Raw genomic sequence first — 56,900 nt, 5'->3', positions numbered from 1 at the left:
CCGGTGTGCTCGACAACCCGCCTAGCTCGAGCTTCGAGATCATGCACCCGGATAAATATCTGGCACACGCGCCGGTGCCGGTGATGCGGTTGCCGGACATTCATCCATTGCTAGAACAGGCGGGATATGCGCCGTATGACGTGGGTGTGATGGGCGAACTCGATGTGCGGATTACAGCGGAGCTGTTTGGCGGCAGGCCGCTGGCAGTGGCGCTGGCTCCGAACTGGAATGGCGGCGTCTATTACGCGGCGCAGCGCAAGAACGCTACCGAGGCGGAGAAGCAGACGACGGCATCGCTGGCGCTGCTGTACAGTTCTCGATGGAAAAATTCAGACTCGGCACGCAGTTTCTTTACGGTGTTTGAGGAGGAGCTTCCGCGGCAGTATGACGGGTTGAAACGCCGCAAGGAAGACGAGAAGGATGAGACCGAGAGGGTCTACTCGACGCACGAAGGCGATGTATTTCTGTCGGTCGTGGACGATCGCGTGTGGGTTAGCGAGGGCTTCGATCTAGCCCTAGCACGCAAGCTGCGCGAGGCGGTGGACGGAGCGCAGGGCGTTGGGCCGATCCGGATGGCTTCGGTGGTGAAAGGCAATGAGCTGGCAGGTGGTTTATCGCACTGGATGGGGTCGTTTGGGATGGTGCTGCCGCCCCGAATCAACACTGTGTTGCGGTAGTGCACGCTGTTGGACTTTGCAGTAAACGCTGCTTTTTGCACTGACGATGCCCCTGATTTCATGAATTCAGGGGCATCGTTTTTCTTTGTAAGAGTATTTGAATCAGTGGTTTGAGGGTTAGAGTGGGTCGCGGTAGCGGCGCAGGCGTATGGCGGCAGCGAAGAATACTGCGGCTACTGCCAGGCCGATCCAGAGGTCCGGCGTGCTCAGAAACTTCCACGGAGCGATAGGTATCAGGGAACTGCCTAGAGGGCTACCGGGATGCTGCTGGGCGAAAAAAGCCCGCGTTAACACGCCGGTCACGCGGTATTGCAGGAGGTAAGCGAAATACCCCGTGTGAAACGCAATCTTCTCAAAGATGCTGATGGCCAGCAGCGGCAATACAGCCCATAGAAGAGGGGTGCGCCGCGCCCAGCTGGAGACCAGCAGCAGCCATCCATAGATGGGTGCATGCCAGAGCGCAATCGCGGCCAGAGCGTACAGCAGTTCCAGAGGCATCCCCAAAAGGGGGAATCCTGCCCATAGTCCCGCCACACTATCACCTTTCATTAGCAGGCCGATGGTGCCGATCAGCAGGATGAGCAGCTGGGTGACAAGGATGATCGCAAAGGTAAGCAGCGGCAGAACGATCAGAGGAATGCTGGCTTTCGAGAGTACGGTCGTGAGATCGGAGACCGGCAGAGATTTCCAAAACAGGATGCTGCGATCGCGGCGTTCCCCGTGCAACGCGTCAAGACAGTAGAAGGCCCCAATGATGAGTGCAGTAAGGAGCAGAAGAAACGCAGCGATGAAGCACGCCACCTCGATGGCTATGTACTCCTGGACCGGGGTTACCCCCATCGCGGCATGCTTATGAGCATTGATGATAGCGACCAGGAAGCTGAACAGAATGACGCCAGCGACGGCCAAGGGTGCGACATAGATCGATTGGTTTTCCCAGATTTCACGGCGCACGGACCAATACATGGGCCGGGTGGCCAACATAGCCACGGGGGCGATTTCCCGCGGTTCGAAGTGAGACTCGGGGACTACATTCTCTTGAGGATTCATCTGCCCGCTCCTGGTGTTGCGACGAAAGGTTCTGTCATGACGGCAACGAATAAATCAGCGATGCTGGGTGTGTGCACGTCGCCCAGCGCGGCGAGTTGGGCTCGGTCCACACGATCGAACAACAGAACGCTGCGTCCGAAGACCTGTCGTTCGTAGAGTGGCTGGAGCGACCGCGCTGCGGCTACGTGCTCGGGAAGGACTGCCACTTCGAAGTAGCGCGACTCAAACTCTTCCATGCTGCAGTTGAGAACGATCCGGCCGTGGTTGATGAACATAAGATCCGTGAGCACATGCTGGATCTCTTCCACCTGATGGGTGGTCACGACGATGGTGCGGCTGCGGTCGAAGTAGTCGTTCAGCAGGGAATCGTAGAACTGTTTGCGATAGAGGATGTCGAGGCCGAGCGTCGGCTCGTCGAGCACAAGCAGCTTTGCATCGATGGCCATGACCAGAGCGAGGTGCAGTTGCGCGACCATACCCTTCGACAGTTTTCTGACCTTGCTGGTGCGGCCGATGTTGGTCCTGGCAAGAAAGGCCTCTGCTTTGGCGCGGTCGAATCGAGGATGCACGCCGGCGACGTAGTCGAGTGCCTGCGATACCTTTATCCAGCGCGGCAGGACGGCGACGTCGGCGATGAAGCAGACATCGCGCATGAGCAGGTCGCGCTCCTTCCAGGGATCGCGGCCAAGCACCTTCAGCGATCCCTCGTAGGGCGTGAGGCCGAGAATCGCATTGAGCGCTGTGGTTTTGCCGGCGCCGTTGGGGCCGATGAGCCCGAGAATACGGCCCTCTTCCACACTCAAGTCGACGCTGTCCAGGGCGACGGTTTTTCCGAAGACCTTGCGCAGGCCGCGAGCTTCTATGCATGCCATGATCGTTACTCCTCCTGTCCTGCGGTTTTGGTCTTCGACCGGTGGTTTGCGGCAGAATCGAGCAGCTCTTTCGGGGTCAGGCCGAGCCGCTGAATGGTGGCGTGGATGCCGGGCCACTGTTCGTCGAGAAACTTCCGCCGCTCGGCTGTGAGCAGCAGATTATGCGCGCCGGTTCGAACGAACATACCCAGACCTCGCTTCTTCTCGACCAGTTGTTCGTCGGAGAGCTGTTGATAGCTCTTCATAACCGTCAGCGGATTGACGCGATGTTCTGCCGCGACATTTCGCACTGAGGGTAACGGATCGCCTTCTCCGAGTACGCCGTCGAGGATCATAGCGACGACGCGATCGCGAAGCTGGCGGTAGATCGGCTGACTGTCATTCCACTCAAGGTCCATCTTGGGTTTCCGATATTCCTTTCGAGCGAGTTGCGCGGCAACTCTCCGGATTTCTCAATGCTTACGCTGCGGAAGTAACCAGCTAGAGCTCAGGTGTCATTCATAGTGTTGTACTACACTACACCACCATAGCGGGTGTCAAGCTCTAAATTTCTGTGACGGGAGATGGCGTGCGTATTGTGTTGAGGGTGAAGCCCTGGAGTAGGGCAGAAGCATTGAAGGAGCGATCTATCAGCGGCAGTAGTAGAACGATATGTCGCCCCTCTCGGGAGTTGGATTGGTGTCTGTTCCTAATGCGCATGCTCTATTTCACATTGATAGGCACGCACCATTTATCGGTGGGAGTAGCAGCACGATAGATCGCTCTTTCAGCGCTCGGCAGCCTGCCAGCCCGTAGCTTCGGAAGGGCGTGGGTGCTGTGTAGCGATCAGGCAGAGAATCCCCCACTCTCCGCCAGTTCCGTTCTAAACCCCACTAAAACGCAGAAAATTCACTAAAACCCCGCTAAACACGCGGTTTTGGTGGCATGCGTTCGTTACCGAACGTATATCGCCGTTACCCGCCGGTATACGTCATTTTGGCGATTTCGGGTAGCCCGAGCGGGTAGGCAGTATGGGGTAGCCGCCGCTAGGCCGATACGATGGGGCCGCAGCGCGAAAGGACTGTCAGGGGTTTGCATCACGGAAGCTGCTGCGTCGTTACAATTGCGGAACTATGCTGAAAATATTGGTGATGCTCGCAGTCTTGCTTACAGGACCAGAGATCAAGGCGTATTTGAAGGCTGCTTTCGCCCCGGCAAACGCCTCGAATTGGGTTCTCGCGGGGTTGGGTGTTATAGGGGGATTCGTTGGCTTGTTTACCCTTCGCACTATCAAGAAACAAATCAAGGCGCAGATGAATGCTGACCGGGCTTGGGTTTTGATTCACAAGGTTATAAATCCCCCACCGCTCCAAGAGTGCATTGAGAAACTGATTTCTCCGGCCGTGGGCTTTCGCATGAAGGTTTGCGGAACCACGCCCGCACGAATCGTTCGGGAACGCTACAGGTGTCACATTGTCCCAGCGGTGCCCAAAACTTATCCTTCCATTCCACAACTGGATAAATCGCCTGTCTATACGAATGAGGGGTATGCCCGAAAGGAGATGATGGCTCCCGGCATCCTGCCCGAAGTCGTCATGGTCGGGATCGAATCTACCAGCTTGAAAAACAACGACATCACCGATTTGATGATGGGGAAATCTGCCCTCTGCGCCTACGGCTGCATTGAATACCATGACGCCTTTGGGAGGGATGGTATTACCAAGTTCCTCTATGTCTATAGATTCGGGAACGGTATTCAGACACCAGATGGAACTGACGTCGCCCCTTCCGGCTTCACAGCCATATACCTTGAGGGGTATAGCGAGACAACCTAGCGATCCTAGTTGTACTCCTGCCATGGCTCAAGGGTTTACTGGTGCTGCTCAAGGTGCTGTTCCTCCCGACCAGTTGCAGTCGGCCATAAATGATCTGAAATCGAAATAAGGTTCGATCACACATTAAGGCATTAGTACTATTCTGAGCACAAGAAAAGACCAGTCCATTACGGACTGGCCTTTGATTCATAGCGGTTTGAGTACAATTACGCAATCATGTTGAAGCGATTGGTTCTGGCGGTCGGATCTTGATTGGGAACGTGCTGGATAAGGATGAAAGAGTTCACCGCTTGAGCTTCTTGTATTGCGCCTCTGTCACTTGCAGGTAAACAGGCCCGCCCGTAACCAGCAGCGAATGCAAGTCTCTAATTCCAGGGGCTTCCGGGGGGAGGACGATCAACGTTTTTTGTACATTGTGATAGTATTCGCTGAAATATTAACCTAGTTGTCTGAGGTGTTTTTTGAAGAGCACTGCACTGCTTGCCGTTGCCCTTAGTCTCTCCGGTGTATCCCTCTTTGCGCAGACAAGCGCTTTAACTCAGGCACATCGTCTTCGTGACAGCCGTATCGCCGCACCTGTGAATTGGTCCAGGCTGAAGGCGCAGGGAGCGGCGAGACGATATGCCACCACTTCGGCTGCATCAGTCATTACTCGCGACACCGTCGGTCGCGTTACGCAGGTTCTTGAACCCGACGCACAAGGCAAGCCCACCCTACCAACCGACATCACCTACGACGCGCAGGGCAAAGTCGTCAAAATCGTTCAACACGGCGCGCACAACGACACACCTCGCATCCGCACCTTTACGTACGATGCCCAGTCGCGCATCATCTCTGCAACCAGTCCTGAAGCAGGAACGATCACCTATACCTATGACGCAAACGGCAACATTGCGACCAAGACGGACGCTCGCAATCTGACGATCACCTATACGTGGGACGCAAAACGGCGTCTTGTCAGCAAGACGTATTCCGACGGCTCCCCGGCTGCACACATTGTCTACGACGACACCACCGTCACCGCCTATCGCGGCACTCTGGATGCTCCCTTGGACAGACGCGTCTACCATTACGATGGCCATGGTCATCTCATCGGCCTTACCGTAGACGCTCCTGCCAATCAGGACACGCCGACTGCTGCAATCAGCCTGCAGTATGATGCCAGTGACCGGCTCACAGGAATTACCTACCCCGACGGAACCATTCTTACCCAAGCCTGGGGCACAAACGGCCAACTCGACTCCATCTCCAGTTCCACAACACGGTACATCTCGACCCCTGCATACTCGGCAGCGGGCTACCTCACTGGCTACACCCTCGGTGATGCCATCGCGGTGCAGCGTAGCTTCGATACAGCTCAGCATCTGGTAGAACTATCCGCTTCCAGCCACGGCAAGCAGCAACTCGCTAAGGTCTATGCCTATACTCCCTCCGGTGATATCTCTTCCTTCTCGGACGATCTTGACCCCACCTCCAGCTTCCGCTACACCTACGACGCTTTGGACCGCGTCACGAAAGCCGAGCAGGCCGAAGGCAATATTCAGAACTCCTTTGACTATGATCCCTTCGGGAATCGCGCCTCCTCTGCTCTTCCGGAGGATAAGCGGCACTTCGACGCGGAGAACCGCTTCACACCGTCCAGCGGTCTCACTTACAACACCGTCGGCGAGATGACCTTCGACGGTCGCCACAGCTACACCTACAACGCGGACGGCTACATCGCGAGCGTAGATGACGGCGCCATAACCTACCGCTACGACGCCGAAGGCAACCGCATCCTAAAAAGGATAAAGACGGGCAGCGGCACCGCCGACACCCGTTATATCTGGTTCGACGGCCAACTCCTCGCCCAGCAACAGCCCGATGGCATATGGATCGACTACGTCTACGCCCAGGGCAACCGTATCGCCAGTACTTCCACCCATTCCGACCCGACCACCGGCAACCCCGTCACTGACGCAACCACCTACTTTTTGACCGACACCGTCGGCCTCACTCGCATGGCCCTCTCAGCCGATGGGACTGTTCTTAGCCAGGGCGATTTTGCCCCCTTCGGCACGCTGTTGCGCGACCGCACCTCTCGCAAAGCTCCAGGCATCGCCTCCGCTGCGGCCATCTCATTCACGGGCGAGGTCCACGACGATGAGACCGGCCTCGATACCTATAAGTACCGCAGCTACAATCCAAGCCTCGGTCGCTGGATGTCGCCCGACCCCTCCGGCGAATACTACGCCAATCTCAGTAGTCCCCAATCCCTCAACCTTTACGCTTATGTCCTCAATGATCCTCTCAAGTATCTCGACGCTCTGGGACTCTATTCTGACCCTAACTGCGGCCCTAACGATGGAAACTGTGTCAATGTTGACGGCGGCGGTGACGATGATGGAGGTGATGGTGGAGCTGGTGGCGTTGGAGGCGGCGGTAGTGGTGTCACCGGAGGAGGTGGTGGCGGAGGAAGCGGTTCTCCCTCGTCACCTGCCCCGAATCCAAACCTTAAACCATGTCCTACAGCTGTAATCCGGCCCGCAAATGTGGCTCCTACACCAACTAGTGCTAGCGAAATCACGGCACCACCGGCAGTTTCTGGAACATTAACGATAAATACCAGTGGGGTTAGCTCATCCAGTGGTAGCACATCGAGTAATGCTGCCGGAGACGGTCATGCTTGGATTACTTTTACAACCGATAGTGGCGTCACATATACCTATGGAACATGGGGAAATACTCATGGTGCGCAAGGAGTGGGGGGAGTAAACGAGAACTCCGAACTAGCATACGTACCTACCGCTAGCGAATCTACACATATTACTGCGGCACAAGCGGGAACTTTGGCGAAATATATTTCAGCCGAGATTGCTCAGGGCGACGCCGCCTGGACATTAACTTTTCCGTGCTCTGGTTTCGCAGCAGCTGCGTGGAGTCAGACGACGGGGCAAAATCTCGATCCTGCTACAGGCGGCACTCTTGACGATCCCACCAACCTTCAGAATGCAATTAATAAAGCCAATGGCGGCACGGGCTGTTCTTAGCGTAAAGAGGTGTAAATGCGAATCCTAAAAGCAGTTTCATATCTGTTACTGGGCGTGGTTTTGCTTGTGGCAGCTTATGCGTATGTCTTATTTGAGTACGGCACTCCTGTGTCGCGCATAGGCGTCAGTGAGATTCATGCGGTGAGTTCCTCTTCCGGCGGGCTTACGAATGTAAAAGTCGATGGATTTATCCTTAGCAGTTCTGCTTTCGTGAGTGGTGTAAACCAGCACCAGGAAGGACACTGCATCGTGGTCACCGTTAGACAGGCACTTGTTCACGGCGACAGGAGAGATGCATCCTTCCACTTGAATATCGTCGTACCCGATGATGTTGACGAGATTGCCTTTGCGACTCCGAGTAATGTCATCTGGCATCGGTAGCTACTTGTAACGGCTATAGAGCATGAGCCACACCCGCCACCTTTTGAGGGAACACCTGAGGCTGTGGATACATACAGCGTGTTGTTTGCGACTTGAGCGTCTGGAACCAGCCACCCTGTAGCCAACACGCCAGAGCCTGCAACAGACGTAATCGCAAAGGAGCCACCAAAGATGCTCGAGTCTTCCGGTCTGTGCCTCAACAAGTTGTTTGTACCGTTTCGATCTGATTCACACAGGAGTTTGACGGTCGAACGTCTGGCGCATCTTGCCGGAGCAGCCGAGATATATCGCGCTTTCAGCGCTTGATCCAAAGTTGGCCTCTTACCTGGGGCTTGCGCCCCAGATTCTCTCTTGAGAAGCAAGTTTTTTGAGAGTAGAGAGAAGAGTTTCTAATCAGTGGGGGTGAGGTTAGGGAAGAGGAGAGCGCCATTGTAGGGAGTTTGGTGCTTGAAGATGCCATAGATGGCATGGAGGATCTTTCGAGCGACGGCGATCAGAGCGTGGAGCTTTGCTTTGTGACGGCTGAGCAGGGCCTGGTAGAAGGCCTTGAGATGCGGATCACGGCGTGAGGCCACCAGCGCGGGCATGTAGAGGGCTCGTCGCAAGTGACGACTTCCAGAGCGGCTGATTCTGGATGGCTTGTGGACCGAAGTGCCAGAGACCTGGTGGGCGGGATCGAGGCCGCTGTAGGCGACCCACTCTCGCACCGACAGGCCGGACGGCAGCGCAGCCAGTTCTCCCAGCAGGTGCACGGCGCTGATGTCGGCGATGCCTGGCATGGCGATCAGCAGTTGGAACTGTTGGCGGAGAACTTCGTGTGTCCGGATCAGCTGGACCGCCGCCGAACGCAGGTCGCGGATACGTTTCTCCATCGCCTTGAGCGACCGGCGCAGATCCTGCAACACGCAACGGGGTGTTGAGGCTGTGGCTTCAGCCGCGTGCAGCCGGTTGCTATCCCGCACCCGCTCGATGGTGAGCGATTCGATATGGCGGCTAAGAGAGCGCAGTTGCAGAGCTTCCACGCTTGGCCGGCGCCAGGCGATGAAGCCCATCCGCCGACTGTACTCGGCCAGGGACTGCGCATCCAACTTATCGGTCTTGGAGCGCCGCCCCAGGGTCTTGGCGAAGTTATGGGCGGACTTGGGGTTGAGCACCGCGCACTCGATCCCGGCAGCCGCGTCCAGAGCCAACCCTAGATCCAGCCAGTAAATCCCGGTGGCTTCCAACGTGACCCGCGTGAACCCGAACTTGCCTAACCAGGCGATCAGCTGTCGATGCCCGCAAGAGCTGTTGGGGAACTCTCGGTGCTGATCCGGTTGAACCGCCACCACCAGGGTCTCAGCTCCCACATCGATACCGCAGAAGATATTCGCTTCGCGGCTGCACGGCTCACGCTCAGGGGTAAAGGACTTGATCATCGACCTTCTCCGTTTGCTAAGATAGGGCTCCGGCTCGTCCGTCCCTACCCGCGCGAACGGGCTAACTCTTCGCACCGACCTTGATCATGCAGGCTCTACGGCCTTCGATTCTCCACGGTGTTAAAAGAGAGGGACGGAGGGCCGATCTGGGGCTCAGGCTCTGCTCCGCAGGCCTCGGCTGGGAACGGCCTCTCCGCCGAAACGCAAACTATCTTTACGCTTCACTTCGAAAGATACAAGGCTGGGATATACCGCCCCTTCAGGGCTGGTGCCATGCCACTCTGCTGATTTTGCTAAATCCTCTTCTTCCCTCGTAACATGCTTCTCTCCCGTATGGGCTAGCACCCTATGCCGCACTGGAGCCGCCTTTGGCACTCGTGACAACCTAAACAGCAGATTCCCTACGGGAATGACAACAAGAAAAGCAAAACAGCTATTGGACAATTTTGAGCGCTCAAACATATACTTCCACTCGGCACACGAACGCCTATTCGTTTGAAACTTGGAGCAGGTATATGCCAGGGCAATTGCAGGGAAAATGCATTCTGATTACGGGCGGCGCTCAAGGAATTGGCTTGGAGTGCGCTCGCGCATACCTACGCGAAGGCGCCCGCGTCGCCATAGCCGATGTCGATCATGAACAAACCGAGAAGGCCGTGCAGGAACTCGGCGCCTTCGGGGTCTCTTGCGACGTTGCAGATGGAGCCTCGGTGACGAAGGCCGTGGCACAGGTCCTTGCAGAGTTCGGGGGCATCGATGCCGTTCATAACAATGCCGGCATCAGCATGCCCTCAAAGCCTCTGCACCTGACAGAAGAAGAGGAGTGGGACCGCCTGCTTTGCGTGAATTTGAAATCGGTCTTCTGGACAGCGAAAGCCTGCTACACCTCGCTGAAAGCCTCGCGTGGATCGATCCTGAACACTGCAAGCATGGTAGGCACTATGGGCCAGACGAACCATGCGGCGTATGTAGCGACGAAGGGCGGAATGATCTCCCTGACCAAGGCCATGGCCCTGGACTACGCCTCTGACGGGATAAGAGTCAACGCCGTATGTCCTGCAGGGGTCTGGACGCCAATGTTGCGTCAGTGGTCTACGGAACAGGAAAATCCCGCCGAGATCGAATCCTACCTGGATCGGATCCACCCGCTTGGGTATTGCCCGGGAGGCGATGTGATCGCGGACGCCTCCGTATTTTTACTATCACCAGCGGCACGCTTCATTACCGGATGTATCTTGCCGGTGAGCGGTGGCGCCGAGCTTGGATACCGACTATGAATGTAACGAAGATTTCAGCGCAGGATCGCCGCTTTAAACTGGAAGCAGGCGCAGGCTCAGACGCAGTGCACTCCGACCCCGTGTACTCGTTCGCGGTGACCCTCATTACGCTCGACTCAGGACTAACCGGAACCGGGCTGGTGTTGACGATGGGCCGAGGCAATGACCTGGTTTGCGGAGCGATCGAGCTACTGGGACAACAACTCAAAGGCCGGGACATCGAAGAGCTGATGGCGAACTTCGGAGCGACCTTTCGCAAGCTTGCGGACGATGTACAGCTTCGCTGGCTGGGGCCGCACAAGGGAGTCGTACACCTCGCGCTGGCCTCCATCACCAACGCCTGCTTCGATCTCTGGGCAAAGTCTCGCGGCGTGCCTCTATGGAAGCTCCTGCTCTCGCTCTCCCCTGCTCAGGTCGTGCAACTTCTCGACCTGAGCTATCTGGAGGACGTGCTCGATGCCGCGGAGGCGCTGCAGCTATTGGAAGCCGAGTTCCCTTCGCGCGCAGGCAGAGAGGGTGTTCTCACCACCGGATATCCGGGCTATGACACCAGCGTCGGCTGGTACCAGTACGATGCGGCGCAGATTGAAGACAAGGTAAAGCGCAGTCTTAATGAGGGCTTCGGAGCCTTCAAGCTAAAGGTGGGCGGTCCGCTCGAACACGATCTATCGCGCGCGCAGGGACTGCGCAAGGTAGCCGGCGAGAAGGTCACAATTATGTTCGACGCCAATCAACAATGGACTCTGCCCCAGGCCCTTATCGCCTGCAAAGAGCTTGGGGCCTTTCGTCCACTGTGGATTGAGGAACCCACTCATCCTGACGATGTATTCGCCCATCAGACACTGGCGAGGGCCATCGCTCCGCTGGCTCTCGCACTGGGAGAACATGTTCCCAACCGGGTGATCTTCAAAAATTATCTGCAGGCCGATTGCGTGCGATTTCTGCAGCCCGACTGCACCCGGCTGGGCGGCATCAGCGAATTCATTACGGTGAGCCTGCTGGCGAAGAAGTTTGGCGTTCCCGTTATTCCGCATGTGGGTGACATGGGACAGATTCATCAACACCTCGTGCTCTTCAACCGCATCGCCATCGGCCATCCAGAAGAGTTTCTGGAGTACATTCCGCATCTGAGCTCCCACTTTGTTCATCCCGTCGACCTACGAGATGGGCGTTACCAGACACCCCAGGAAGCCGGAAGCAGCACGGACCTACTATGAGCTCGAACACCTTAGGTATTGGACTATCGCTGCTGGGTGGTGTGCTGGTTGGCAACTGCATGCTTCCGCTCAGACGTATCCGCACCTGGCCATGGGAGTGTTCCTGGCTTATCTTCAGCATCGTCTCGCTGGTGGTCGTACCTTGTGCTCTGGCGTGGCTGACGCTGCCGCACTGGCCTGCACTCTACCTCTCCGTCAGCGCCTCTGAGATGCTTCCGCCCTTTCTCTTCGGAATAGGTTGGGGCATCGCGCAGGTGCTCTTCGGCCTCGCTGTAGTTCGCCTTGGAATGGCGTTGGGCTTCACACTGGTAGTTGGGCTAGGCACCGTCTTCGGCACGCTGATTCCCTTCTTCGCACGGCACGAAGCCAGCCTGATGAGCCGGGACAGTTTGATGCTTCTGTCGGGCTGCATCCTGATGATCTTTGGGGTCGGGCTGTCGGGATGGGCCGGTAAGTTGCGCGAAGCACCGGGTCAGATGCAGAAAGAGAAAAACTATGGAGGTGGACTGCTGATCGCAGTCATCTCCGGCGTGCTCTCCTCCATGCTCAACCTCTCCTTCTCCTTCGGACAGCCTCTTACACAGGCGGCTCTGCGACACGGAGCGACACCGTCGCTCGCGGTTCTCGCAGTGTGGCCTGTCGCTCTGGCTGGAGGCCTTCTGCCCAATCTTGCCTACACCTTGTATCTCCTCGGACGCAATCGCAGCTGGAACAAATTGCGCTCTGTATATCCCGACTTCTTTCTGAGCCTGCTGATGGGTCTGTTATGGATCTTCGCTGTTGCGATCTATGGGCTGGCAACGTATCAACTGGGCCGTCTTGGGGATTCGGCCGGCTGGGCGATCTATCAGATCACCATGGTGTTGACGGCCTGTGCTGCCGGGGTGCTCTCTGGAGAGTGGAAGAAAGCTTCGAAGCACTCTATCGGGGTCTTCTCGCTGGGCATTCTTACGCTAGCTGTGGCGATTACCATGGCGGCCAGTTCAACGCACTAACAGACAGATGCTACTATCGGGACAATCAGATGGCTGCCTCCAACGATTCGAAACTCAAGCCTTCTCTGCTGATCAAGCAGACGCTGGCTGCCAGGTTGAAAGAAGAGATTATCCGCGGAACTCTTCCTCAAGGCCAGCGAATCGTTGAAAAGTTCTGGGCGCGTAAATTCGAAGTCGCACAGACCTCTGTGCGCGAAGCTATCAATCTCCTCATCAACGAAGGCTTTGCGACTAAGAACTCCGGACGAAGCGCTCGAGTTACCTCTTATACGGCCCGCGATATAGCCCATATTTACGAGGTGAGGTCTGCACTGGAGGGCCTGGCAGCCCGCTTACTCTCACAGGCAAAAGCCGACCTAAAATCCTTGCACGATGCGATCTATCGGATGAGGGCGGCGATTCAACGGGAGAGCGTCTCCGAACTATTGGAGGCCGACCTGCTCTTTCACCTGCGCCTCTGCGAACTCACAGGAAACGATTTTCTGGTGCAGCAGGCACGCACGCTGCTGGTTCCGCTCTTCGCCTTTGTCTCGATGAGAACCGCGGCGAATTCCCAGCCCGCGGCGGCTTGGACCGAAGACATTGAACGCCATCTGGCAATCGTTCGGGCCATCGAAGACGGCGAGCCGATGTTAGCGGAACTTTCAGTCCGAAACGCAATCCAAAGGTTTGCGGTACGCGCGAATGAAATTTGGCAGTGAAGACTGCTATGTCGATTGAAACAGTATCTGCACCAGCATTGCGCCACCCAGCGAAAGCAAAAGCGCGATAGGCATTGCGACCGCGCCAACCTTGAGGAAATCCCAGAAGCTCACGTCGAGCTTCTCCTTGCGTAAAGCAAGCAACCAGAGGATCGTTGCCAGCGACCCGCTGACGGAGAGATTTGGCCCAAGATCGACACCGATCAGTACAGCATTCGCGAGCAGGCCTTTCGTGTGGACGGCGTGCAGAGTACTTCCTGCGATCAACCCCAGAGGCAGGTTATTGACTAGGTTGTTCGCGACGCCTACTGCCAAGCCAGTAACGAGAGCGCCTGTTACTGAAGGAAGTTTCTGCACCCAGACTAGCCAGGACTCGGTGAGATGTAGCGCGCCAATGCTTTCCACGGCATCCACCATGATGAAAAGTCCAGCGACCAATACCAGCGTGCCCCAACTGATTTCACGAAAGAGCTTGAGAGGATTACTGCGCGCCCTCAGAGAGACGCAGGCTGTGATTACGAGCGCAACCAGACATGTTGGCAGGCCCAGGTCCTTTCTAAGAGAGGAGGCAGTCAGCAGCACTACGACCATGAGGAAGAGCCCGCCTAGAACGAGCTTGCCATCGCCGCTCAAGGGTTCAGCTTCGACTTCGCACTCAATGGCAGCGCAGAGCTCTCTGCGAAATAAGTACCGCATCACAGCGTACGTCGCAGCGATGGAGAGTATGGACGGTATACCGAACGAGAGAAGCCACTGCCCCAGCGGAGGCATACCAGCATGGAAGACAACCAGATTTGCAGGATTGGAGATCGGCAGGACAAAAGAAGCCGCATTCGCGATTAGCGCGCAGATGAATAGATATGGAAGCGGTTCGACTTTCGCCTTGCGTATCGCCGTCAGAATCGCAGGTGTCAGAACGACCGCTGTAGCATCGTTCGACATAAAGATTGTCACCAGCGTTCCCACACCATAAACCAGAGTGAAGAGACGAGAACACGATCCATTCGCGCTGCGCACAGCCACGGACGAAAGCCAGTTGAAGACACCGTGCTCTCGAGCGAGTTCTGATAACAGCATCATGCCGATCAGGAAAAGATAGACATCGGAGCCTTCCGCGACAGCTTTACCGGCAAGCTGTAGGGGTACAAGACGCAGGAGAAGGAGTAAGGCAGCGCCGCCACCGATCCAGTAGACCTCGGCAATGGCTCGCGGGCGAATGAGCATCAGCAGGATGCTGACGGCAACAATCAGTGGTAATAGAACGTGCGAGAGCATGGGCACTATTGCCTACCACTTCCTTCCATTTTTGCTTGGGCCTAGTAAACCATACTCTCTCATAACGAGCCCTCTTGCAGGCGAGGTGCAATCTTTGAATCGCCTTCCGATTGGATGCGGCCACTCAGTGTTTCCGGTACGCCGAGCCACAAGAGAATGAAGGCAATCGCGGCCACACCCCCTAAGCTAAGAAACGAAGCCCGAAAGCTATAGTGCTGAATCAGCTTGCCGCCGAATGTGGTGCTGAGTGCCGCTCCTAACCCGACCGCAGTTGCAAGTCCCCCTTGTACAAGATTGAAACGTCCTGTTCCTCGCGTGCGGTCGGCGACGACCAGAACAGAGACGACCCCAAAGATGGCATTCGCCACACCATCCAGCAGTTGGATGGCAATCAGTCCAGCAGTGTTGTGTGTCAGGGTGTACAGCAACGCTCTGAGTGGAAGCACTCCGAAGCCAAGGAGGAGCAAGTGTTTCCGACCATGCACATTGGCATACCGGCCGATGGCTGTCGCAGATAGCATGATCACGACCTGCGTAACGATGATGCATGCGGACATAAAGGGAGCCGCCGTCTCTTTAGCTCCTTTCGCGAGCATCTCTCCCAGCTGCGGGAGCATGGCCGCATTCGCGAAGTGAAAGAAGAAGGCGCAGACGAGAAATACAAGAAGCACGCGATCTCTGAGCAGCGTGCTCATGATGGAGGCAGCTTTTGTGCTCGTGGCCTCTTCCTGGCGCTCGCAGCCGCCCCTCGCCATCTCATAGTCGATGTCGTCCCGACGAATGAACAGGACGGAGAGAATTGTCGGAATCGTGAGCACTGCTGCAGTAATAAAGATGGCTCGATTTCCGAAGGGCCTACTGACTCCCGCAATGAGCAGAGCGCAAAAGACGTTTCCAGCGGAATTGAACGATTGATTCTTGCCAAACTGACGATCAAAGTATCTGACGCCAACCAACCCCATGGTGATTGCTGCAAGGGTTGGAGCCAGAAATGGCCCAGCTCCGCCTACCAGGACCTGAGACGTGAGCACCGCCCACGGCGCGGCGGTGATTGAGAGAAGAACTGCGCCTGTGGCCAACAAGAGCGAGCCTCCGATCAAAATCAGCCGCTTGGACCGAACCTGATCGACGATAGCGCCCGCAGGAGTCTGCAAGACGACGGTGATGATGCCGCCGAGCGTCAACACCATGCCGACGCGGCCGGCTGCCCATCCAGCGCCGGCAAGATAAGCGGCAAGAAAGGGGCCAAGCCCTGTTTGAACATCTGCGAGGAAAAAGTTTGTTGCCCCTAGCGCGCGTAAGCTAGGTCTCTTTGCTGAAACGGTATTGGGAATATTCGCCATTGTCTGCAAACGATGAGCATCCTACGTTCTAGCAGTAAGTAGGATGCTCATTGTTTGCAGAGAAACAGTGCAAAATCTATTAGGCGTCGATAGTTTCCCCCTAATGAACTGCTTAGTGCAGCACCAAAGCATCCTGCTCTTCGTTCTCGACTATGTGCCGAATACTATTCCGACCCACCAGAAGAACGACCAACGCGATCAGTGCCGTGGAAGAGAGCAGCGACACCACAGAGCTGGCCCCAAGCATGCCGATGCCCATCGAAATCAGCGCTCCCGTGCCTGTCTGCAGGCAGCCCAGCAGTGCTGATGCCCGGCCAGCGTGGCTTGAGAAGGGAGCAAGCGCCAGTGCAGCTGAGTTTGGGTAAGTCAGGCCGATGCACGAGAGGAAGCCAAAGAACAGTACGAGAGTTACTTTCAGGCCCAGCATATGGCTAAGCATTCCGGCAAAGAAAAGTGCGCCAATCGTTACCTGCGGGACCAGCGCGGCAAAGAAGATTTGCTGGCTGCTGAACCGGCGCAGCAGAAAGACATTCAACTGGTTGCCACCGATGAAACCCATAACCAGAACGGCGAAGACGATTCCGAAGGCTCTGACCCCCAGGTGGAAGCCATCCATAAAGATGATGGGCGACCCAGCCACATAGGCAAAGAGCCCCGCAAAAGAGAAGGCTCCTGCAAGGGTGTAGGTCAGAAATTGCGGCTGCTTCAGAATCATCCAGAAACCACGCAACATCGGTTCAGGGCGCAACGAGACAGAGTGATCCGGCTGGTGACCTTCGGGGAGCAACAGAAACGTGCTCATGAGAATGACGAATGCAATTGCGGCAAGAACGACGAAGATCCATCGCCACCCCAAACCGGCGATCAGTAGACTGCCAATCGTCGGTGCCAGCAACGGAGAGACACCGATCATCAGGAAGAGGAGCGAGAAGATTTTGGCGCTCTCCTTCACCGGAAAGAAATCTCGAACCATGGCAATAGCGCCGACCTGCGCTACGCAACCACCCAATGCCTCAAGAAATCGCAGGGCAACAAACGCGTGCAGGCTGTGAGCCATTGCACAACCGATGGAGGACAGGATGTAGACCGTCAATCCTACATAAAGCGGCCGCTTTCTTCCGTAGCGGTCCAGCAGAGGTCCATAGAGCATCTGCCCCAGCGCGAAACCGACAAAGTAGGTGGAAAGCGTGAGCGAGATCGCCGGTGTGGTCGTTTTGTACTCCGTGGCAATCACTGAAAACGCCGGGAGATACATGTCGACAGCAAAGGGGGTCACGACGCAGAGAGCACCCAGCAGGACAATGATCCAGTTGTTGTGACGGGTAAGGTGAGCCATCCGAGTGGACTGTACTCCTCTAGCTGTGAGGTGCAGAGAAACCTCTGCGGTTGAGTTGTGACTTAGGATATGGACTCTTTAGGAGTCAGATGTTCTCATCATATCGTTCACGGCAGCCAGCAGCAATCGCGCGGCATAGGGACGATGACTGACTGCGCAGCTATTCGATTCAGTTGGAGCTTACCCGCCATTTCGTAGAGAGCGCTGCCAGCTTATCGTCCATCGATGCCGCAGGCTTCGATGTGACCGGAGTCCTGGGCTTTGGCGCAGAAGGTGCCTGAAGTGCTTTGATGGACAGTGAGATGCGCTTGGTCTTCGTATCCGCAGACAGAACCTTTGCCTTGACGATCTGACCGGCTTTCAAGACCTCCGATGGATCCTTGATAAAGCGATTCGATATTTCAGAGACGTGCACGAGACCATCCTGATGGACACCGACGTCAATAAACGCGCCGAACTTTGTCACATTCGTAACGACGCCTTCCAGCACCATGCCCGGTTGCACGTCTGAGAGTTCGCGCACAGACTCGTTGAACGACGGCGCTACAAACTGATCGCGCGGGTCGCGACCAGGCTTCCGTAGCTCTTCTAGGATGTCGTTCAGAGTAAACGTACCAGCAGAAAAATCCGTCGCCTTCACCTTGGCCAGAAGCTGCGGACTGCGGATGAGTTCGGAGACAGGCGTATCGAGCGAACTGGCGATCTGCGCCACCAGAGAGTACGACTCTGGATGCACCGCCGTGCTGTCGAGCGGTTCCTCACCATTGCGAATACGCAGGAATCCTGCCGACTGCTCGAACGTCTTTGGCCCGATACCCGGCACCTCATGAAGCTGCGTACGAGAGCGGAAACGACCGTTGGTATCACGGTAACCGACGATGTTCAGGGCGATACGCTCACTGATCCCGGCAACGTAACGCAGCAGCGTCCACGAAGCCGTATTGAGGTCGACACCGACACGATTCACGCAGCTTTCGATGACCGTCTCCAACGACTGTTGTAGCTGCCGCTGATCGACGTCGTGCTGATATTGGCCAACGCCGATGGACTTGGGGTCGACCTTCACCAGCTCCGAAAGCGGGTCCTGAAGACGCCGGGCGATAGAGATTGCTCCGCGAACGGTGAGGTCCAGATCCGGGAACTCCTGCCTTGCGATATCGGAGGCAGAGTAGATGCTGGCTCCCGACTCTGAAACCGTGACGCGGAAGATGCCGTCGATCTTTTGCTCCTGCATAAAGTCACGGACAAAGGCGTCTGTCTCGCGTGAGGCTGTGCCGTTGCCGATAGCGATGGCGCGGACGTTATGCTTTGCGACCATGGCCGCAAGCTTCTGCGAGGCCTCTGTCGTCCTGCCGGTGTGGGGATAGATGACATCATGCGCCAGAAACTTGCCCGTCTCATCCACGATGGCGATCTTGCAGCCAGTACGCAGGCCAGGATCGATGCCAAGCACACCGATTGGGCCAGCCGGTGCGGCCAGCAGAAGATGCTGCAGATTCTCGCGGAAGACTTGAATCGCATCCGTGTCGGAGCGACGCTTCAGTTCCAGCCGGAGTTCGCCCTGGATCGACGCGTTGAGCAGCCTCTTCCAGCAATCTTCGATCGCAAGGTTGAGATGCGGTGTCCAATCCCCTTCACTGCGCAGGATGCTGGAACGCAGAAGCCCTGAGATACGCGGCTCTTCCAGTTCGATGAGCCAGTACAGGACACTCTCGGCCTCGCCACGCCGGACTGCCAGCATGCGGTGCGAAGGAATTGTCTTCACGGGCTCGCGGTATTCGTAGTACATCTTGAACTTCTCTTGCTCGTCTTTTGCATCGAAGCTCTTGCGGCTGACGATCAGGCCCTCTTCGAACATAAGGTGGCGCGCGGCCTTGCGAACCGCGGCATCTTCACTGATCAGTTCGGCCACAATATGGCGTGCACCCTCAAGCGCCTCCTCAATAGTCGCCACCTCTTTCGACGGGTCGACGAGCGACTGTGCGAGTTCGACCAGACCGATGGCAGCAGGCGTCTGCGCCCAGATGTATTGGCCTAGCGGTTCGAGGCCTTTTTCGCGAGCGATCGTGGCTTTTGTGCGACGCTTCGGACGGTAGGGCAGATAGAGGTCTTCCAGTTCGCTGCGATCCAACGTTGCAGCGATGCGAGCCTTCAGCTCATCGGTGAGCTTTCCCTGCTCCGCGATGGAGGCGAGGATCGTCTCTCTACGCGCGACAAGCTCTCGGAAGTACGCGAGCTTCTCCTCCGTATCTCGAATCTGAACCTCATCGAGATTGCCCGTCGCTTCCTTGCGATAGCGAGCGATAAACGGGACGGTAGAGCCTTCATCCAAGAGCGCCATGATGGCACGAACGCCTTGCAGCGGTAGATTTAGGATTTGCGCGATATGAAGGAGAATCTGAGGATCAAGCGATGTGATGGCTGCCATGTTCCTCTACAGGATATCGAGTCCTGTAGAGGAAAACCCGGCTGGAGCATCGTGCCGGGGAAATGTTTACTTCGGTCGCTTTGCTTCGCGGATGCGGGCGATCTCTTCCATACGCTGGGCAAGAAGCCTCTCGCGGCCCTCCTGCGTGGGCTGGTAGTAGCGGCGGTTGGCGAGCGATGGCGGCAAGCATTCCATGTCGGCTACACGCCCCTCTACATCGTGAGCATACTGGTAGTCCTTGCCGTAGTCGAGCTCCTTCATCAGCTTTGTCGGAGCGTTCCGCAGATGCAGTGGCACGGGTTCCGCAGGGCGCGATTCGATGTCCGAGCGCACCGCTCCGAACGCGGTGTAGACCGCATTCGACTTGGGCGCGAGTGCCAGATAGACAACCGCCTGCGCCAGGGCGAGTTCGCCTTCGGGCGAGCCGAGGAAGTGCATGGCGTCGCGAGCGGAGAGGCATAGATTCAAGGCTTCGGGGGCGGCAAGGCCGATATCTTCGACGGCCATGCGGACCACGCGCCGCGCGACGTACATTGGGTCTTCTCCTGCAATCAGCATTCGGCTAAGCCAGTAAAGCGCAGCATCCGCATCCGAGTTGCGCACGCTCTTATGCAGGGCCGAGATGATGTCGTAGTGCTGCTCCCCTTTCTTGTCGTAGAGCAGCACACGCTGCTGAAGAGCCTCCGCCGCGAGTGCGCGCGTCAGTAGTTTTTCGCCGCGGCCTTCTACCAGCTTTGCAGCAACTTCAAGCGCGTTGAGAGCGTTGCGCGCATCTCCGCTGGAGTAGGAGGCAATCGCATCCAGCGCACCTTCTTCGACCTCCAGCTGCAGCAGGCCAAGACCGCGTTCACCATTCTGCAAGGCCCTTTGTAGCAGAGCTACGATCTCGTCCTGCCCCAAGGCACGCAGGGTGTAGACACGGCAACGCGAAAGCAACGCGGCGTTGATCTCGAAGGAGGGGTTCTCCGTGGTCGCGCCGATCAAGCGAATCGTTCCGCGCTCGACGTAAGGCAGAAATGCGTCCTGCTGCGCCTTGTTGAAGCGGTGGATCTCATCCACAAACAGGATCGTGCGCGAGCCGAACTCGGCGGCCTTCTCGGCCTCGACCATCACCTGTTTAATTTCCTTGATGCCTGAGAGCACCGCCGAAAACTCGATAAAGCTAGCCTGCGTCTCACGGGCGATGATCTTAGCTAATGTCGTCTTACCGACACCGGGAGGCCCCCAGAACAATAGCGAGGCCGAATCGTCACGTTCTATCTGCAAACGTAGCGGCATACCCGGCCCCAGCAGATGTTGCTGTCCAAAGAATTCGTCGAGCGAGCGCGGACGCATGCGTTCGGCCAGGGGTGCGGTCCTTACGACTCGTTGGGCGCTCCGTTCCGGTAGTCCTGTGTCAAAGAGACTCATAGCTGCCCCGTCGCGGCTTTAGACGTGCGCTGAAGATTCTGCCGGAACGCCTCATACATGAGGGTTGAACCTGCAATCGCCGCATTCAATGATTCGACAAAGCACGGAATATTCACCTGATCATCGGCCAGGTTGAGCGCGATTGCCGACAACCCCGCACCTTCGTTGCCGATCATGACGGCGCACGGAGCAAGCAGGCTGGCCTGCATTACCGGAGTTGCGCCTTCCGCATGGGCAACGGCGGCGTGGAGCCTAATTCCTTCGGCTGCGAGCCATCCCTGGATCTGCTGCAAGGTGCCGCGCACGATGGGAATACGGAATACGGAACCTGCAGACGCGCGCACAGCCTTTGGGTTCCACTGATTCACAGTGCTCGAGGTTACGTAAACAGCGCTGATTTGGAAGGCCTCAGCGGAGCGGATCAAGGTTCCGAAGTTGCCGGGGTCCTGAATATCTTCAAGAACAAGAACCACCCCTGGGCCCGGCGGAGCATCTTTATGCGTGAGTTGGGGAATATTGAAGGTTGCAGCGATTCCCTGCGGCGAAGCCGTATCGACTGCACTCTCGAAGACATCTCTGCTTAACACAGCCCAATGATTCGATTGCAGTTCCTTGAGAGACGACCGTTCCAGCACGTTCTCGCTTCCCTCGCGGATATAAACCGTGTCGAAGCGTGTGTGCGACCGCATGGCTTCGACGATGAGATTTTCTCCCTCGATACCAAGCAGCTCACCTGGCTGTGACGCCTTTCCACTCAGCGCTGCGCGCAGTGTTTTCACACGAGCATTGGTTCGGCTGATAATGGGTTGTGGCAAGGTCATCGCGATTCTAAGTTTACCCCTCGTACCCCGCTCCACGTGTTGCCGTGCTATAAGCGAAGACGGGGCAAAAGTCCTCTAGATAGAATAAGGTACCCATTGTGACGGCTGAACTTCTTCGTATCCATCCCGACGAACCGGAGCCTGCGCTCATCGAGCGTGTCGTGCAGCGCCTCAACAGTGGTGAGGTTGTTGCCCTGCCCACGGACACGTTCTATGGCCTGGCCGTCGATCCCGTAAATCTTCGTGCAGTCGACCGCATCTACGATCTTAAATCGCGCGCACGCCACAAACCGTTGTCGCTGTTGATCGCCGACGTCTCCCAGGCTTATGAGCTCGCTCGAAGCATCGATACTGGTTTCGACCGGCTCGCCGAACGCTTCTGGCCCGGCCCTCTCACGATCATCGTGAAGGCCGGCAGCAAGCTGCCCTTGCGCGTAACAGCCAATACCGGCAATGTTGCGTTGCGCGTTCCGGAGGCTCCGATCTGCCGTGCTGTCGTTGCCAAATTGGGATTGCCGATCACGGCAACCTCCGCAAACCTGCGCAGCCTGCCGGAATGTACCTACGCCGGCTGCGTGCGAGAGCAGTTTGGCGACAAGATTCCGCTCATTGTCGACGGCGGGCCTACTGCGCGCTCGATGGCAACGACTATCGTCGACCTGAGCGGCGGAGCCAACTCGTGGATGATCCTTCGTGAGGGCGCGATTCCAACCCACGAGATTGCACTTGCACTACAGCGTTAGCGCGACTGGCTTCTGAAGCCGTCTCGCGGCATACTAGAACATCCCGACCATGACGCAAGAAACCACTCCCGAGAAGACCAAGAGCCCGGCCAGCAGCGCCCCTATGCGCTTCTCGCGCAGGCTGCTTCTCGTGCTTCTGCTGGTGACTGCCGGATGGTTCGGTTGGGTCTACCATGAGATCAAATTCACCTCGGAGATCGACAATGCGCAGCCCGCCGATGCCATCGCGGTCTTTGGCGCGGCAGAGTACGCCGGGCGGCCTTCGCCAGTGCTGCATGCACGCCTGGACAAAGCCGTTGCCCTGTACCAGCGAGGCATCGCACCGGTCATCATCACCCTGGGAGGCGGCTCCGATAAGGACTCCGGCAACACCGAGGGAGGCGTGGGGCGCGATTACCTGCTCGCCAACGGCGTTCCCTATGACAAGATCATTGCCGAAACCGAGTCCTTCGATACCGAACAGCAGGTACAAAAACTCTCCGACATTGCGACAGAGAAACACTTCCAGCACATCGTCGTAGTAAGCGATGGAACACACCTGTTCAGAATTGAGTTACTCTGCCGTCGCGCCGGCCTACAGGTTTACACCTCACCGCGTGCGCAACTGGGCCACATCGACAACCTGGACGAAGCACAACGCATGATCCACGAAATGCTCAGCTATACAGCGTTGCGATTTGACCTGCACGCCAGTTGGCTGCATCGCTGGCTTCATGGCAGGGCCGATTAGATCTGCCCTACTCAGGCTTCCGTGCAATGACTACAAGCAACGGCGGAAAGGTCGTCAGTATGCTTCCCCACTTGCGCTCCACGTTCAGCCCAGCTTTCGCGAACGCTTCTGCGTACTCGCCCGTAAGCTTGTAGTCGGAGATGGCCGCCACACCACCAGGCTTCAATACACGCACAATCTCAAGCAAAGCTTTCTTCCGCGTTGGCCGATCATAGAGATTATGCAGGCAGAGGTTTGAGACCACCACATCGAAGCTGGCGTCGGCAAAGGGCATAGCCTGGGCTCCCTGGCTCACGAGCGTGCAACGCGAAACTACGTCTTCCAGTTCCAGATTGTGCAGAGTCGCCGCCTCGGAGTTGCCACCCATGTCCTCATTCGACCAGATGTCGATTCCCGTGGCATGGCCCGTCGCCAGCTTCTTTGCGGCACCCGCCAGCAACAATCCTCGACCGCAGCCCACATCGAGCACCTGCTCGTCTCCACGCCACCGATGCATCCCAAGGATGAAGTCACGGTGCCCAAACTTGCCCACTTTCACGTAGAGCAGATACAGAAATCCTTCGACCAGACAACATCCTGCTATCCATCCAAATGTCGGGTGAGTCTTTAGGGCAACAGGGCCGAGATGCAGCGTCTTCGGCAAAACCAGCGCGAGCACAAGCGCCAGTGTTCCGAACACAAAGAAGTTGCGCAGGACCTTCGGCGCGTCGATGCCGTAGTCGGGCTTTGTCATGGATACGGTGGACAAGGTGTTCCTCCCCGCGATGATTCTGATGACTCCACATCGCTGCGAGAAGTATTCAGCGTTTCATCGCGAGGAAGAAGTGCCGTATGTCACCGACTTTCATGACAGATGTCATCCCAGATCGTCGTCCGCAATGGCTGCCGGAACGCCGCCTTCCCTGCGCATCTTGAGATAGCCACGAATAAAAGGCTCCAGCTCGCCATCGAGCACGCGATCGACGTCCCCGACTTCTACGCGTGTGCGCAGATCCTTGGCAATGCGATAGGGCTGCAACACATAGCTGCGAATCTGCGAGCCGAAGTTAATCTCCAGTTTCGAGTCCTCCAGCTTGCGGCTGACAGCCTTTTTCTTGTCGAGCTCGTACTCATAGAGACGCGAGCGCAGCATCTTCATGGCCCGCTCTTTGTTCTTATGCTGCGAGCGCTCGTTCTGACAGCCCGCAACGATGCCCGTCGGAAGATGCGTGATACGCACGGCGGAGTCGGTCGTATTGACATGCTGGCCGCCCTTACCGCCTGAACGGTAGGTATCGATGCGAAGATCGTCGGGTTTGATATCGATGACGATAGAGTCGTCAATCTCAGGTGAGACGAAGACGCTGGCAAAGCTGGTATGGCGGCGTTTGGCCTGATCGAAAGGCGATATACGCACCAATCGATGCACGCCTGTCTCTCCGGAGAGCAGGCCGAAGGCGAAATCGCCCGTGATGGTAAAAGTCGCCGACTTGATGCCGGCCTCTTCACCATCCTGCAGTTCGTTAATCTCGGTCTTGAAGCCCTGCCGCTCAGCCCAGCGCAGATACATCCGCATCAGCATCTCGGCCCAGTCCTGGCTCTCCGTTCCTCCGGCGCCGGGATGCACTGTAACGATAGCGTTCAAGGTATCGTTCTCTTCCGAGAGCATTGTGCGCGATTCGAGGGCTTCGGAGAAAATCACAAGGGAGTCAATCTCTCGCTTGAGATCCGGTTCAACCGAAGCCTCTCCCTCACGCATCAGGTCAAAGTAGGCGTCAATGTCCTCACCACGACGTGCCAGCTCGGCGTCATTGGCCAGTTGCGACTCGAGCCGTTTTCGCTCGCGCATCAGGGGTTGTGACTTTGCAGCATCGGACCAGACCGCCGGGTCGGCGATCTTTTCCTCGATAACAGCAAGCTCTTTTTTCAGGCGGGGTGAGTCAAAGATACTCCCGCAGGTCGCGCACCTTCTCGCGGACCGGGGAGTAAGCAAATTCCAGATCATTCAACATAAGAACTAGTTTACTTCTCTTCGTGGCAGAAAACTCATTACTAACATCGCCGCGCTGACCAATGCGCATATCCAGGCAAACCAGTCGCCGTGGCGCGTGTAGAAGGTGAGGTCGTCGCGATAGTCGAACGGGAAAGCGAATGCAGCACGCACATGGCGAGGTGTTGAGAAGATACCGCGCCCATGCGGGTCAATCGCAGTTGTAACGCCGGTATTGGTGTCTCTCAGGATCCAACGGCGATTTTCGATGGCACGCATCCTAGCCATATCGAGATGTTGCCAGGGTGCTCCGGTATCGCCAAACCAGCCATCATCGGAAATATTCACTAGTACTTCTGCACCATTCTTTACAAACTCACGAACCTCATCGCCGAAGATCGACTCATAGCAGATAAAAACGGCTTCTTTATGCCCATCCAACTGGAAGATCGTATGCTGGGTCCCGGCATCCATTCGCCCGACACCATCCACCAGTTTGCCCGCAAAGAAGAATAATTGCTTATACGGGACGTATTCTCCCCAGGGCACGCGATGAATTTTGTCATAGCGGCCGAGATAGGTTCCATCCTTATCGAAGACAGCGGCCGAACCGTACTCGCGATAACCGCCCTCAGCGGAAGAATCGAAGTCGACCCCCAAACTGCCAGCTATCACGGGAGTATCGCTGGAACGCGCCAGACTACCTAGTTGCGCACGAAATGCAGGGTCTGTTGTCGCGAAATCCGCGGGTGCCTCCGGCCAAATAATGAGATCGTGTTTCGCGTTCTGTGGCACCGATACCCAGGAAAGCTCCGACCCATTTTTCGTAACTGAAACAAGTGGCGAAAGGCTCCATCCAACAAATTGGCGGTATTTTTCTTGTGTATGGAGAACTTCTACATTGCGGCCTGGAGCGCCTACCGCGAGATTTTCCTGTAACAGGACTGCCGTGTGTTCCGACAGATCCTCTGGCGAATGGCTAAGTACCCCCAACTGCAATCCGGCGACAAGTAAAACACCGATCGCGAGCAGATTTAGGCGTTGGCGTGTACTTTGAGCAACCCCAATAGATGCGAAAATCGCACTGGGAATAGCCACAATGAAGCTCAAAAGCATTACTCCGCCGAGCGGTGCCAGCTTCGTGAGTAAGGAATTGTCTACTTGCGTATAGCCCAGAAGATCCCAGGGAAATCCCGTAATACGTGCCCGCGCCAGTTCCACGGCTACCCAAAGAAATGGCGCCGCGATTAGGGCTGCCTTGCGTCCCATACGCGCATTCAAAAGCCCCACTAGCCAGCCGAATAATGCGTGATACAGACCAAGATACAAGCTAAAAAGAAGAAGAATCCCAAGTGCGACAGGCTTAGCCAGCCCGCCGTACAAATACATGGTCTGATAGGTCCAATAACAATTTCCCAGGTACCAGAAGAAACCGCAGACATAGCCTAAAAGTGCGGTCTGTCCAGGTCTTAGGCGGCTTCCATGGGTATCTTTACCAAGTAAAGCCAACAACAGCGGCACCAGGCAAAACCAGCAGAAAAGCCTACGCCACAAGGGTACTGGACCAGCAAGGGGGAATGGCAGCACCTGCAGAAATGACGCTAAAACCGCCAGCGCCCAGAGACGTAAAGGGATAGTCCGCATCGGTTTCGAGTCTAGCATTCTCCGCATTAGTGAACTGTCACAGGAGTATTACGTGAAAACTACACGAAGAACAGGCGAAATAACTCCCGCTTACATGCAACTTAGAGCTATACAGCACCTCCAACAAGGAGGTCATTTAATTATATGATTGCAATTGGGCAATCGAAACTATATGGTGTAACTCCATCGAAGTCAGGGCTAGCAGTAGGTACGATGGATGTATAGAAAAAATGAAATGGAGATTTCAAAATGGACTTCAATCGCATTCTGTCGGAGTTGGACGCTGAGATAGCACGACTTCAACATATCCGCGCCGCCCTTACAGGCGCCGGAACAAGCACAGCCGCTGCAGTTACAGCTGTTGCCAAATCAGGACGTGGACGGCCCAAGGGCAGCAAAAATGCTCCCAAGTCTGTAGTTACCAAGGCCGCACTGGCCTCAGCACCCAAACCAGTGGCGGCAAAGGCCACCAAGGGTAAGCGTAAGCTGAGCCCCGAGGGCCGCAAGCGCATCGCTGATGCCATGAAGCGCCGCTGGGCTGAGCGTCGCAAGGAAGCCGCGAAGAAGTAATCTTCCTGGCTGACTGCTATCGCAAAGAGAAAGGGAAGGCTGACAAATCAGCCTTCCCTTTCTCTTTGCAGCACTTACAAGAAAACTGCAAGTTTAGATACTGCTCTTAGCAGCATTTTCACAGTCGCTGTGACTTCGCAAAGATTGTGCAACGTGGTTTTCTTAGGGGAAACCACGCAAACGACCTTTGTTCCACCCTACACTCACTGTGAAAATGCTTTAGTGGACCGCAATCACTTCGCGGACATTATCCTTGCCCAGAAAGAAGCGAACCCGACTATATCCCTCTAAAAACTTCTCGATCTGGCGCGTTTGGTAGACCGTCTGCACGGGGAAATTTCCCGAAGTCAGCACAATCAGGTTCTCACTGTCGGTAAGCTGATAGCGGGAAAATGTCGTCCCTGGACCATCGACACGACCATGAAAAAAGGCCAGCAGATTGCCATCCGGACGGAGAACCTGGCGTAATCGCTGAAATAAAGCCGGAACTAATTGCGGCGGCAGATAGTTCGCGGTGTCCCAGAGAAGAATGACATCGAAATCGCGTTGCGAAAAATCGAGGTTGGCCGCAATAAATCCTTCCGTATCGAACTCCTGCGGGCTTCCCGGCTTTGCATCGGGCGCAGGCGGCTTCAACCATTCAGGGCGGGCTGCATCCTGAACGATATTCGACATATAGACACTGTGCCCCAGTGAGGTCAGATAATTGATGTTGGCTGGTGAGGTTGCTCCGAAGTCGAGCACGCGCAGAGCTTCGCTCGCCTTCATGAACGCGAGAATGTCGTTCCAGCCGCGGGAATGACGAGTCGAGCTTTCTCCTGCGCCATTCCCGCCGGAGTCCTTACCCTTCTTGAAGATGTCGAACATGGCTAGCTTTCCAGAGCCGAAAAGACTCTCAGGCTTTTACTTCCGTCAGCATGGCGATACCTTCCTTAGGTCCCGCCGTTTTCTTCTTACCAGTGTCGCTCCTACCCCCAGATGCCTTACAGTAGCACTGAGCCGAACTATACCCAACCAAATGAGGTAGCACAATCATCTTCCATCCGGGATTATGCGTCTAACTTTACAGCGAGGCTTTCGAAGATTGAACTTTTTAATGCGACTTCCCTTGCCGCAGGCGAAATGCAGGCGTTTTGTGGCAGTTCTGATCCTGTTTTCCAGTGCAACCCTTTGTCTTGCGCACTCGGGTGCGGCCCAGTCTACGGCTCAGAACCAGCCTGCAACGACACTTCCTTCCGAGCCTCCACGCTTCTGGATAGAGCAGGCAGCAGACAATGAAGTGCACATCATCGACGCCGATGGAACCTTTCCTCTGCGCTACCGCCAACGCAAGATCGACGCGAAGGGCGATACGACGCGCGAGATCATCGAGAGTCGCGATGGCAGCGTAGCACGGCTGATCGAACGAAACGGCCAGCCAATTACAGCGGCTGAAGACACCGGCGAGCGCCAGCGTCTGACCGACTCACTCGCTTCACCATCTGACTTCATCAAGCACCACAAGCGCGACTCCGCGATGCGCTCCGATGTCATGAATCTGGTCCGGCTCATGCCGCAGGCCATGATCTACACCTATGTCCCCGGGCAACCACAGTTTCCAGGTTCGACCTCGAAGCAGATTGTCATCGACTTTCAGCCCGATCCTAAGTTCAAGCCACCTACCCTATTTTCCGGAGTGCTCACCGGCCTGGCAGGGCGGTTCTGGATCGACCAACAGACACACCAACTGACCCGCGGAGAGGCGCACGTTCTCCACGACGTCGACTTCGGCTGGGGCATACTAGGAGCTGTCCATCGTGGTGGGAAGGTAGCGTTTGAACAGACCGACTCCGGCAACGGACGATGGTTTTACTCACACCTTGAAGAGCAACTAACCCTTCGCGTACTCGTCAAAACCTTGCCTCAGAATTCGGTGATGACTAATTCGGACTTCCGACAGATGCCTGCGATGGTTCCCTATCAGGAGGCCATCCGGATACTGTTGGCGATCTCTATTCCGCTTCGCTAGATACAGAACCCCTCTAGCGAAGCGTGTGCTGCCGCACGGTGATAGCGTCGATGCGATCGCGTCGCACCTCAAATCCGCGACCTGGTGTCGTCGGCACTGTGATTTCACCCGATGAGCTAACCGTTACCTCCGGCTCAATAATGTCCTGTGTCCAGTAGCGCTTCGAGGCCGATACATCTCCAGGCAACTTGAAATTCGGTAACGACGAAAGTGCGATGTTATGCGCACGTCCGATACCGGTCTCCAACATACCTCCGCACCATACGGGGACACCAAACTCCTGTGCAACATCATGAACGGCGAGGGCCTCTGTAAACCCGCCGACACGGCCTACCTTGATGTTGATGATCTTCCCACTGCCTAGTTCCAGCGCAGCACGCGCGTCGCGATGGTTGCGAATGCACTCGTCCAAACAAATCTTTGTATTGATGCGCTTCTGCAGCGTCGCGTGAAAATAGAAATCGTCATACCAGAGCGGCTGCTCGATCATTAACAGGTTGAACCGGTCCCACGCCGCGATGTGATTGGCATCGTCCAGGCTGTACGCTGAATTCGCATCGCAGCTTAGAAGAATGTCAGGCCAGCGATCGCGAACCATCGCAAAGATGCGATCATCCCAACCGGGCTTGCACTTCAGCTTGATACGTTGATAGCCAGCGGCCACCTCGGTCTCGATCTTCTCCATCAACTTCTCGGGCGTAGGCTGTATGCCAATCGACACGCCGCACGGAATCGTTGATCGCGTGCCGCCCAGCAACTTCGCCAGGGAAACACCCTGCCGCTGTGCGTCGAGCTCCCATACGGCGTTCTCCAGAGCCGCCTTGGCCATGCGGTGACCACGTACCTGCTCAAACAATGCCGGACAGTCGCGACCACTGGAGATCTCCACATTCAGCAACCGTGGCGACAGTTCCGTCTCGGTGATGTGCCACGCCGTATCGACCATCTCGTCGCTGAAGTACGGATGCTCGCCCGCCACGCATTCGCCCCAGGCGCTAACGCCCTCAGCTTCGATCTCGACCAGCAGAATTCGGCGGCCAGTCGTGATACCAAAGCTTGTCTCAAATGGATGGGCAAGCGGCATATTCAGCTCGCGCATGTGTATGGCTTCAATCTTCATCGTCTCTCCCTCTTACAAACCGCGCCGCTCAATACAGGTATTGTTCGTCCCAAACACCCAACAGAAAGCGCCCATCGCCCTTGGGGCTGCGCTCATAGCCAACTACAGATAGCCCACTGGCAAAGGCCGACTCCAGCGCAGCCGCATTGCGCGACTGGACCTCGCGCGCGGCATCGTGATCATCGGTTGAGGCCTTCCAGGCATAGATCTCCGCAGGTACATCCACATGCTGGGTGGGCTGTATGGTGGGCGCTTCGCCGGCCAGAACGCGCGTCACGCGCTCCGAACGCAGCCACCATTCGGCGTAGACGCGATCGGTGGGAAGACCGCCTTGCAGTGGTGAACTCGAAGGCCCGTAAAAATCGCGCTTATAACGGCGAGAGATCGCTCCCAGCTTGGCAATATTCAGGTGTGCGTTCTTGATCTCCAGCGGATCGAAGGTCCACTCCATCAGCTCGATCCCGCGCGCCAGAGCATCTTCTCGCTGGGCAAGCTTGAGCCGCCGTCCAATCCCGGCATTGCGATACTCTGCGAGCACACCCACCATGTGCGAGTGCAGATAAGGGTGGCCATTACGATACCCCGGCAGCGCCATCGCGAAGCCTGCCATCACATCGCCGTCGAACGCCCCCAGCACCTGCCCCCCGATGCGCGAAGCGACCAAAAACACACGGCGTGGAATCAAGTCGCCATCACTGTAGCCCCAGACGGTAAGCTGCAACTCCACGCAGCGATCGAACTGTTCCAACTCCGTTAGAGATTCAATGCGAATCTCTGCTCCTGACTGTGCCACTACGTTCAAGACCTCGTCTCCGATATTTTTGTTTCAGCGGATTTAGCCTCTCGCCATAACTGCTCCAACTCCTCCGGCGACATCGTTTCCAGAGCTGCCGCGCCGCCAACCCTAGATTCCATCGCGGCAAAGCGTGCGCGAAACGTCGCATTGCTGCGTCGCAAGGCCGACTCCGCATCCACCTTAAGGTGCCGTGCCAGATTCATTGCCGTAAACAGCAGGTCACCAAACTCTGCCTCCACGTTCTCACGATGGTTCGCCTCTACCTCGACCAGGAGCTCCGCAATCTCTTCATCCAGTTTCGCGAACAGCCCCGAGCTATCTGGCCAGTCGAACCCGACCTTTGCAGCCCTGGAACCCAGCTTGCTCGCCTCCAGCGTCGCAGGCATGGAGCGCGGAACGTCATCCAGCATAGACGCAGCAGCAGGTTTTTCCTTTTTCTCTTCTTGCTTGATCTGCTCCCAGTTACGCAGCACAGCGCTTGAATTAGCCGCTTCGACGAGGTTCCCGTCTTTGGGAGGAAAGATATGCGGATGCCTACGGATCAGCTTCGCGTTCAGGTTCTCGGCTACATCCCGCAGGTCGAAGTGCCCTGCTTCGCTCGCCATCTGCGCATAGAAGAGTACTTGCAACAGAAGATCGCCAAGTTCGTCCTTCAAATCGGGCCATGCGCGCCGTTCGATCGCGTCAAAGACCTCGTAGGTCTCCTCCAGCGTGTGCCGCTTGATGGTGTCGAAGGTCTGCTCGCGATCCCACGGACATCCACCCGGTCCCCGCAGCTGTGCCATGATGGCTGCGGCCTTCTGTAACGCCGCAGCGGCTCCAGCTTGTGCCTCTTCCCCGTCGATCTGCTGCTTGTGCTCTACGTGATCCACCTATCTAGCTTACTTGAGACGCTAGCTTACTTGAGACGGCGCGAAGTGATAGCATCCTGCCCATGGGAGCCCCTTCTAACTCGCAACCCACTAAACGCACCAAATGGTGGGTCATCGTCCTGCTCGCGCTTCCCTACTTTGGGCTTTGCTTCCCCGGGCTTTACGCTCGCGCCACACCGGCGGTCTTCGGCTTTCCGTTCTTCTACTGGTATCAGTTTGCGTGGGTTGTGCTGACGTCGTTTCTGCTCTACCTCGTCTATCGCCAGCTCAAGTCCCGCTAAGCTCGCGCATCCTTCTCTGCCGCCGAGCGTCCAATAAGGTTGCGTATGCGTAACGGCACCTCGCTCTAAACTTGTAACAGACCCATGGACCTCATCGAAAAAATCCGGACGCTGCCCACCGGTGCGGGCTGCTACCTCTATAAGAACGCAGAGGGCGAGGTCATCTACGTCGGGAAGGCGAAGAACCTGCGCGCGCGGGTACGCAGCTACTTTCTTGAGGCCAACCAGCTCGCCAACGCCAAGACCGGCTCACTCATGCGTGAGGCCGTCGACATCGAGTACATTCTCGTCGCCAACGAGCGCGAGGCCCTGGCACTCGAAAACAACCTCATTAAGCAGCGCAAGCCGCGCTTCAATATCCTGCTGCGCGACGATAAGACCTACCCCTACATCAAACTGACCCTATCGGACCTGCACCCCAAGGTCTTCGTCACGAGGCGCCTTCGCAAAGACGGATCCGCCTACTTCGGCCCATACTTCCCCGGCAATCTTGCGCACCGTCTTGTTGACGTGATCCACCGCAGCTTTCTTATCCCGAGCTGCAAGGTCGATCTGAACCGCTACCATCCGAGGGCCTGCCTGCAGTACTACATCAAGCGCTGCCTGGGGCCTTGCGTAGAAGGCCTCGTCTCCAATGAGGATTACAGGCAGGCCATCCGTGATGTTCAGCTCTTTCTAGAAGGCAAGCCCAGCGAACTAGAAGCTCGCCTGAACGAACGCATGGCCGCTGCCGCCGAGAACATGCAGTTTGAGCTTGCCGCTCGGCTGCGTGATCAGCTCATCACCGTCAGTCAGGCTCAGGACCGCCAGCGCATCGCCTCCACCGACGACGAAGACGCCGACGTCTTTGGCTTCCACTTCGAAAACGACATGCTCGCCGTCAACCTCTTCCACATGCGCGCAGGCAAGATCGTCGACCGCCGCGACATGTTCTGGGAAGACCTGCCAGAGCTAGACCTCGTCGAAACGCTGAGCCATGAAGATATGGAGCCAGAACTCGAGCCTGACCCCGCAGTTCCCGCGCCAGAGATCACCGCGGACGATGCCATCGTGGAAGAGCACTCCGTCGTCGCTTCCCCTTTCGAAGTTGATCTACCGCGCGGAGAAGTCATAACAGAGAGCTGCGACGTCCCCGAACTCACAGTTCGCAACCTGCAACTCCCTGCTGCGCACCCCGCCTTCTCTCCTGCAGCCTTCTTTTCTGCCTTACTGAAGCAGCTCTACCTGGACCAGGGTTATGTACCCAAGCACATCTATGTGCCCGTCGACTTCCCCGACCGCGTATTGCTCTCCGAGATTCTGCGCGAGCGCAGCGGCCACAAGATCGAGATAGCTGCACCGCAACGTGGAGATAAGCGCTCTCTGGTCGACCTCGTCTGCCAGAACGCGAAGCAGTCCTACGATCAGCGCTTCCGTGTGCTGCAGCCCAGCATCAAGTCCATGCAGGAGGCCCTGCAGGACGCACTTACTCTCGCAGAACCACCCGAGCGTATCGAGTGCTTTGATATCTCGCACATCCAGGGCGCCGAGACCGTCGCCTCGATGGTCGTCTGGGAAAAGGGCGCGATGAAGAAGTCCGACTACCGCAAGTTCCAGGTCAAAACCGTCAGCGGGGTCGACGACTTCGCCTCCATGCGGGAGATTATTCATCGCCGCTACAAGCGATTACATGAAAACAATGAACCTCTTCCGTCTCTGATTCTGATCGACGGCGGTCTGGGCCAGCTTCACGCCGCCGCCGACGCGCTCACGGAGATAGGCCTCACCACACAACCACTCGCGTCTATCGCCAAGAGAGAAGAGATTATCTACGTCCACGGGCAGGAGGACGATCCCGTTATTCTTGACCGTCGCAGCCCCGTGCTGCACGTCATCCAGAAGATCCGCGATGAGAGCCACCGACTCGCGGTTACCTACCATCGCAAACGCCGTCAGATGCGTGACCGCAGCAGCGAACTCGACGATATCCCCGGGGTAGGAGCTATCACCCGCCAGCGGCTGTTGGAGCACTTCGGCAGCGTCCGAGCCTTGAAGCAGGCCGCCGAAAAGAACCCAGATGCACTGTTGTCCGTCGTGAATAAAGCAACAGCAGAAAAGATTTGCCGCTATTTCGTCGAGGAAACTCCTGCGCCGGAATCAACATTCAACATCCTTTCCTAACGGCTGCTCAGCACGTACTGATTTCCATCCGGGTCCTTGAAGATGCCCGATGTCCCCCACGACTCTTTCTTCGGTTCAGCAACAAACTCTACCCCTTTCGCCTTCATGGACGCAGCAGTCGCGATCGCATCATCGCTGATAAACGAGATCGGCTGAAATCCACCGATACGATTCTCGTGTTCCTCCGGGGTAAACAACACAAGCCCTGTCTCCGCGCCCGGGATCAGCAATTCGATCCACCGCTGCTTCTCATTGAATGGTTGGTCGGTCGCTACTTTAAACCCCAGCTTCTCCGTAAAGAACTTCAACGAAACATCCTGATCCTTCACCGGCACACTCACGAATTTAATTCCACGAATCATGGTCGTTTCCTCCTGTGAGCCGAGCATAGGATGTAGTGCGCCAAGCCGCAATTGCCCATTTATTGCTATATTTATTATTGATATAGCTGCGAAGTATCCAATGCTCAACCTCGACGACTATATCCTCGATACGTTGCTCCGCGACCTCACCGGCCACGACCGCAAACCTGCAGCCTTCCTTGTCTATCTGTGGCTCACCGGCGAACAATCTCGCCGCAAAACAGCCGTGAGCATTAGCTATCAGGAACTCGCTGAAAATACCGGCCTATCGCGCAGTTCCACCCAATCCTCCATCCGCTGGCTGGTTCGCCGCAAGCTCCTCACTTTCACCAAAGCTAACGCAACGGCTATCCCTTGCTACACCGTGCAGTTTCCCTGGAGACGATCCACCTAGCCTGCGTCCACAACTTCTCCTCAGCGGCGTCTCCGTATAGTTACTGGCCCTCTTTCAGCAGTTACAGTACGTTGGCGATATGCGTCCGCTCTCACTCCTCGCCCTTCTTACGCTCGCCGCTCCACTATCCGCCCAGGCCACGCTGCACCAACAGATCTCGTCCATTGCGCAAGACGCCCAGGGAAAAGTCTTCGTCGCCTGCTCGCTCCCCGGCGTTGCACTCGATTGTGACCTCAATGCCCATGGCCATCCACCGATGCAGTCCACCTTCAAGCTGCCGCTCGCCATCGTTGTCCTGCAGCAGGTTGAGCGTGGCAAGCTGGCGCTCGATCAGCCGATCCGCTTTCTGCCCTCCGACCGCTATCCTGGAACCTACAGCCCGCTACAGGACGCGCACCCCGACGCCAACGTCGATGTCCCTCTGAGCGAGCTGCTGCAGCTCGCTGTCGGCAAATCTGACAACACCGCTGCCGACATCCTGCTCCGCATCCTCGGAGGCCCAGAGGTTGTGCAGGACTCATTGAACAAGCTCGGCTTGCGAACAATCCATGTTCGCGATAGTGAGCGTGGTCTGCACGACGACTTCCAGGCGCAGTATCGCAATGATGCGGAGCCCGCCGCGATGGTCGCACTACTGCGTCTGCTGGCTGACCATTCTCCCCTCAACGCGGAACACACAGCACTACTCAACCGGTGGATGACCGAGTCCACTACCGGGCTGCATCGCATCAAGGGGCTGCTCCCGGCCGATACCCTGGTCGCGCACAAGACTGGAACGTCAGGTGAACGTAACGGACTGACACCCGCGAACAATGATGTCGGCCTCATCACTTTGCCCAATGGTCACCGACTCGCCCTCGCCGTCTTCGTCATCGACTCACGCGCGGACGAGACTACGCGCGAGGCCGTTATCGCCCGTATCGCGAAGGTCATCTATGATCAGGCGCTCGCTGCGACGAAACCGTGACTAGTTGGAAGCTCCCCCGCCAAACGTATTGCAGCTAGCCGGATCGCCACTGCTCAGTCCGGCATTGAACCACTTCTCCCGCTGTGCGCTGGACCCATGGGTCCAGTTCTCCGGGCTTACCGCACGACCGCTCATCTTCTGCAGGTGATCGTCACCTACTGCAGCCGCTGCGCTTAGAGCAGCGGCAACATCGCCGTTCTGCACAATTCCGCGCTGCTGCGCAGAGTGCGCCCATACTCCCGCATAGCAGTCCGCCTGTAGTTCCGTATCTACGGAAAGATGATTGCGCTGGCTTGGCTGCTGCTGCGTAAGCCGCTGAACCTTGGCTTCCGTGCCCAATAACTTCTGCACATGATGGCCAAGCTCGTGCGCGATCACATACGCCTGGGCAAACTCCGCGGTGCTTCCGCCAAAACGCTTCAGTTCGTTCCAGAAATCGAGATCGATATACACCTTCTCGTCGGCTGGGCAGTAAAAAGGACCGGTCGCAGCCCGCGCTGTGCCACAGCCGGAATAAGTGGCCCCGCGAAAGAGCACCAACTTCGCATGGCGATACTGCTTCCCTTCCTGCTGGAAGGTTCCCGTCCATGTCTTTTGCACGTCATCGAGAACAAACGAGATCAACTGCGCATCGCGATTTTCCGCAGTGCGCGACTGCGGCGTGACCGGCCGCGATTGCTGCATCTGCTGCGTCGGCTGCACACCACCTCCGCCACCGTGCAAAAACGAGCCAAGGAAGTTGCGACCGGTAATCAGGCTAAGCACCAGCAGAATCAGAAAACCAACGATCCCGATCCCGCCGCCACCCCCAAAACCAAAGCCACCACCACCGCCGCCACCGCCAGAATCGTCTCGGCGGTCCTCGACATCATTGCTCATACCTCCCGGCGTCCATTCCATCGTCTTCTGCTCCTCTTAAACCTTCGCTTAACCTAGAATGTCATGCATAACTGAAAGCAAATCTTACTGGAACCATTCAGCATTTGCTGTCGTACTCTCGTCAGAGCCGAAATTCATTCTATGACCGATACAACCATCGTTCGTCCCACCGATCCCACACTCCGTGAAGCCATAGGTCTTGCAGCGATCTTTGCTGCTATCAAGCTACTGCTCCATTTTGCGCTAACGCTATGGACACAGCATCTCGGCTACAGCTATTTCCGTGACGAGTTCTATTACATCGCCTGCGGCCGGCATCTCGCCTGGGGTTATGTCGATCACGGCCCCATCGTCGCAGTCCAGGCTCGGTTGGGAGAGATCCTCTTCGGCGACTCGCTCTTTGCTATCCGCGTTTTCTCTGCACTTGCCGGTTCGGCCGCCGTCTTTCTCACTGGCATGCTCACCTGGGCGCTTGGCGGAAGACGTTCAGCACAAGCGCTCGCTATGCTCGGCATTCTTATCGCACCGATCTATCTCGCGCTCGACAGCTTCCTCTCGATGAACTCGTTCGAGCCGGTGTTCTGGGCTGTCTGCATTCTTGCCATCGTGATGATGCTGCGGGAGCGCTCGCAGCTCATCTGGTGGACAATACTGGGTATCTCTGCAGGCCTGGGCCTACTCAACAAGCCGTCGATGCTCTTTGTCCTCGTGTCGCTCGGCCTGGGCTTGCTTCTCACGCCACAGCGTCGTCTTCTTTTCACTCGATATGCCGCTCTGGGCATCGCTCTCATGCTCGTCATTGCAGCGCCAAACGTTCTTTGGCAGGTCCACCATCATTGGCCTACCCTTGAGTTCCTCCATAACGGCAAGGTTGGAAACAAGAATGTCATTCTCGGGCCACTCGCCTTCTTCGGCGCGCAGGTCAAAGCGATGCACCCGCTCGCCATCTTCCTCTGGATCCCTGGCGTTGTTGCCCTGCTAAGGGGTCGCTCGCTTCCTAACTGCCGCTGGCTCGGCTTTGCCGCAGTATTCTTCTTTGTCCTGCTCTTTGTGCTGCATGGGAAGGACTACTATGTTGTTCCGATCTATCCCGCTCTATACGCAGCCGGAGGCATCGCGTGGGAGCGCCGATTTGCCTCGAGCCACCTTGTAACCCGCGAGGCGACATTTGCCTTTCCACTGTATGAGAGTCTGCTGCTCATCACCGGCATCCTCGTCCTGCCGATGTCGATTCCTGTTCTTGCGCCCGACACATGGATTCGCTATACGACGGCTCTGCACCTCCAAAACGACAAACTGGAGACCGCCGAGACTGGCCCGCTGCCGCAATTCTATGCGGACCGTTTCGGTTGGCAGGAGTATACCGATCAGGTTGTCCGGGCTTACCGCTCCCTTACACCGACGGAGCAGAATCAGGTCTGCATCTTCGGCAGCAACTATGGCGAAGCGGGCGCGATCGACTTTCTTGGTCCTCGCCAGGAGCCAAAACTGCCGCCGGCTATGAGTGGACATAACAACTACTGGATGTGGGGCACGCATGGCTGTAACGCCAATCTGGTTATCGCGATTGTCGGCGATACACGCGAAGAATTACTCCGCAAGTATGAGACTGTCGATGTCATAGGCCACATGGGAAATCCTCTGGCAATGCCTTACGAACGCAAGAACATCTACCTGCTGAGAACAAGGCGCCCTTCAGCTCCTTTTGACTGGGCTGAGGAGCGTTTTTACTTCTAAGCAGCAGATTCACTGGATCGTGGAAGCAGACAGCTCTGATACCCTGCCTCCAATGACTTCCGAAGTCAAAATAGCACCTTCGGCTACCGAACTCCCGCGCGTTCTTACGGCCACGCATGCCACGGCGATCGTCGTAGGCATCATCATCGGCTCGGGCATATTTCTGGTTCCGCGCGAGATGATGGCAGCCGTCGGCAGTTCGCGCATGGTCTACGCCGTGTGGATCGCCGGCGGCCTGCTCTCGCTCTTCGGCGCCATGAGTTATGCCGAGGTCGCAGCCATGCGGCCGCGCGTCGGCGGCGAGTATGCTTTTCTGCGCGATGCCTACGGTGATCTCACTGCGTTTCTCTACACCTGGACGTGGACACTCATTGCCAAGCCCGCGTCGATCGCGACCATCGCCGCAGGACTGATGCGCGTGCTCGGGACGTTCGGCATCTTTGCCTTTCTCACACGCCCTGCGTTCGCCCACCTGCTCTGGAGCCAGGTCTTTGCTATCAGCTCGACATGGCTCATTGCGTTGCTCAATATTGTCAGCACCCGCAATTCCGCAAACGTGCAGACCGCACTCACATGGCTTAAAGTGCTGATGATCGTCGTGATCTCCGGATTCTGCTTTGCAAGCGTCCAACATGGCTCATTGCACAACTTTGCCACGAACTTCAGTGGCGCTCGAGGCGGTTTCAGCGGCTTCATGATAGCGCTGATCGCGGCATTATGGGCCTACGACGGATGGTCCGATGTCTCGCAGATGGCCGGAGAGGTGCAACAACCACAGCGGTCGATGCCACTGGCCCTGGTTGGTGGCGTGGTCATCGTCGGCACCCTGTATATGCTCACGAATGCGGCCATTCAGTATGTGTTGCCTGCTGCGACTATCGCGGTCTCCGACCGTCCCGCCGCCGATGCGCTTCGTCTCGTTGCGGGCCACGCGGGAGCTGCGCTGGTCTCTCTTGGAATGGCTGTCAGCATCTGTGCAACATTCGTCGGAAGCTCGCTCTCCGGCGCACGCGTGCCCTTCGCCGCAGCCCGTGACGGTCTCTTCCCAAGCCCATTGGCAGCCGTGCATCCGCGGTTCCACACACCTGCCGCCAGTCTCGTGCTGCAAGCAGTTATGAGTTCCCTGCTCCTGCTGGTCATCGGCAAATTTCAGGCACTCTTCTCACTGGCCATCTTCTCCGAGTGGTTCTTTTATGCGCTCACCGCCGCAACCGTCTTCGTCTTTCGTCATCGAGAACCCGACATACCGCGTCCCTACAGCGTCACAGGATATCCTGTTGTTCCTGCGCTATTTATCCTTGCAGCAGTCGTACTCCTGGTCTTCAGCTTTATCGACCAGCCGTTTAACTCCATCGCCGGAGCCGCCGTCATCCTCTGCGGCATCCCGGTACACTTCTTCTTTCAACGCCGTAAACAACTCACCTGACCATGTCGAATAAGAAACCCAAGCTCGGCCAGAACTTCCTCGTCGACGAAAGTGCCTGCGTACGAATTTCCGAATCGCTCGGCGATACACACGCTCGCACCGTCGTCGAGATCGGCCCGGGCCACGGAGCCATCACCGAACTACTCGCACCGCGCTGCGCCCGCCTGCACTGCATCGAGTTCGATCCCGCACTCGCTCGCGAGCTGGAGTTTCGCTTCCGCAACACTCCGCATGTCACGATCCATCACGCCGACATTCTCAAAACCGATCTGACTGCGCTCTCGCAACTCGACACCGCTGGTCCGACGCTCGATGTTGTCGGCAACCTGCCGTACTACATCACATCGGACATTCTTCTGCATCTCTTCGTCGCTGCACGCATGGGTATTCTGGCGCGCGCCGTCTTGATGATGCAGCGCGAGGTCGCGGAACGCATCGCCGCTGCGCCTGGCTCCAGCGACTATGGTGCCCTCTCCGCGTTTACGCAACTGCACGCGCACGTAACCAATCTCTTCACGCTGCCGCCAAGCGCGTTCTCTCCGCCGCCCGATGTCTACTCCACGGTTCTGCGTCTAGACTTCGCTCCACGCTTTACCGAGCTTGGTGTCGCTCCCGAAGGCTTTAACGCTTTCCTGCGCTCCACCTTCGCGCAGAAACGCAAAACGCTCGCCAACAATCTGCGCGTCGCAGGCTATAGCTCCGTGCAACTCGCCGCAGCCTGGCCAGCCAGTATTCCGGCGCAAGCCCGCTCCGAAGCGGTCCCGCTGGAGGCCATGGCTGAACTCTATCGTGCACTTACCGCTCAGGCTTAGAACCTATCAGCAACCATAAGCACCGCTTACCGCCGCACCATCTCCGCCGTCTGCGCGTGATGGATGTGGCAGATCGCAATGGCGAGGGCATCAGCCGCGTCCGCCGGTTTTGGCGCTTCATCAAGCTCCAGTAACCGTGCCACCATGAATTGCACCTGTTCCTTCGCTGCAAGTCCGTACCCAACAACCGCGCTCTTGATCGACAACGGCGCATACTCCGCGACCGTCAGCCCACAGTTCGCTGCGGCAAGCATGGCCACTCCACGTACCTGGCCGAGCTTTAACGCGCTTTTAGCATTGGCGGAAAAAAATACTTCTTCAATCGCAACCATCTCCGGCTGCCAGAGCTGCATCAGTGCCATCAGTTCGGAGTACACCTGCGCGAGCCGTATCGCTGTCGAGTCCTTTTTGCTTAACTTCACGGCACCGGCACACAGATATCGCAGCTTCGGCGTGCGCGCCGAGGCGTCTACCTCGACCACACCGTAGCCCGTGAACTCCGTTCCACAATCGACGCCGAAGACCCGCATGCACCGAGTCTAACCCCCGAGCCACCACGAAGCCTGTTCCACGCATCAAAACCGTTACAATCAGACCCATTGACCACGGACTGACGAAAGCCACTTGCAATCTTGAATCTTGCTAAAAAATCGGCTACTGCCTGCCTTCTGGCCATCGCGACACACCTCTGCTCCGCGCAGACACCGACTACGCCGGCGCAGATTTCTGCTGCTCAAAAGAGCACGGCTGCAACTCCAACCCTGCCCGCTAGTCCGTTCAATCGCACCACCGTCCTTCTTGACCCGGCGCATGGTGGCAGCGACAGCGGCTCACGCATCAGCGACTCAATTCTTGAAAAAGACATCACGCTGGCTCTCGCCTTCAAACTGCGGTCGCTGCTCGCTGCTCGCGGCTTTACCGTGGTGATGACGCGGGATAGCGATGCCGCGACCCAGGCCGACACTCCCAACCCTCTCACGCTTGACGACCGCGCCGGGATCGCCAACCGCGCACATCCGGCAGCCTGCCTGCTGCTACACGCAACCGCCGCAGGCAATGGAGTTCACATCTATCGTTCGGAGCTCGAGCCCATTCCTAACGAGGTCAATGGAACGTCCTGGCTTACCGCCCAGGCGGCGTGGGTAACGCAGAGCGAAAAGCTGCAAAAACTGCTCGGGCAGGCCCTTACGCGCGCCCGTGTGCCACTGGTCCTTAGCCGCGCGTCGGTGAGGCCGGTCGACTCGCTCACCTGCCCGGCGCTGGTTGTCGAACTTGCCCCCAAAGGCAGCGACAGCTCCTCGCTCACCAACGAAAGCTATCAGCAGCACGTCGCCGGTGCCATCGCAGCCGCGCTGGTCTTCTGGCAGAACCAGGCGCAGCCGCCGGTGCGTCTGGCCCCTTTGCCGACCACGCCCACACCAAAGAAAGGAGTGCAGCCATGATCTCCCGTCATCAGCGCATCGTCTTCTGGTGTCTTGTCGGCTGCATCCTCGCCATGGGGACCCTGCTCTTCGTCGAGCGCCAGCGGGCCCGCGACCGCATCGTGGCACTCGCCGATGCCACACCGCTCGACGCACCGTATTCCACAACCGAGTCCGTCACGCTGGACCTGGCCAACGACTCCGATGGCTCCATTACGGCAACAACACGTCCTATCGCGCTGCCCGGCGAGGTGACCGCGCGAGCTCGAGCCCTGCTCGAACACCTGCTCGCCGAATATGCTCTGCCTGGCTCGCCGCACCCGCTGCAATCGGGCGCAGCCGTGGATGATGTATTTCTTCTGCCACTGCCGTTGGTTGGCCATTCAGGCGGCACCACGGCTGCAACCTCCACCCTGATCGCATCCAACGACCCCAATGCGCTACAACCGCAAAACCCCGGCGGCGAACTCGCTGTCATCAACCTGCGCAGCAGCTTCGTCAACGCGCATCCTTCCGGAGTCGAGGTCGAGTCCTTGACGCTGATGTCCATCATCGGAACCCTGCATACCAACCTGCCGCAGATCGAACAGATTCGTTTTCTGGTCGATGGCCAGCCGCGCGAGACGCTCGCCGGCCACGCCGACCTGCTGCGCACCTACCCCTCCAAAGACACCACGGCGCGAGCCGAAACCAGCGTCGCACCCTGAGCCATCCAGTCTATGCAATCACCTATCATCGGCGTCTTTGACTCCGGCTTCGGAGGACTCACTGTGCTGCGAGCTCTCCTGCCGCTCGTTCCTGGAGCGCACTATGTATATCTCGGAGACACGGCGCGGCTGCCCTACGGCGCGAAGTCCCAGGTCACCATCGCCCGCTACGCCGTTGAAAGCGCAGCCTTCCTCGAAAAACATGGCGCCGATCTGCTGGTTATCGCCTGCAATACAGCCACGGCGCTGGCGCTGCCCGAGATCCATGCGGCAGTCTCGATCCCGGTCGTTGGAGTGATCGAGCCTGTTGTTCGTGCGGCGCACTTGCAGCATCCGAAGGCGGAGGTGCTTGTTCTGGCTACATCGGCAACCGTTCAATCGCACGCCTACATGGAGCACTGCAGGGCACTTGGCCTTCGTGCTACGGAGAAGGCCTGTCCGCTGCTGGTTCCGCTTGTGGAAGAGGGCTGGATCGACCACCCTGTCACTCGCGACGTCGTACGTATCTATCTGCAGGAAGCTCTTGAGACCTGCACGCCGGAGGCGGTGCTGCTCGGTTGCACGCACTATCCGCTTCTGGCTTCTCTTATCGAAGCGACGCTGCGCGAGCTCGGTTCCCAGGCAGTCGTCATCGACTCCGCGCAGTCGACTGCCGCAGAGGTCGAAAAGCACTTCAGCCGCTTGCAGCCTGTATCCACGAGCCCTGTCACCTTTGAGTGCTTTGCTACGGATTCCGTAGAGAAATTTCAGCGGCTGGGTGGCCTTTTTCTTCAGAAGCCGATCGAGAATGTGCAGCATTTGGATCTGGGAGGCTAGGCAGTCAAACTGTTGGAGAATGCCGTAAACGGCCTCAGTTCGCCTGCACCACATGTGCGATTATCGCCCAATAGGTGCGGTATTGAACAGCACCTCATCCTCTACACTCTATTCACAGACCTATGCCCTATCTCCTGAAATCTGAGCCCGATAAGTACTCCTTCGATGACCTGTTACGGGACGGCGAGACCGTCTGGGACGGCATCAAGAACGCCCAGGCCCTGATTACGCTGCGCAATATGAAGCGCGGCGAAGAGTGCGTCATCTATCACTCGAATGTAGGCAAGGCTGCGGTTGGCACGGCGAGGGTTGTTTCCGTCACCACGGATCCGAACGACCCCAAGATCCCCATCGTTCGGCTGAAGGCCGGCAAGCGCCTGAAGCGCGAAAAGCCGCTCGCCGAGATTCGTGAAGCTCCCGTGTTTCACGGCTCCCTGCTGTTCCGCCAGTTCCGGCTTTCGGTCGTTCCCCTCAGCGAAGAGCAGTTCGACTGGCTCGTCCACGGTTGAGTTAATCCCGTCTTTTTGGAAATCTGCCTATAATCGGGCATTCGGATAATCACCAAGAGACAGGATTCCAGCATGCTCCGTATAACGTCCGCCGTGGCCTCGCTCTTTGTTCTTTCCCTCCTTGCAGGCTGCGGCGGCTCGTCCAGCGGCACCCCGCCGCCCACGAGCGCTCAACTCACCATCTCTCTATCGAGCCCGCTCACCTTTCCCAGCACCACCGTCGGCCAGACCAGCGCCTCACAGACACTCACATTGACCAATTCCGGCACAGCCACGCTTACCTTGAGCGCCGGTAGCCTGAGTGGATCGGGGGCGGCGGATTTCACCGCGACAACCAACTGTGGAACATCATTGGCTGCAAGCGCCAGTTGCACCTTTACCATCGCCTTCGCGCCGCAAACTTCGGGGACGCTGACCGCAACCATCACCCTCACCGATAACGCCTCCAACTCGCCGCAAACCGTCACCCTTACCGGCGGCGGAACAGCTGTACCCGCCGCCACGCTCACACCAGCAGCCGGCCTCACCTTCCCCAGCACCACCATCGGCCAAACCACTCCCTTACAAGTACTCACGCTGACCAATACCGGAACGGCCACGCTCTCCATTGCCGGGATCGCGCTGGGCGGTACGAACCCAACCGACTTCGCCGAGACCAGCACCTGTCCTGCCACGTTGGCCGCAGGCGCATCCTGCCCGATCAACGTGACCTTCTCCCCAGCCGCAGTGGCCAGCTATAGCGCAACGCTTACTGTCACCGACAATTCCGGCAACACGTCCGGATCGACGCAGAGTGTGCCCCTCACCGGCAGCGGGACGGCTGTACCTTCCCCGCAGGCCACGTTGACACCTACAACCGGCCTCACCTTCGCCAGCACGAGCGTCGGCAACATTGCCGCGCTTCAGACGGTAACGCTCACCAATACCGGGAATGCCGCGCTCTCCATTGCCGGGATCGCGGTGGGCGGTACGAACCCAACCGGCTTCGCTCAGACCAACACCTGCCCTGCCATGTTGCCCGTAGGCGCATCCTGCCCGATCCCTGTAGCCTTCGCACCGGCGGCGGCAATCAGCTATGCCGCAACGCTCACGGTCACCGATAACTCCGGCAACGTGGCCGGAGCGGCGCAGAGTGTGACTCTGAGCGGTATGGGGACTGCCGCAACCACGGCAATCACCCGTACGCTGTATGTCTTTCCCGAGACGACGGACAAAAGCATTACGCCGCTCTACGCGCTCGTCAACAATGCGCTTAAGAGCATTGACATGACGATGTATGCGCTCGAGGACACGGTCTTCACGGGCGATCTGGTCGCTGCTTGCAAAAATCGCGGAGTTACAGTTCGCGTCCTGCTTGATGCGAGTCTGAAAAAGAGCACCAACACTCCGGCCTACACCCTACTCAACACCTCTGGCTCCAACTGCAGTGCGGTGTTTTCGAATACGGCCTTCCAGGCCACGCACCAGAAGACCATCACTGTCGACGGAACAACCACCGCGATACTGTCGCTCAATCTGGAGTCCCAGTACTACGCCACCGCCCACGACTTCGCTCTCGTCGAGAACGACCCCGCCGACATCACCGCTATCGAGGATACGTTCAATGAGGACTATGCCGCCGGCACTCCCTATGGCGGGATCCAGGGGACCAGTGACTTTAGTTATCAGCCGAGCTCCGGCACTGGCGACGAACTCATCTGGAGTCCTACCACCGCGCAAGCAGCCATGCTCAGCATCATCAATAGCGCCACCAAGACGCTCCTGATCGAGAACGAAGAGATGAGTGCGAGCAACATCGTCAGTGCTTTGGAGACCGCCTGCGGGAACGGGGTGACGGTCCAGATCGCGATGTCCGAGGACAGCACCACACCGCCCTACAGCTCCTACGCTTCCAACTGGATTGCGCTGGAAGAGGCTGGTTGCGGTGTCCACGTCTATCCGGATACGACTACAGGCCCCTATATCCACGCCAATGCAGTCGTGGCCGACTATGGCCTTCCAACCGAGAACGCCTATATGGGATCGATCAAATACTCCGACACCTCGACGAATTCCGATGCCTCGATGACGGAAAATCGCGAGCTCGGTATCTTCATCACCGACCCCACGGCCGTCACGCAGCTCAACACGACCATGTCCGCCGACTATGCGGGGGGGATCGTCTTTACGGGTGGCACTGTCGATTAGGGGTTATCCTTCGCAGGAAGTGAGCAGGTGCCAGGAACAGGCAACGGCAAGAGCCTTGACGCAACGGGCGCAAAGGTAGCCACGTTTCGCGACGGCTCTCGTGGCGAAACGTGGCGTCTTTCCTTTGCGCTCGTTGCGTCAAGGCTTTTTTTCGAGACACTGCAATAGTGTTGCCACCTCCGACGTAAACGTTCCCTAAACTGCTATCCTTACCTTCGGTTGAGTTCATCTGAGGAGTTGAAGTACATGATCGACATGAAGGGTAAAGTGGCCGTTGTCTTCGGCCTTGCCAACAAACGCAGCATCGCCTACGCCATCGCCGAGAAGCTTGCGGCCGCAGGCGCCACCCTGGTGTTGGGCTACCAGTCGGAGCGGTTGAAGAGAGAGGCCGATGAGCTGATCGAGAGCCTCGGCCAGACCGGCACGGGCCGCACCATCCAGTGCGACGTCTCGCGCGACGAAGAGATCGATAAGGCGTTTGAAGAGATCAAAGGGGCCTTCCCGGCCATCCACACCATCATCCACTCAGTCGCCTTCGCGCCTGCGGATGCCATCAAGAATGACTTTCTTGAGACCAAGCGCGAAGACTTCCGCATCGCGCACGATGTCAGCGTCTACTCGCTGATCGCCATCGCGCGTGGCGCGGCTCCGCTGATGACCGAAGGCGGATCGATCCTGACGCTCACCTACTACGGCAGCGAGAAGGTCTTCCCGAACTACAACGTGATGGGCGTGGCCAAGGCTGCGCTCGAAGCTACGGTACGCTATCTCGCGGCCTCGCTCGGCAGCAAAAGAATCCGCGTAAACGCCGTCTCGGCCGGCCCGATCAAGACGCTGGCCGCACGCGGTATCGGCGACTTCAACACCATTCTGGACAAGGTCACCGAACGCGCGCCGCTGCACCGCAATATCGAGCAGGCCGAGGTGGGTAATGCCGCGCTGTTCCTGTCCAGTGATCTTGCCAGTGGTATTACCGGTGAGATTACGTATGTGGATTGCGGGTTTAATATCACCGGGATCTAAACACACGAGATATGCGCATGGTTCGCTTTTCTCAAGACGATAGATTGAAGTGGGTTCTTGTTGCTGCTTTAATTGGCTGCGCCGCTACCGGTGTTGCTTTTCGTTCGGGGACGGCCTACGCATATCTTGGATCCATCGTTTTCCCCGGCGCAATTACCTATCTATTGATCAGCGACATGGGCACAGGAACTGAAATCACTCAGACGGCTGGAATGGTCACCGCATTTGTCGTTAATGCCATCGTCTATGCACTGCTTGCGCTGCTGATTCGGGCGGTGTGGAAGAAATACGCCTCCTAGCGAAAAAGAGCATTGCCCATCTGACCATAGGTCGCCCTTTCAGGGCTCAGCCTCTCTGCTGGCACATAACCCAGGGTTTCACCCTGGGTTATGATAGCGTCGCCCCTCTGGGGCTTAGATTTGTGCCATTCCCTCGGTTTTTGCCTAAGTCCTCGTAGAGTATCCTGCTTTCACCATGAAATTCCTGCTGTCCGCCGTCGTAGCCATTGCCGCGTTTCCCTTTGCCGTTCACGCACAGGACCTGGATCCAAACCCGATTGTCCTGCACGCCGCGCATATTCTTGATGTTGCCGCCGGCAAGGTTCTCTCTCCTGGTGAAGTCCTCATCGTCGGCGACCGCATTCGCGAGGCTGGGCAGCAGGTGCAACATCCGGCGGATGCACAGATCATCGATCTCGGCGATACCACGCTGATGCCCGGGCTGATCGACGCCCACACACACCTTTTCCTGCATCCCGGAGCTGAAGACCTGCAGACCGTAGAAGAGTCCGTGCCCCAGCGCGTCCTGCAGGCCGCTGCTGCCGCCAAAGCTGATCTCTTCGCAGGCTTCACCTCCGAGCGCGATATGGGCACGGAAGGTGCAGCCTGTGCCGATGTCGCAGTGCGCAATGCGATCGACCGCGGCCAGATTCCGGGGCCGCGGATGCGGGTTGCCTGTAACGCCATCGACATTCTGGGTGGGCATGAAGATGCCATCGGCTACAACCCGGCGCAGCACGTGCTCTCCAATGCCGACTATGCCAACTCCGCCGGTGAGATCGTTCATGTGATGCGGGAGCAACGCAAGGGCGGCGCTGACTTCACGAAGATCTACGAGACCGGGCAAGATGTCCTGATCGGCGATACGTTTACCACACCGTATCAGTACACCGAAGCCGAGCTGACCGCAGCCGTCACCGAGGCTCGCCGCACGGGCTCGAAGGTGGCCGTACATTGCACCGGAGAGCCGGGAGCTTTGTTCGCCGCCAAAGCCGGTGTGGCCTCCATCGACCATGCGTATCAGCTCTCGCCCGAGACGATGAAGCTGATGCGCGAGAAGCAGATCTATGCCGTGCCTACCTTTGCCATCGTGGAGTACTTCTCGCAGCACCCTATCTATTCCGGCCAGGGTGCCCGCGACCAACAGGAGCTCGCCTACCACGCCGCCGAGTTCAAGAAGCAGCTTGCCGCAGGCGTTCCGTTCGCGGTCGGCTCCGACGTGGGGCCATTCCCGCATGGGACGCAGGCTCGCGAGTTCGAGTTGATGGTCCAGTTCGGCATGAGCCCCGCCGATGTGCTGCGGTCCGACCTCATCAATGGAGCCCGGCTGCTGGACTGGGCGGACTCGATCGGTCAGCTTAAGCCCGGCTTCTATGCGGACATCATTGCCGTGCGCGGAGATCCGATCGCTGACATCAGCGCACTCAGGCATGTTGCGTTTGTGATGAAGGAAGGCGCGATTGTCGTGCGCAAGAAGCAAGCGGGAGCAGAAAACAATCAACAGCAAAAGCCTTGACGCAACGGGCGCGAAGGTAGCCACGTTTCGCGACGGCTGCCGTGGCGAAACGTGGCTTTTTCCCTTTGCGTCAAGATTTTTTGCGAGAGCCCTATCCCAGCTTTTCGGTCAGCTCCGCCCAGCGCGCGTACACCGTGTCATGCTCGGCCTGCGCGGCTTCCATCTCGGCTAATGCCGCTGTGAGCGCTGTCGCATCGGACGTTACTGCTGGATCGTCCAGGCGATCATGGGCTGCGGCCATACGGGTGTCAGCCGCGTCTACACGCGTCTCAATCCCGTCGTACTCGCGCTGCTCCATGTAGGAGAGCTTCTTCTTACCGCCTGAAGCTCCACCACCACGTTTCTCGGGAGCACTGGCTGTTTCCTGTTTGCTGTTCCCTGATTCCTGCTCTTTCCACTCTTCCCACTGCGAGTAGTCGGCGAAGATTCGCGCACGGCCTTTGCCGTCCAGGCCCAGCACCGTGTTCGACACGCGATCCAGCATGTAGCGATCGTGCGTCACCAAAACCAGCGCGCCCGTAAACTCCAGTAGCGATTCTTCAAGAATCTCCAGGGTGGGGATATCGAGATCGTTGGTCGGCTCGTCGAGCATCAGCACGTCGGCCGGCTGCAGCATCAGCCGCGCGATCAACACACGCGCGCGTTCGCCGCCGCTCAGACGTTCGACGGGCTGATTAAGCTGGTCACCCGTGAAGAGGAACTTGGCTGCATAGCTCGCCACATGCACCACGCGGTCCTGATAGACCACCGCATCGGAGTCGGGCGCGAGTGCCCGCCGTAGCGTCAGCGAGGCGTCGATCTCGCGCATCTGCGAGAAGTAGACAATCCGAAGAGCATTGGCGCGCTTCACCGTGCCTGCGCTCACCGGGAGTTCGCCCGACATGGCGCGCAGGATCGTGGTCTTACCACTGCCGTTGGGACCGACGAGTCCAAGCTTCATGCCGTTGGTCAGGCCGAAGTTCACGTTGCCAACGATCTCGCGGCCGCCCAGGGTGATGGAGACCTTTTCCAGTTCGATGAGGCGTTTGGTCTGGCGGTCGGTCGCGGCGAACTCGATGCCTGCCGACGACGTGCGGGTGCGGGAATCTACCTCGGCCAGCTTGTCGATCAGCCCATGGGCGTTGTCGATGCGGGCCTTGGCCTTGGTGGCGCGGGCCTTCGGTCCGCGCCGCAGCCACTCGATCTCCGTCTTCACGCGATTCCGAAGGCCCTCCTGCATCTTGGTCTGCGACTCCAGGTATTGCTCGCGCTCCTCCAGAAATCTCGAGTAGGTCCCGCGCACACGCAGTATGCCTTCGGCGTAGACGCGGCTCAGCTCAATGACCTCGCTCGCGGCGTTCTCCAGGAAGTAGCGATCATGGGTGACGACCACGCTGGCGAACTTTGCCGTGCGCAGCATGGCCTCCAGCCACTCGATGCCTTCGAGGTCGAGATGGTTCGTGGGCTCATCGAGCAGCAGCACATCGGGCTGCGTGACCATGGCTTCGGCGATGGCCAGGCGCTTCTTCCAGCCGCCGCTCAGGCTGGCGGCTTCGGCATCCATGCGGACGTGGCTGTCTGCGCCGTCGTCGGCAAAGCCGGCGCGCCCCAGGGTCTCGCGCAGACGCTGCTCGCGCTCGTTTTCGGGCACTGTCGCGTGATGCAGAGCCTGCTCTACGACGCTGCGGACAGTTGCACCCTTGGCAAATTCGGAGATCTGGCGCACATAGCCGACGCGTGCGCGTTTGCGCACGGCCAGTTCGCCGGTATCGGGTTCCATATCGCCAGCCAATACGGCCAGCAGCGTCGACTTGCCTGCCCCATTCGGCCCAATCAGCCCAATACGGTCGCCGTCGTTTACGGCAAAGGAGATCTTTTCAAATAAGGGAGTTGCGCCAAAGCGTTTCGACACGCCTTGAGCATTGAGAATCGGTGGCATCTTTACCAGTTTACCGGGTTACGGCGTTGGTGCTGCTTTTCAGGGGATTGGATGTGTCTGATTCGCTGGCATAAGCGAGAGGCCCAGGGCTAAAGCCCTTTCTTGCTGGACCTTGAATCCGCGGCCTAAAGGCCGCTGCTACTCCGAAATACAACAACAAAAACCTATGAACGGGTACTTCGGAAACTCCCTGAAGCCGTTATCCACAACGACGAAAATTCATTGGACAGTCACAGCTGCAGGCACTACTCTGCTCCCAGTTTCAAGGTTCACCCAACCCAGAATCGAGGCCCCTGTGAAGCGCACGTCGTTCTGTATTGCACTGCTCTCCGTCGCCATTCCCTCCCTAGCCAGCACAGCCCACGCCCAAACCCTAACCATCGAGCCCGATCAGGGCTTTACACCGGTCTACAACTTCATCAATACCGCTACGAAGACGCTCGATATGACGATGTACGAACTCGTCGATACCACTGTCACAGCAGACCTCGCTGCCCTCGCCAAGAAGGGCGTTACGGTTCGCGTCATCCTGGACCAGAACCTCGAAAAGAGCAGCAACACCACTGCCTACAACTACCTGAATGCCAATGGATGCACGGCCGTCTGGGCCAATCCCACGTATCATGCGACGCACCAGAAGACCATCACGGTGGATGGCACGACGTCCCTGATTCTTACGGCGAACCTCACCAGTGTGTACTACTCGAGCACGCGCGACTTCGCGATTACAGATGCCGATGCCAAGGATGTCGCGGAGATCGAGACCGTCTTCAACGCGGACTTCAAGTCTGCGAGTGTCACGCCAACCGCAGCAGACTCGCTGATCTGGAGCCCCAATGAGGCCACCACGGCGTTGACCAATCTCATCAACTCGGCACAGCATACCCTGCTGGTCGAAAGCGAGGAGATGAGCGATTCGACCATCGTCACCGCGCTGGCCAATCGCGCCAAGGCCGGAGTCGCCGTGAAGGTCATTATGACCAACACGGACAATGATTACGAGAGCGAGTTCGAGACGCTCACCAAGGCCGGGGTAAAGGTCTATACGTATACCGCGGATGCTTCGCTGTACATCCACGCGAAGATTCTGGTGATCGACTACAGCTACTCGGATGCGAACGCGTTTATTGGTTCGGAGAACTTTTCTGTGGATTCCTTGACCGAAAACCGCGAACTCGGACAGACTACCCAGAACTCGACGGTGCTGGAGGAACTCAACACCACTCTTACGTCGGATTATGAGGGTGGAACGTTGTGGACCAAGACCTAGACCTGAATCACCCCATATTGTCATCTCGACCGGAGCATGATGGTTTTATCGTCATGCGTAGTGGAGAGACCTGCATGTTGCAGAGCGCGATGCAACATGCAGGTCTCTCCGCTGCGGCGGCAAAAAACGCCGCCTTCGGTCGAGATGACAAAGTGGGGGGGATCATCGAAGAGAACAACATCACACCCGTCTAAGATCTGGATGTATGCCCTTCGTCCTGACCGGACACACCGGGTCAGGCTCTGTAGACCGCCCGGATCTCCGGCTTCCCGCTATCAGCGATGTGCAGAATTCTCATGCAGCCGTGCAGCAGAGTCAGAGCAACGACCACCAGGAGTATGAGGGGCCAGATGATCAGGTGACGCCGTGCGCGGCGGCGACCTGACATTAGCGCTGCTACGGCCAGCATCTCAGCCGCAGCACTTCCCGACGAGTAGTTGTTGACCGGTGGAGGCGGATAGCCTGGCTGTCCATAGGGCGGCGGTGGGCCGCCATAGCCTCCTGGAGGCGGGGGATAGTTCGGCGGGTAGCCTGGGGGCTGCGAGCCGTACACGGGTGCACCGTAGCTTGCTCCAGGCGTGGCACCCGGGCCTGCGCCATAGACAGGCTGATAGCCACCCTGCCCCGAAGGCGGAGGTGGCAGAGGAGGAGGTGGCGGCGCAGAGTAGCCCTGCGGTGGCGGATAGCCTGTCCCGGGCTGCGGCGGATAACCCGGTGCGGGAGGGTAGCCTGGCGCTGCGGGATAGCCCGGTGCCGTTGGATACCCAGATGCAGCCGGATAGCCCTGTGGAGGGGCTCCAGAGGGGTATGGGGGTGCCTGTGGTGGCGCTGGAGGCTGGTACGCCGGGGTTGCGACCGTCTGCCACGCCGGGGGCGCGTCCTGGGACAACGTCGACTCGCCCTCCTCGGGCTTTTTCGATTCCTCGCTCATCAATCCTCATTCCCTTCGTCGAGAACAATCCAGCGTGGCCCGATATCTGTACTACTCCAGATCGAAATCCCGCATGGGCCGCTCGCCGAGGGGCGATTCCTTGGCCTTCTTGACGGCTTCGGCGAACCGCTTGGCCATCAGGTCATCCTTGTTCTTCTCGGCCTGTACGGACTGCGCGAAGATGGACTCCCGCCGCGCATCTGACTCCTTTAGAGCCTTGGCTGCAGCGCCGAAGTCCTCAAAGGTCTTCTTGCGGGGAGCCGGGGTGTGCGCGATTACCGAGCGCGTCACAGGGTCGATCTTCAACATTCCACTACAGTCCGGACACATCACTTCAAACGGCTGATCGCTCAATCCCATCGCAAAATCCCTCGTGGGACATTTTAGAGCGGTTTCAGAAATAGTGTGCGATGTGCCGGATTACCCAGCTAGAACCGGCGAACCTGCCCCTGGGGGTAGACGTAAACATATCTCGGCTCATCGCGGAACGCCCAGATCAGAGCAATGATCCAGCCGATCACGGTCCATCCGAGGAACAGGTTCAGTAGGAAGATGCCAACAACGCTGCGGCCACCGCGCAGTGCGGCAATGATCGTCGGCAGAAAGTGAATGGCCCCAAACGGAAGCAGAAACAGTGCGAAAAGAACGTGCATGACGTAATTCCTCTCTCTCTGATAGCTTCTACGTGTTTTCTGCAGTCGCGGTTCCCGAGGCAATCTCGGCTAGCGAGTGTAAGGCGGAGGTGGCGCATACACGACGACGTCGCGTGAGGTGTCGCGAAACGCCCAGATCAACGCCACAACCCACCCTACGAAGGTCCACCCGAGAAAGAAGTTAATGGCTAATATCCAACCAAAGTTGTTCGCACGCCGAATACCCGCTACGATTGTCGGCAGAAAGTGAATGCCCAACAAAGGAATCGCCAAGAAGAAAAGAATGATGAGATGAGTTGGAGCGAAGAGTTCTCCCATGCCGAAGTATCCCGCAGGGACGATTCGTTGTAAATCCTTTTCTTTTACAGATAAATCACGCGGTGCCCTGGACACTCCTGCCCGGCGTGCTCCACCAGCAACTCCGGCAGCGTGTCGCCATAGCGGGCCAGGAACCACACTCCCGCCAACAACCGCTCCTGCAGGTGGCCGTCTGGGAAGACGTTCAGCATAATCGCTGTCGCGTGCTTCTTCAGCGATGCCTGCTTCTGCACCTCAAAGGCCGCCGCCATGCGCCGCAGACGGTTCATCTGGTAGTGCATCTTGTTGGCCGAAACTTCAGCCGCACGGCCCAGATCGGCGCTCATCGAGCTCATGTATTCGGTGAGCGCGGTCAACTCCGCATCCATCGCATTGCCTACGGCTGCGATCTTGCGTTTGCCTTCGATGGGCATCGCGCGCGCGCCTAACCGCAGCGCCAGCGCGTCTATCGTCTTCGCCTCAAAGAGTTGTGGCAGCGAAACCTCGTGCGCGGCCATCGTCTGCGCAATCGCCGGTTCGATGAGCGTCGCGGAAAGCCGCGGCAACACTGGTGTTACACGTCCTAAGATCTTTTCGTAGACCACTGCCGACTGTGCGAAGTACGCAATCTCCGCGGGGCCGCCGACATACGCCGCTGTGGGCAGAATGCGGTCCTGAAAGACCGGCCGCAGCAGCGCGTTGGGGCTTATGCATTCAGGTTCACTCTCGAGAATCGCCAGCAGATCCTCGCTGGTGTAGCTTTGCGATCCGGCCTTCCACTGGCCATCGCCGGTGCGGCGTAGCGGCAACCGGGCTCCGGTTTCGGAATCGAGCAAGAACAGCAAGGAGTGGCCCGGCGTTACCAGTACCTGCGCATGATAGCCCGCGGTCTCCAACTCCTTCGACCGCTCCAACAGCGCCGCATCCAGGGCGTCCACATCTTCAATCGCGGCCCGCAGTACATCGGCACCCAGCGAATGAAACTCGCGCACCGAAGCGTTCATCACCACCAGGCCCTGCGCGGCAAAGACCTTGCTGATGAGCCGGCCGAAGGCTCCGGCAAGATGGGCGTTGGGGGCATAACAGGCGCGCAGAAGCTCGCAGACCGGAGCCCAGCCCAGAAGCTCGCTGAGACGATCCAGCTCGGCTTCCAGCCGCAACCGGCCCTCTTCATTGCCGCCATCGACACGCATCTCGCCTACCGGCAGCGGACGCTCCGCTTTCAGCCCCAGCCGGAGGGTCTCGACCTCTGTCTTCGACAGCAGCGCCACCTGATCGACTTCGGCGAGATCGTGGTCTTCGCTAGCCAGCCAGAATACGGGAACGTGCTCGCGGCCACTGATCTTTGTCGCATCCGCAGCTTTGCGGATCGCCGTCGCGACCTTCAGGAGCGTCAGCAACGGACCGCCGAACAATGCAACCTGCTGCCCTGTGACGACCGCAGCCGCACCGTTGCGCAGCCGCTCGATGTTTGCCAGCACGGCTCCGCTGGCGTCAAAGCCGTCGGATTGCCGCAGCAGCATATCCGCAAGCCGACCGCGATGCGCGGGGTCCAACTCGGGTGAGCGCCTAGCCCAATCCATCGTGAAGGGGTCGGACGGATACCACCGCCGCAGCGCAGTGGCGTGGGCGGACGAGCGCACGTCCGTGTAGTCGCGGAACAGGGCGGTCGTCCCGGGTAGTGTCGAGGGGTCGTAGCACTCGGCGTTCATTCAGTTACAGTCTCTCATCTTGACCATGTTTGGATGCGAAGCAAAGCGTGTCGATGCAAAATGCAGAGGATAGAGCGGAGAGTGTCGAGGAAAGAGCCTGAGTTTCTATCCTCTACACTCTGACTTTGTGGTATCAGCAAGGCTGCAT

54 protein-coding genes (1 of these 54 running past the window's edge) are annotated in these 56,900 nt (G+C 57.7%); 28 read left to right on the top strand and 26 right to left on the bottom strand.

Annotated features, from left to right (window positions below):
• Positions 1 to 677, top strand: partial view of a hypothetical protein gene (locus GSQ91_RS00580; RefSeq protein ID WP_158819309.1) — the 3' portion only. Its footprint begins 934 nt before the window's first position; the window shows 677 of its 1,611 coding nt (coding positions 935–1,611); the start codon falls outside the window, past its left edge; it ends in the stop codon at positions 675 to 677.
• A gap of 117 nt (positions 678 to 794) precedes the next feature.
• On the opposite strand, the gene GSQ91_RS00575 is transcribed toward GSQ91_RS00580, so the two are convergent.
• From GSQ91_RS00575 to GSQ91_RS00565, 3 genes are read right to left on the bottom strand one after another with little or no spacing between them, the layout of a single operon-like run.
• Positions 795 to 1,727: an ABC transporter permease gene (locus GSQ91_RS00575; RefSeq protein WP_158819308.1), complete on the bottom strand. Its 933-nt coding sequence runs from the start codon at positions 1,725 to 1,727 to the stop codon at positions 795 to 797.
• The gene (locus tag GSQ91_RS00570) at positions 1,724 to 2,599 is read right to left on the bottom strand and encodes an ABC transporter ATP-binding protein (RefSeq protein WP_174240626.1); all 876 of its coding nucleotides are present in this window, start codon (positions 2,597 to 2,599) and stop codon (positions 1,724 to 1,726) included. Before GSQ91_RS00570 ends, GSQ91_RS00575 begins: the two co-directional genes overlap by 4 nt.
• Positions 2,600 to 2,604: 5 nt before the next feature.
• Positions 2,605 to 2,997 (bottom strand): GntR family transcriptional regulator, encoded by a 393-nt coding sequence (locus tag GSQ91_RS00565; RefSeq protein ID WP_158819307.1) that lies wholly within the window; start codon positions 2,995 to 2,997, stop codon positions 2,605 to 2,607.
• A gap of 714 nt (positions 2,998 to 3,711) precedes the next feature.
• Here GSQ91_RS00565 and GSQ91_RS00560 point away from each other — a divergent pair.
• The 3 genes from GSQ91_RS00560 to GSQ91_RS00550 all read left to right on the top strand — a co-directional run bounded on the left by GSQ91_RS00560 (position 3,712) and on the right by GSQ91_RS00550 (position 7,823).
• Positions 3,712 to 4,413 (top strand): hypothetical protein, encoded by a 702-nt coding sequence (locus tag GSQ91_RS00560; protein WP_158819306.1) that lies wholly within the window; start codon positions 3,712 to 3,714, stop codon positions 4,411 to 4,413.
• A gap of 461 nt (positions 4,414 to 4,874) precedes the next feature.
• Positions 4,875 to 7,442 carry an RHS repeat-associated core domain-containing protein gene (locus GSQ91_RS00555; protein WP_158819305.1) on the top strand — a complete coding sequence of 856 codons (2,568 nt, stop codon included), beginning with the start codon at positions 4,875 to 4,877 and terminating at the stop codon, positions 7,440 to 7,442.
• A gap of 15 nt (positions 7,443 to 7,457) precedes the next feature.
• On the top strand, positions 7,458 to 7,823 hold the full coding sequence (locus GSQ91_RS00550) for a hypothetical protein (RefSeq protein WP_158819304.1): 366 nt from the start codon (positions 7,458 to 7,460) through the stop codon (positions 7,821 to 7,823).
• A gap of 389 nt (positions 7,824 to 8,212) precedes the next feature.
• Here the strand turns inward: GSQ91_RS00550 and GSQ91_RS00545 are convergent, their stop codons facing one another.
• Positions 8,213 to 9,316 carry an IS110 family transposase gene (locus GSQ91_RS00545; protein WP_158819303.1) on the bottom strand — a complete coding sequence of 368 codons (1,104 nt, stop codon included), beginning with the start codon at positions 9,314 to 9,316 and terminating at the stop codon, positions 8,213 to 8,215.
• 440 nt (positions 9,317 to 9,756) lie between these two features.
• Between GSQ91_RS00545 and GSQ91_RS00540 the strand changes: the two genes are divergently transcribed.
• From GSQ91_RS00540 to GSQ91_RS00525, 4 genes are read left to right on the top strand one after another with little or no spacing between them, the layout of a single operon-like run.
• Positions 9,757 to 10,518: an SDR family NAD(P)-dependent oxidoreductase gene (locus GSQ91_RS00540; RefSeq protein WP_158819302.1), complete on the top strand. Its 762-nt coding sequence runs from the start codon at positions 9,757 to 9,759 to the stop codon at positions 10,516 to 10,518.
• Positions 10,515 to 11,735, top strand: a complete 1,221-nt coding sequence (locus tag GSQ91_RS00535) for an enolase C-terminal domain-like protein (RefSeq protein WP_158819301.1) — start codon at positions 10,515 to 10,517, stop codon at positions 11,733 to 11,735. Before GSQ91_RS00540 ends, GSQ91_RS00535 begins: the two co-directional genes overlap by 4 nt.
• Complete coding sequence (locus GSQ91_RS00530) at positions 11,732 to 12,730, top strand: L-rhamnose/proton symporter RhaT (RefSeq protein ID WP_158819300.1); 999 nt, start codon at positions 11,732 to 11,734, stop codon at positions 12,728 to 12,730. The genes GSQ91_RS00535 and GSQ91_RS00530 overlap by 4 nt, the downstream gene beginning before the upstream one ends.
• 29 nt (positions 12,731 to 12,759) lie before the next feature.
• Entirely contained in the window at positions 12,760 to 13,431 is a 672-nt protein-coding gene (locus tag GSQ91_RS00525; RefSeq protein ID WP_158819299.1) for a GntR family transcriptional regulator, read from the top strand.
• 6 nt (positions 13,432 to 13,437) lie between these two features.
• On the opposite strand, the gene GSQ91_RS00520 is transcribed toward GSQ91_RS00525, so the two are convergent.
• The 6 genes from GSQ91_RS00520 to GSQ91_RS00495 form a co-directional block, all read right to left on the bottom strand.
• Entirely contained in the window at positions 13,438 to 14,706 is a 1,269-nt protein-coding gene (locus tag GSQ91_RS00520) for an SLC13 family permease (protein ID WP_158819298.1), read from the bottom strand.
• A gap of 59 nt (positions 14,707 to 14,765) precedes the next feature.
• Positions 14,766 to 16,049, bottom strand: a complete 1,284-nt coding sequence (locus tag GSQ91_RS00515) for an MFS transporter (RefSeq protein ID WP_158819487.1) — start codon at positions 16,047 to 16,049, stop codon at positions 14,766 to 14,768.
• 112 nt (positions 16,050 to 16,161) lie between these two features.
• Positions 16,162 to 17,385: a multidrug effflux MFS transporter gene (locus GSQ91_RS00510; protein ID WP_158819297.1), complete on the bottom strand. Its 1,224-nt coding sequence runs from the start codon at positions 17,383 to 17,385 to the stop codon at positions 16,162 to 16,164.
• Positions 17,386 to 17,554: 169 nt separating this feature from the next.
• Positions 17,555 to 19,813, bottom strand: coding sequence for a Tex family protein (locus GSQ91_RS00505; protein ID WP_158819296.1), 2,259 nt, complete (start codon positions 19,811 to 19,813; stop codon positions 17,555 to 17,557).
• A 66-nt stretch (positions 19,814 to 19,879) separates the two neighbouring features.
• Positions 19,880 to 21,223: a replication-associated recombination protein A gene (locus tag GSQ91_RS00500; RefSeq protein WP_158819295.1), complete on the bottom strand. Its 1,344-nt coding sequence runs from the start codon at positions 21,221 to 21,223 to the stop codon at positions 19,880 to 19,882.
• Positions 21,220 to 22,044 (bottom strand): RNA methyltransferase, encoded by an 825-nt coding sequence (locus GSQ91_RS00495; RefSeq protein ID WP_158819294.1) that lies wholly within the window; start codon positions 22,042 to 22,044, stop codon positions 21,220 to 21,222. Before GSQ91_RS00495 ends, GSQ91_RS00500 begins: the two co-directional genes overlap by 4 nt.
• A gap of 98 nt (positions 22,045 to 22,142) precedes the next feature.
• Between GSQ91_RS00495 and GSQ91_RS00490 the strand changes: the two genes are divergently transcribed.
• Both GSQ91_RS00490 and GSQ91_RS00485 read left to right on the top strand, forming a co-directional pair.
• A complete protein-coding gene (locus GSQ91_RS00490; RefSeq protein WP_158819293.1) occupies positions 22,143 to 22,787 on the top strand; it encodes an L-threonylcarbamoyladenylate synthase in 645 nt (214 codons plus the stop codon).
• 49 nt (positions 22,788 to 22,836) lie between these two features.
• Entirely contained in the window at positions 22,837 to 23,517 is a 681-nt protein-coding gene (locus GSQ91_RS00485; protein ID WP_158819292.1) for a YdcF family protein, read from the top strand.
• Positions 23,518 to 23,524: 7 nt separating this feature from the next.
• On the opposite strand, the gene GSQ91_RS00480 is transcribed toward GSQ91_RS00485, so the two are convergent.
• The 3 genes from GSQ91_RS00480 to lnt form a co-directional block, all read right to left on the bottom strand.
• Positions 23,525 to 24,265, bottom strand: a complete 741-nt coding sequence (locus GSQ91_RS00480) for a class I SAM-dependent methyltransferase (RefSeq protein ID WP_158819291.1) — start codon at positions 24,263 to 24,265, stop codon at positions 23,525 to 23,527.
• A gap of 108 nt (positions 24,266 to 24,373) precedes the next feature.
• Positions 24,374 to 25,508 (bottom strand): peptide chain release factor 2 gene (gene prfB, locus GSQ91_RS00475; RefSeq protein ID WP_158819290.1). Its coding sequence is split into 2 segments (ribosomal slippage): positions 24,374 to 25,438 and positions 25,440 to 25,508, totalling 1,134 coding nucleotides; the frame shifts between segments, so codons are not numbered across the junction.
• A 5-nt stretch (positions 25,509 to 25,513) separates the two neighbouring features.
• Positions 25,514 to 27,130, bottom strand: a complete 1,617-nt coding sequence (gene lnt / locus GSQ91_RS00470; protein ID WP_256370359.1) for an apolipoprotein N-acyltransferase — start codon at positions 27,128 to 27,130, stop codon at positions 25,514 to 25,516.
• A gap of 249 nt (positions 27,131 to 27,379) precedes the next feature.
• Between lnt and GSQ91_RS00465 the strand changes: the two genes are divergently transcribed.
• On the top strand, positions 27,380 to 27,700 hold the full coding sequence (locus GSQ91_RS00465; protein ID WP_158819288.1) for a hypothetical protein: 321 nt from the start codon (positions 27,380 to 27,382) through the stop codon (positions 27,698 to 27,700).
• A 219-nt stretch (positions 27,701 to 27,919) separates the two neighbouring features.
• On the opposite strand, the gene GSQ91_RS00460 is transcribed toward GSQ91_RS00465, so the two are convergent.
• Positions 27,920 to 28,567, bottom strand: a complete 648-nt coding sequence (locus GSQ91_RS00460; RefSeq protein ID WP_158819287.1) for a class I SAM-dependent methyltransferase — start codon at positions 28,565 to 28,567, stop codon at positions 27,920 to 27,922.
• Between the two features lie 268 nt (positions 28,568 to 28,835).
• Here GSQ91_RS00460 and GSQ91_RS00455 point away from each other — a divergent pair, with 268 nt between their 5' ends.
• Complete coding sequence (locus GSQ91_RS00455) at positions 28,836 to 29,708, top strand: hypothetical protein (protein ID WP_158819286.1); 873 nt, start codon at positions 28,836 to 28,838, stop codon at positions 29,706 to 29,708.
• Between the two features lie 13 nt (positions 29,709 to 29,721).
• Here GSQ91_RS00455 and menC read toward each other — a convergent pair whose 3' ends face one another.
• From menC to mazG, 3 genes are read right to left on the bottom strand one after another with little or no spacing between them, the layout of a single operon-like run.
• Positions 29,722 to 30,828, bottom strand: coding sequence for an o-succinylbenzoate synthase (menC, locus tag GSQ91_RS00450; RefSeq protein ID WP_158819285.1), 1,107 nt, complete (start codon positions 30,826 to 30,828; stop codon positions 29,722 to 29,724).
• 28 nt (positions 30,829 to 30,856) lie between these two features.
• Entirely contained in the window at positions 30,857 to 31,621 is a 765-nt protein-coding gene (locus GSQ91_RS00445; RefSeq protein WP_371417053.1) for a GNAT family N-acetyltransferase, read from the bottom strand.
• Positions 31,622 to 31,626: 5 nt separating this feature from the next.
• Entirely contained in the window at positions 31,627 to 32,496 is an 870-nt protein-coding gene (gene mazG / locus GSQ91_RS00440; protein ID WP_371417048.1) for a nucleoside triphosphate pyrophosphohydrolase, read from the bottom strand.
• Positions 32,497 to 32,558: 62 nt separating this feature from the next.
• On the opposite strand from mazG, the gene GSQ91_RS00435 reads away from it, so the two are divergent.
• On the top strand, positions 32,559 to 32,777 hold the full coding sequence (locus GSQ91_RS00435; protein ID WP_158819283.1) for a DUF3311 domain-containing protein: 219 nt from the start codon (positions 32,559 to 32,561) through the stop codon (positions 32,775 to 32,777).
• 84 nt (positions 32,778 to 32,861) lie between these two features.
• On the top strand, positions 32,862 to 34,937 hold the full coding sequence (gene uvrC, locus GSQ91_RS00430) for an excinuclease ABC subunit UvrC (RefSeq protein WP_158819282.1): 2,076 nt from the start codon (positions 32,862 to 32,864) through the stop codon (positions 34,935 to 34,937).
• Here the strand turns inward: uvrC and GSQ91_RS00425 are convergent.
• Positions 34,934 to 35,299 carry a VOC family protein gene (locus GSQ91_RS00425; RefSeq protein ID WP_158819281.1) on the bottom strand — a complete coding sequence of 122 codons (366 nt, stop codon included), beginning with the start codon at positions 35,297 to 35,299 and terminating at the stop codon, positions 34,934 to 34,936. The genes uvrC and GSQ91_RS00425 overlap by 4 nt on opposite strands.
• A gap of 100 nt (positions 35,300 to 35,399) precedes the next feature.
• Between GSQ91_RS00425 and GSQ91_RS00420 the strand changes: the two genes are divergently transcribed.
• The gene (locus GSQ91_RS00420) at positions 35,400 to 35,693 is read left to right on the top strand and encodes a helix-turn-helix domain-containing protein (RefSeq protein ID WP_158819280.1); all 294 of its coding nucleotides are present in this window, start codon (positions 35,400 to 35,402) and stop codon (positions 35,691 to 35,693) included.
• 79 nt (positions 35,694 to 35,772) lie between these two features.
• Positions 35,773 to 36,660, top strand: coding sequence for a class A beta-lactamase (bla, locus tag GSQ91_RS00415; RefSeq protein WP_158819279.1), 888 nt, complete (start codon positions 35,773 to 35,775; stop codon positions 36,658 to 36,660).
• Here the strand turns inward: bla and GSQ91_RS00410 are convergent, their stop codons facing one another.
• On the bottom strand, positions 36,661 to 37,560 hold the full coding sequence (locus GSQ91_RS00410) for a neutral zinc metallopeptidase (protein WP_158819278.1): 900 nt from the start codon (positions 37,558 to 37,560) through the stop codon (positions 36,661 to 36,663).
• 120 nt (positions 37,561 to 37,680) lie between these two features.
• Between GSQ91_RS00410 and GSQ91_RS00405 the strand changes: the two genes are divergently transcribed.
• The 3 genes from GSQ91_RS00405 to rsmA are packed head-to-tail and all read left to right on the top strand — an operon-like array spanning position 37,681 to position 41,514.
• A complete protein-coding gene (locus tag GSQ91_RS00405) occupies positions 37,681 to 39,276 on the top strand; it encodes a glycosyltransferase family 39 protein (RefSeq protein ID WP_158819277.1) in 1,596 nt (531 codons plus the stop codon).
• 52 nt (positions 39,277 to 39,328) lie between these two features.
• Positions 39,329 to 40,702: an APC family permease gene (locus GSQ91_RS00400; protein WP_158819276.1), complete on the top strand. Its 1,374-nt coding sequence runs from the start codon at positions 39,329 to 39,331 to the stop codon at positions 40,700 to 40,702.
• 2 nt (positions 40,703 to 40,704) lie between these two features.
• On the top strand, positions 40,705 to 41,514 hold the full coding sequence (gene rsmA, locus GSQ91_RS00395; protein ID WP_158819275.1) for a 16S rRNA (adenine(1518)-N(6)/adenine(1519)-N(6))-dimethyltransferase RsmA: 810 nt from the start codon (positions 40,705 to 40,707) through the stop codon (positions 41,512 to 41,514).
• Positions 41,515 to 41,540: 26 nt separating this feature from the next.
• Here the strand turns inward: rsmA and ruvC are convergent, their stop codons facing one another.
• Positions 41,541 to 42,044, bottom strand: coding sequence for a crossover junction endodeoxyribonuclease RuvC (gene ruvC / locus GSQ91_RS00390; protein WP_158819274.1), 504 nt, complete (start codon positions 42,042 to 42,044; stop codon positions 41,541 to 41,543).
• Between the two features lie 102 nt (positions 42,045 to 42,146).
• On the opposite strand from ruvC, the gene GSQ91_RS00385 reads away from it, so the two are divergent.
• The 8 genes from GSQ91_RS00385 to GSQ91_RS00350 all read left to right on the top strand — a co-directional run bounded on the left by GSQ91_RS00385 (position 42,147) and on the right by GSQ91_RS00350 (position 49,971).
• A complete protein-coding gene (locus tag GSQ91_RS00385; protein ID WP_158819273.1) occupies positions 42,147 to 42,956 on the top strand; it encodes an N-acetylmuramoyl-L-alanine amidase in 810 nt (269 codons plus the stop codon).
• Positions 42,953 to 43,642: a GerMN domain-containing protein gene (locus GSQ91_RS00380; protein ID WP_158819272.1), complete on the top strand. Its 690-nt coding sequence runs from the start codon at positions 42,953 to 42,955 to the stop codon at positions 43,640 to 43,642. Before GSQ91_RS00385 ends, GSQ91_RS00380 begins: the two co-directional genes overlap by 4 nt.
• A 12-nt stretch (positions 43,643 to 43,654) precedes the next feature.
• Complete coding sequence (murI, locus tag GSQ91_RS00375; protein ID WP_158819271.1) at positions 43,655 to 44,458, top strand: glutamate racemase; 804 nt, start codon at positions 43,655 to 43,657, stop codon at positions 44,456 to 44,458.
• A 122-nt stretch (positions 44,459 to 44,580) separates the two neighbouring features.
• On the top strand, positions 44,581 to 44,967 hold the full coding sequence (locus GSQ91_RS00370; protein ID WP_158819270.1) for an EVE domain-containing protein: 387 nt from the start codon (positions 44,581 to 44,583) through the stop codon (positions 44,965 to 44,967).
• A 72-nt stretch (positions 44,968 to 45,039) separates the two neighbouring features.
• Positions 45,040 to 47,154: a choice-of-anchor D domain-containing protein gene (locus tag GSQ91_RS00365; protein ID WP_158819269.1), complete on the top strand. Its 2,115-nt coding sequence runs from the start codon at positions 45,040 to 45,042 to the stop codon at positions 47,152 to 47,154.
• 246 nt (positions 47,155 to 47,400) lie between these two features.
• On the top strand, positions 47,401 to 48,177 hold the full coding sequence (locus GSQ91_RS00360) for an enoyl-ACP reductase (protein WP_158819268.1): 777 nt from the start codon (positions 47,401 to 47,403) through the stop codon (positions 48,175 to 48,177).
• Positions 48,178 to 48,188: 11 nt separating this feature from the next.
• Positions 48,189 to 48,476, top strand: a complete 288-nt coding sequence (locus GSQ91_RS00355; RefSeq protein WP_158819267.1) for a hypothetical protein — start codon at positions 48,189 to 48,191, stop codon at positions 48,474 to 48,476.
• A 175-nt stretch (positions 48,477 to 48,651) separates the two neighbouring features.
• Positions 48,652 to 49,971: an amidohydrolase family protein gene (locus GSQ91_RS00350; RefSeq protein WP_158819266.1), complete on the top strand. Its 1,320-nt coding sequence runs from the start codon at positions 48,652 to 48,654 to the stop codon at positions 49,969 to 49,971.
• 91 nt (positions 49,972 to 50,062) lie between these two features.
• Here GSQ91_RS00350 and GSQ91_RS00345 read toward each other — a convergent pair whose 3' ends face one another.
• Complete coding sequence (locus tag GSQ91_RS00345; protein WP_158819265.1) at positions 50,063 to 51,889, bottom strand: ABC-F family ATP-binding cassette domain-containing protein; 1,827 nt, start codon at positions 51,887 to 51,889, stop codon at positions 50,063 to 50,065.
• A 295-nt stretch (positions 51,890 to 52,184) separates the two neighbouring features.
• Between GSQ91_RS00345 and GSQ91_RS00340 the strand changes: the two genes are divergently transcribed.
• A complete protein-coding gene (locus GSQ91_RS00340) occupies positions 52,185 to 53,159 on the top strand; it encodes a phospholipase D-like domain-containing protein (protein WP_158819264.1) in 975 nt (324 codons plus the stop codon).
• Positions 53,160 to 53,394: 235 nt separating this feature from the next.
• On the opposite strand, the gene GSQ91_RS00335 is transcribed toward GSQ91_RS00340, so the two are convergent.
• The 5 genes from GSQ91_RS00335 to bshC form a co-directional block, all read right to left on the bottom strand.
• Positions 53,395 to 54,090: a hypothetical protein gene (locus GSQ91_RS00335; protein ID WP_158819263.1), complete on the bottom strand. Its 696-nt coding sequence runs from the start codon at positions 54,088 to 54,090 to the stop codon at positions 53,395 to 53,397.
• 51 nt (positions 54,091 to 54,141) lie between these two features.
• Positions 54,142 to 54,450, bottom strand: coding sequence for a hypothetical protein (locus GSQ91_RS00330; RefSeq protein WP_158819262.1), 309 nt, complete (start codon positions 54,448 to 54,450; stop codon positions 54,142 to 54,144).
• 68 nt (positions 54,451 to 54,518) lie between these two features.
• Positions 54,519 to 54,743 carry a superinfection immunity protein gene (locus GSQ91_RS00325; RefSeq protein WP_158819261.1) on the bottom strand — a complete coding sequence of 75 codons (225 nt, stop codon included), beginning with the start codon at positions 54,741 to 54,743 and terminating at the stop codon, positions 54,519 to 54,521.
• 69 nt (positions 54,744 to 54,812) lie between these two features.
• Positions 54,813 to 55,061, bottom strand: coding sequence for a superinfection immunity protein (locus tag GSQ91_RS00320; protein ID WP_158819260.1), 249 nt, complete (start codon positions 55,059 to 55,061; stop codon positions 54,813 to 54,815).
• Positions 55,062 to 55,105: 44 nt separating this feature from the next.
• On the bottom strand, positions 55,106 to 56,752 hold the full coding sequence (gene bshC, locus GSQ91_RS00315) for a bacillithiol biosynthesis cysteine-adding enzyme BshC (RefSeq protein ID WP_158819259.1): 1,647 nt from the start codon (positions 56,750 to 56,752) through the stop codon (positions 55,106 to 55,108).
• Positions 56,753 to 56,900: the final 148 nt, after the last annotated feature.

This window comes from Granulicella sp. S156, assembly GCF_009766105.1.
GTDB lineage: Bacteria > Acidobacteriota > Terriglobia > Terriglobales > Acidobacteriaceae > Granulicella.
Note: the sequence above shows the minus strand (reverse complement) of the source record. Positions and strands in the feature narration are given on the sequence as shown.

What these genes read in the sequence shown, in the direction of transcription:
- GSQ91_RS00420 (WP_158819280.1), top strand. Translation starts at nt 35,400, where the DNA reads ATGCTCAACCTCGACGACTATATCCTCGATACGTTGCTCCGCGACCTC.
- GSQ91_RS00525 (WP_158819299.1), top strand. Translation starts at nt 12,760, where the DNA reads ATGGCTGCCTCCAACGATTCGAAACTCAAGCCTTCTCTGCTGATCAAG.
- GSQ91_RS00365 (WP_158819269.1), top strand. Translation starts at nt 45,040, where the DNA reads ATGCTCCGTATAACGTCCGCCGTGGCCTCGCTCTTTGTTCTTTCCCTC.
- menC (WP_158819285.1), bottom strand. Translation starts at nt 30,828, where the DNA reads ATGAAGATTGAAGCCATACACATGCGCGAGCTGAATATGCCGCTTGCC.
- GSQ91_RS00500 (WP_158819295.1), bottom strand. Translation starts at nt 21,223, where the DNA reads ATGAGTCTCTTTGACACAGGACTACCGGAACGGAGCGCCCAACGAGTC.
- GSQ91_RS00570 (WP_174240626.1), bottom strand. Translation starts at nt 2,599, where the DNA reads ATGGCATGCATAGAAGCTCGCGGCCTGCGCAAGGTCTTCGGAAAAACC.
- GSQ91_RS00335 (WP_158819263.1), bottom strand. Translation starts at nt 54,090, where the DNA reads ATGAGCGAGGAATCGAAAAAGCCCGAGGAGGGCGAGTCGACGTTGTCC.
- GSQ91_RS00575 (WP_158819308.1), bottom strand. Translation starts at nt 1,727, where the DNA reads ATGAATCCTCAAGAGAATGTAGTCCCCGAGTCTCACTTCGAACCGCGG.
- GSQ91_RS00515 (WP_158819487.1), bottom strand. Translation starts at nt 16,049, where the DNA reads ATGGCGAATATTCCCAATACCGTTTCAGCAAAGAGACCTAGCTTACGC.
- murI (WP_158819271.1), top strand. Translation starts at nt 43,655, where the DNA reads ATGCAATCACCTATCATCGGCGTCTTTGACTCCGGCTTCGGAGGACTC.
- GSQ91_RS00565 (WP_158819307.1), bottom strand. Translation starts at nt 2,997, where the DNA reads ATGGACCTTGAGTGGAATGACAGTCAGCCGATCTACCGCCAGCTTCGC.
- GSQ91_RS00400 (WP_158819276.1), top strand. Translation starts at nt 39,329, where the DNA reads ATGACTTCCGAAGTCAAAATAGCACCTTCGGCTACCGAACTCCCGCGC.
- GSQ91_RS00505 (WP_158819296.1), bottom strand. Translation starts at nt 19,813, where the DNA reads ATGGCAGCCATCACATCGCTTGATCCTCAGATTCTCCTTCATATCGCG.
- GSQ91_RS00370 (WP_158819270.1), top strand. Translation starts at nt 44,581, where the DNA reads ATGCCCTATCTCCTGAAATCTGAGCCCGATAAGTACTCCTTCGATGAC.
- GSQ91_RS00435 (WP_158819283.1), top strand. Translation starts at nt 32,559, where the DNA reads ATGGGAGCCCCTTCTAACTCGCAACCCACTAAACGCACCAAATGGTGG.
- GSQ91_RS00510 (WP_158819297.1), bottom strand. Translation starts at nt 17,385, where the DNA reads ATGGCTCACCTTACCCGTCACAACAACTGGATCATTGTCCTGCTGGGT.
- GSQ91_RS00355 (WP_158819267.1), top strand. Translation starts at nt 48,189, where the DNA reads ATGCGCATGGTTCGCTTTTCTCAAGACGATAGATTGAAGTGGGTTCTT.
- GSQ91_RS00345 (WP_158819265.1), bottom strand. Translation starts at nt 51,889, where the DNA reads ATGCCACCGATTCTCAATGCTCAAGGCGTGTCGAAACGCTTTGGCGCA.
- GSQ91_RS00425 (WP_158819281.1), bottom strand. Translation starts at nt 35,299, where the DNA reads ATGATTCGTGGAATTAAATTCGTGAGTGTGCCGGTGAAGGATCAGGAT.
- GSQ91_RS00410 (WP_158819278.1), bottom strand. Translation starts at nt 37,560, where the DNA reads ATGGAATGGACGCCGGGAGGTATGAGCAATGATGTCGAGGACCGCCGA.
- bshC (WP_158819259.1), bottom strand. Translation starts at nt 56,752, where the DNA reads ATGAACGCCGAGTGCTACGACCCCTCGACACTACCCGGGACGACCGCC.
- GSQ91_RS00330 (WP_158819262.1), bottom strand. Translation starts at nt 54,450, where the DNA reads ATGGGATTGAGCGATCAGCCGTTTGAAGTGATGTGTCCGGACTGTAGT.
- GSQ91_RS00380 (WP_158819272.1), top strand. Translation starts at nt 42,953, where the DNA reads ATGATCTCCCGTCATCAGCGCATCGTCTTCTGGTGTCTTGTCGGCTGC.
- bla (WP_158819279.1), top strand. Translation starts at nt 35,773, where the DNA reads ATGCGTCCGCTCTCACTCCTCGCCCTTCTTACGCTCGCCGCTCCACTA.
- GSQ91_RS00520 (WP_158819298.1), bottom strand. Translation starts at nt 14,706, where the DNA reads ATGCTCTCGCACGTTCTATTACCACTGATTGTTGCCGTCAGCATCCTG.
- rsmA (WP_158819275.1), top strand. Translation starts at nt 40,705, where the DNA reads ATGTCGAATAAGAAACCCAAGCTCGGCCAGAACTTCCTCGTCGACGAA.
- GSQ91_RS00405 (WP_158819277.1), top strand. Translation starts at nt 37,681, where the DNA reads ATGACCGATACAACCATCGTTCGTCCCACCGATCCCACACTCCGTGAA.
- uvrC (WP_158819282.1), top strand. Translation starts at nt 32,862, where the DNA reads ATGGACCTCATCGAAAAAATCCGGACGCTGCCCACCGGTGCGGGCTGC.
- GSQ91_RS00495 (WP_158819294.1), bottom strand. Translation starts at nt 22,044, where the DNA reads ATGACCTTGCCACAACCCATTATCAGCCGAACCAATGCTCGTGTGAAA.
- GSQ91_RS00465 (WP_158819288.1), top strand. Translation starts at nt 27,380, where the DNA reads ATGGACTTCAATCGCATTCTGTCGGAGTTGGACGCTGAGATAGCACGA.
- GSQ91_RS00350 (WP_158819266.1), top strand. Translation starts at nt 48,652, where the DNA reads ATGAAATTCCTGCTGTCCGCCGTCGTAGCCATTGCCGCGTTTCCCTTT.
- GSQ91_RS00320 (WP_158819260.1), bottom strand. Translation starts at nt 55,061, where the DNA reads ATGGGAGAACTCTTCGCTCCAACTCATCTCATCATTCTTTTCTTCTTG.
- ruvC (WP_158819274.1), bottom strand. Translation starts at nt 42,044, where the DNA reads ATGCGGGTCTTCGGCGTCGATTGTGGAACGGAGTTCACGGGCTACGGT.
- GSQ91_RS00530 (WP_158819300.1), top strand. Translation starts at nt 11,732, where the DNA reads ATGAGCTCGAACACCTTAGGTATTGGACTATCGCTGCTGGGTGGTGTG.
- GSQ91_RS00535 (WP_158819301.1), top strand. Translation starts at nt 10,515, where the DNA reads ATGAATGTAACGAAGATTTCAGCGCAGGATCGCCGCTTTAAACTGGAA.
- GSQ91_RS00325 (WP_158819261.1), bottom strand. Translation starts at nt 54,743, where the DNA reads ATGCACGTTCTTTTCGCACTGTTTCTGCTTCCGTTTGGGGCCATTCAC.
- GSQ91_RS00460 (WP_158819287.1), bottom strand. Translation starts at nt 28,567, where the DNA reads ATGTTCGACATCTTCAAGAAGGGTAAGGACTCCGGCGGGAATGGCGCA.
- GSQ91_RS00560 (WP_158819306.1), top strand. Translation starts at nt 3,712, where the DNA reads ATGCTGAAAATATTGGTGATGCTCGCAGTCTTGCTTACAGGACCAGAG.
- GSQ91_RS00360 (WP_158819268.1), top strand. Translation starts at nt 47,401, where the DNA reads ATGATCGACATGAAGGGTAAAGTGGCCGTTGTCTTCGGCCTTGCCAAC.
- lnt (WP_256370359.1), bottom strand. Translation starts at nt 27,130, where the DNA reads ATGCGGACTATCCCTTTACGTCTCTGGGCGCTGGCGGTTTTAGCGTCA.
- GSQ91_RS00540 (WP_158819302.1), top strand. Translation starts at nt 9,757, where the DNA reads ATGCCAGGGCAATTGCAGGGAAAATGCATTCTGATTACGGGCGGCGCT.
- GSQ91_RS00550 (WP_158819304.1), top strand. Translation starts at nt 7,458, where the DNA reads ATGCGAATCCTAAAAGCAGTTTCATATCTGTTACTGGGCGTGGTTTTG.
- GSQ91_RS00485 (WP_158819292.1), top strand. Translation starts at nt 22,837, where the DNA reads ATGACGCAAGAAACCACTCCCGAGAAGACCAAGAGCCCGGCCAGCAGC.